Genomic DNA, 49,175 nt, shown 5'->3' with positions numbered 1-49,175 from the left:
ATATACAAGCTGAGCAACTTTTTGCTCGATCTGAGCAAGATCTTGCTCGATTCGAGCAAAAAGTTGCCCGGAAGCAAAAAATACACCAAGGAGACTGGGAGTAATCACAAATTATGAAAAATCAGAAAATACCCCGCTGCTACGGAGGGGAACGATGGAAGGTTCCATACCTCTATTCTTTAACCTGCACCGCCTTGTCCAATACATGAATGAGCTGGTCGCTGTCTGCTGAATGAGTCGTTTGGCTGATAGTTGGAATTGGCTTGAACGATAGAACGAAAAAACGGCCCGTATTGAGGGCCGTTCGTAAGAGTATGGTTCGCTATCCAGTGCGTTCCAACCACTGTAAGTGATAGGAGTTGTGTTTTAAAATCCCAACGTTCAATTAACGTTGTTTATTACGAACACCTTGCTGACCTGAGCTTTTCTTCGGTTTACGACGTGATGGGTTGTTGCTACGTCCACCAGTACTGTTCACACGCTCTTCGTGACGTTTAACCGCACGACGGATTTTCTGGCTGCGTGAACGCTCACGTTTACGTGATGAGTTTGATTTGCTCTCATCAAGAAGCGTTTGACGTTCAGGACGAAGTTCTACCAATTCACGTAGGTAGTTTACTTCTTTAAGATCCAGTTCCATCCAACCGCCACGAGGCAATTTCTTATCTAGGTAGATATCACCGTAGCGTACACGTTTAAGGCGGCTAACCGTGGTATCTTGAGATTCCCATAAACGACGAACCTCACGGTTACGACCTTCGTTGATGGCTACGTAGAAAGTGTGGTTCATACCATCACCACCCGCGTAAACAACGTCTTCGAAACGCGCCATACCATCTTCTAGTTCAACACCGCGAACTAGATTCTTCACTTTTTGTTCCGTTACTTCGCCGAAGACACGTACTAAGTATTCACGCTCTACTTGACGACTTGGGTGCATCAAGCGGTTTGCCAATTCACCATCTGTTGTGAAAAGCAGAAGTCCTGATGTGTTGGCATCCAAACGACCAACTGAAATCCAGCGAGAGCCACGGATTTTAGGCAAACGGTCAAATACAGTACGACGACCTTCTGGGTCATGACGAGTACACAGTTCACCTTCCGGCTTGTAATATGCGAGTACTCGACAGATCACTTCTTCCTGCGCTTTAGCAGAAACAGTATGACCATCGATACGCACAACTGCGTTTTCATCTTCTAGTCGTTCACCAAGCTTAGCAACGACACCGTTCACACTCACGCGACCTGCTTTAATCAAAGCTTCTAGTTCGCGACGAGAGCCATGACCAGCTCGGGCTAATACTTTCTGTAGTTTTTCGTTCATTTATCTACCTATGTGTCGTCTTCTCAGACGTCGAATAAACAAGTGCGACCAAAAATCGCGGTCGCACATTATCGCAAAAAGTGTGCTAAAAATCACGTACTTTTGATTACTCGAACGGAGCAGGATCTCCAGCACCCACACGGGCAATCACAGGTTCATCTTCACTAAAATCAACCACAGTGGTTGGTTGTTCACCCAGATAACCACCATTAAGGATGCAGTCAACCGCATGTTCTAACTTGTCGCGGATATCTTCTGGGTCAGATTCCGTCACTTCGTTACCCGGCAGGATAAGAGAAGTCGACATCAATGGTTCACCTAACGCCTCAAGTAGATCAAGCGCGATGCGGTTGTCTGGAATACGAATACCGATCGTCTTACGCTTTGCATTCATTAGGCGACGTGGTACTTCCTTAGTCCCTTTAAAGATAAAAGTGTAAGGCCCCGGTGTATTATTCTTGAGTAGACGGAATGCCGTGTTGTCTACTCGAGCGTATAAAGAGATCTCTGACAGGTCACGACATAATAGAGTAAAGTTGTGCTTATCGTTCAAGCGACGTATCTGACAGATACGCTCCAATGCTTGTTTATTTTCAAGCTGACAACCAAGTGCGTAGCCTGAATCGGTCGGGTAAACCACTACCCCGCCGTTACGAATGATTGCTACAGCCTGATTGATCAAGCGAGCCTGTGGGTTTTCTGGATGAACGTAAAAAAACTGGCTCATTGTAATTCCTCATTATCGAGTCTCTCGACTCTATAGTTATTCAATATGGGCTGAATCTGTTGCCGAAGGTTCAATGCCCCAATCCTTCCATACGGGTTCAACACCCGATGGCAACCATAAATTTCGACCTAGCTCCATCCAAGGAGATGGATAATGGAAGTCGCTACCTTGCGAAGCTAATAGTTTGTATTGTATAGCATAATCAGCCAAGTTTCGCCTTTCTTGTTGAGCTTGTTGCGGCTGTGCGACTTCCATCGCGTCACCACCAGCTTCAGCAAAGGCTGTCAACAGACGCTTGATCCATTTTGCCGTTAGATCATAGCGCCCTGGATGTGCAAGAACCGCATGCCCTCCTGCTTGATGAATCGCGTCAATCGCGTCTTTCATCGAGCACCATGTTGGGGGCACGTACCCTGGATTGTTCCGAGTTAGGTATTTTTTAAAAACTTGCTGCATGGTCTTAGCATATTGGTTATCCACCAGCCACTTAGCAAAGTGCGCTCGGGTAATTGGTGCATCGCCTGCAATAGCCTTCACCTCTTCCAACACGCCTTCTCGAGTGGCTTTAGCCAACCTGCTGGCGATCAGTTCCGCACGACCTTCTCGATGTTTCTTTTGCTGCTCGATCAAGTCAGTGAGCGCTTGAGAGTGGGGATCAATATTTAATCCAACAATATGGATATCTTTGTTTTGCCACACCGTGGAAATTTCAATCCCGTTGATCAGTGTCAGCGGTAAATTGTTTTGCTTTATGTACTGATGCGCAGGCTCCAGTGCATCGACCGTGTCATGGTCAGTGATCGCTAAAACTTCAAGCTGAAAACTCAATGCTCTATCGATTAATTCATTGGGAGGTAATCGTCCGTCTGAGGCTGTAGTGTGACTATGTAAATCAATTCGCATAATTTTAGTTTTTTTTGTTGACTTTTTACCTCTGCACTAGTTAACTAGTACACAAATACGAAGTACCTGATTTAAGGCTCACTATGTTACAAGACATCCAACAAAAGCAAAAAGCAAAAGTTACTGCTCACTCTATTAATAATAGAGCAGTAGATCTTGCTTGGTGGCGCACTTGGACAAGTTCTTGGTGGGCTAACGTGTACTTTTAATAAGTGAAAATCATGTTCAAAAGCCCGCTGCCGAAGCGGGCTTTTTTGTTTTGTAATCTGTCTCACATCTAACTGCTCAAACAATGGACAAATTTAACCGAAACTTGATTGGGCGACTGTGCGCTTTATGCGACTATGTAGGCAGGAAACTATTTTTAGAGATAAGGAGGTCTGGTGAACAAGGCCATTGAAATCAAAAAGCTAGGCGCTATCGAACTGCTTCGAACCACCGCACCTTATGCCGAAGATCCAACACAGTTGTTTCACACCTTATGTGAACACAAAAGTGATAGCTTGCTGCTAGAGTCGGCGGAAATTGATTCGAAACAGGATCTGCAAAGTCTGCTTATCGTAGATTCAGCTGTTCGCATTGTCTGTTTTGGCAATACTGTGACCATGACAGCCTTAACGGAGAACGGTAAAAACCTACTTTCTCACCTCACTAACAATATCCAAACGAATATCGAACACTCGTTTGATGGCAATCAGTTGGTCCTCCATTTTACAACGCCTTGTGACACGATTGACGAAGATTCTCGTCTACGTGAGGCCTCATCATTTGATGCTTTACGTTTGATTCAACATAGCTTTGATATCGACTCGCTACACAAACACGCCATTTTTATCGGCGGTCTGTTTGCCTATGACCTTGTGGCGAATTTCGAACCCTTAGGCGATGCCGAAGCGACAAATCAATGTCCAGATTATGTGTTCTATGTGGCCGAAACCCTGCTCGTAGTCGATCATCAGAAGCAATCTTGTGAACTGCAAGCGACACTATTTGCAGACACTTCGAATCCAACTCGACTAGAGCAACGCCTTGACTCTATCCGCCAACAGTGTGCAGAGCTCAAGCCATTACCAAAAGCGACGCTGGTCAGCGATACCACCGCGACACCAAGTATCTCTGATCAAGACTTTTGCCAGATTGTTCGTGACCTCAAAGAATATGTAGTCAAGGGCGATGTGTTTCAGGTTGTTCCTTCTCGTCGCTTCACATTACCTTGCCCGTCGCCTCTGGCCGCTTACAAAGCGCTGAAGCAAAGCAACCCAAGTCCTTACATGTTCTACATGCAGGATGAATTGTTTACCCTGTTCGGTGCGTCACCAGAAAGCGCACTTAAATACGAAACTCATACGAATCAAATCGAGATATACCCTATTGCCGGTACTCGTCGTCGCGGCAAACGTCCAAATGGAGAGATTGATTTCGATCTCGATAGCCGAATTGAACTTGAGCTGCGTACGGATAAAAAAGAGAACGCTGAGCATATGATGCTAGTCGACTTAGCGCGGAACGACGTAGCACGTATCTCTCAGCCAGGTACACGCCACGTTGCCGATCTGTTGAAAGTCGATCGCTATAGCCATGTCATGCACTTGGTGTCTCGCGTGGTTGGTCAACTTCGCGATGATTTGGATGCCCTACACGCTTACCAGGCTTGCATGAATATGGGAACACTAACCGGCGCTCCTAAAATTCGCGCAATGCAGTTAATCCGCGATGTCGAACAAGCCCGACGTGGCAGTTACGGTGGTGCGGTCGGCTATCTGACGGGAGAAGGTACACTGGATACTTGTATCGTTATTCGTTCTGCGTATGTTGAAAATGGTATTGCACAGGTTCAGGCTGGCGCCGGAGTGGTCTTTGATTCTGACCCACAAAGCGAAGCCGATGAAACGCGCGGCAAGGCACAAGCAGTAATCTCTGCTATTCAAGCAGCACACAAGGAGTAGCATCGAGATGGCAAATATCATATTCATCGACAACTTTGATTCGTTCACTTACAACTTGGTTGACCAATTTCGCTCTCTTGGTCATCAGGTCACGGTATATCGCAATAGCATTTCTGCCCAAGCGATTGAGACCGCCGTTGCCGAACTGGACAATCCCGTCGTTCTTTTATCACCAGGGCCGGGCGCCCCCTCTGAAGCTGGTTCGATGCCTGAGATTCTTCAGCGTTTAAAAGGTAAAGTGCCAATGATTGGCATCTGTCTCGGACACCAAGCAATTGTGGAAGCCTACGGCGGCACCGTCGCGGGAGCTGGTGAAATCATCCACGGTAAAGTCTCGATGATGGAGCACGAAAACCATGCGACTTACCAAGGACTGCCATCACCGTTGGCGATTGCGCGCTACCATTCACTCGTCGCGACCAAGGTACCTGAAACGCTGACTGTTACCGCAGAGGTTGATGGTTTGGTTATGTCTGTAGTACAAGAACAAGACAAGGTATGTGGATTCCAGTTCCACCCAGAGTCAATCATGACAACATATGGCGCAACGTTGCTTGCGAATGCCATTAAATGGGCTCTAGAGAAGAACAATAAATAAGGAAGAGAATCATGGAACAGATTATTAGTAAGCTCTACGAACAGCAGTCGTTAACTCAGCAAGAGAGCCAGCAGCTATTTGATGTGATTATTCGCGGCGAATTAGACCCTATTTTAATGGCGGCGGCATTGACCGCTCTGAAAATCAAAGGTGAAACACCCGACGAGATCGCTGGCGCTGCTAAGGCGTTGCTCGCTAACGCCAATCCATTTCCACGCCCAGACTACGACTTTGCTGATATCGTCGGCACAGGTGGAGACGGTCACGACACAATCAACATTTCGACCACTGCGGCATTTGTTGCAGCGGCATGTGGATTAAAAGTGGCAAAGCATGGCAACCGCAGTGTCTCTAGCAAATCAGGCAGTTCAGATCTGCTTGATTCATTCGGTATTAACTTGGCAATGAGTGCCGAAGACACGCGAACTGCGGTCGATACACTGGGCGTAGCATTTTTGTTTGCGCCGCAATACCACCTCGGTGTTCGCCACGCAATGCCTGTACGCCAAACCATGAAAACTCGTACCATCTTTAACATCTTGGGCCCGTTGATTAACCCTGCTCGCCCTAACATTGAGCTGATGGGCGTCTACAGTGAGGAGCTGGTTCGTCCTATCGCAGAAACCATGTTGCAGATGGGTTTGAAACGCGCCGCGGTTGTCCACGGTAGCGGCTTAGATGAAGTGGCGATTCATGGCAAAACCACCGTCGCTGAGATTAAAGATGGTCAGATCCATGAATACAGCCTGACACCAGCTGACTTTGGTCTTGAGGCGCACCCTCTTGAAGCGATCAAGGGCGGATCTCCTGAAGAAAACCGAGCGATCATTACCAATATGCTGACTGGTAAGGGAACCGACGCTCAGCTAGGTGCTGTAGCCGTCAACGTGGCGCTTTTGATGCGTTTATTTGGTCATGAAGATCTCAAAGCCAACACACAACAAGCAATCGAAGCGATGAACTCCGGTAAGGCGTACCAGTTAGTTCAGCAACTCGCAGCACATGCATAACAACGGCAGTACAAGGTAAGCACAATGACTCAGGTGAAAGATAAATTATCCGAGCACGTTTCAGTGAAAGAAGCTGAGATGGCAGAAGTATTGGCAAAAATTGTTAGAGACAAGCACCAATGGGTCGCTGAACGTAAACAAGCCCAACCCTTAGCCTCATTCAAAGATACACTGGTTGCATCAGATCGCAGTTTCTATCAGGCGCTCAGTCAACAAAAAACCGTCTTTATTACGGAATGTAAGAAGGCATCTCCGTCTAAAGGCTTAATCCGTGAAGAGTTCGACCTAGATTACATTGCTAGTGTTTATAACAACCATGCGGATGCAATTTCAGTACTGACTGATGAGAAGTACTTCCAAGGTAACTTTGAGTTTTTGCCTCAGGTAAGGAAGCAAGCCAAGCAGCCTATTCTGTGCAAAGACTTTATGATTGATAGCTATCAGGTTTATCTTGCACGCCACTACTTCGCTGATGCCATCCTGCTGATGTTATCGGTATTGGATGACAACGAATATGTTGAGTTAGCTGAAGTCGCTCACTCTCTTGATATGGGTGTTCTGACGGAAGTTAGCAATGAGGAAGAGTTGCAACGTGCCGTCGCATTAGGCGCAAAAGTGATTGGCATTAACAACCGTAACCTACGCGACCTTACAACGGATTTGAACCGTACCAAACAACTTGCTCCAACCATCCGTGAGCTCGCACCTGATGCCATTATTATCTCTGAATCAGGAATTTATACTCATCAACAAGTTCGTGACCTTAGCCAATATGCTGATGGTTTCTTGATTGGCAGTTCTTTGATGGCTGAAGATGACTTAGAACTGGCCGTTCGTAAAGTAACTATGGGCGAGAATAAAGTCTGTGGCCTCACCCACCCTAACGACGCCGCGAAAGCCTATCAATCTGGTGCCGTTTTTGGCGGATTAATTTTTGTTGAACAGTCTCCACGCTATGTCGATCAGGAAAGCGCACGTCTGACGATGAGCGGAGCCCCGCTCAATTATGTCGGCGTGTTCCAAAATCACAGTTTAGAAACCATAGTCGGCACCGTGTGTGACCTAGGTTTAGCCGCTGTTCAATTGCACGGTAGTGAAGACCAAGCATTTGTAAATCAACTGAAATCTGCACTGCCACCACAAGTAGAAATTTGGAAAGCGTATGGTGTGAATCAATCCGTTCCTGTCCTACTGAATGAAAACATCGACCGACATTTACTCGATACCAAAGTCGGATCACAAGTTGGCGGGACTGGCCTAGTGTTCGACTGGTCGTTAATTGGCGCTCCATCCAAAGTCATGCTCGCAGGTGGTATCACTCCTTTCAACGCCCAAAAAGCGGCAGAGCAAGGATGCCTTGGACTCGACCTTAACTCAGGCGTGGAGCACTCTCCGGGTAAAAAAGACGCAGACAAACTCGAACAAGCTTTTATTGCGATTAGAAACTACTAAATTATCAGCGACGTGAGTTGCTTCACGTTGGACAAAATTAAAGGAATTAAACACCATGGCAAAACTTGATGCCTACTTTGGCGAATATGGTGGTCAGTATGTACCACAAATTCTCGTTCCAGCACTGGATCAGCTTGAACAAGCATTTATCGACGCACAGAAAGACCCTGAGTTCCAAAGCGAATTCATGTCTCTGCTCCAAGAGTATGCAGGCCGTCCGACTGCTTTGACCTTGACGCGTAACTTAACCAAAGGCACCAAAACCAAACTTTACCTAAAACGTGAAGATCTACTGCACGGTGGTGCACACAAAACTAACCAAGTGTTAGGACAAGCCCTGCTGGCAAAACGCATGGGTAAACACGAAATCATCGCGGAAACAGGAGCTGGTCAACACGGTGTTGCTACCGCTCTTGCATGTGCATTGCTTGGTCTCAAGTGCCGTGTTTACATGGGTGCGAAAGACGTCGAACGTCAAAGCCCTAACGTATTCCGAATGAAACTTATGGGTGCAGAAGTCATTCCTGTTCACTCTGGCTCAGCGACACTCAAAGACGCATGTAACGAAGCATTGCGTGACTGGTCTGCCAGTTATGAAGAAGCACACTACCTACTTGGCACTGCGGCAGGCCCTCACCCATTCCCAACCATAGTGCGCGAATTCCAACACATGATCGGTGAAGAGACCAAAAACCAGATTTTGGCTCGTGAAGGACGTCTCCCAGATGCAGTCATCGCCTGTGTCGGAGGCGGTTCAAACGCTATTGGTATGTTTGCTGATTTCATTGAAGAAGAGAGTGTTCGCCTGATTGGTGTTGAACCTGCGGGTAAGGGTATCGATACTGACCAACATGGCGCACCACTGAAACATGGTAAAACAGGTATCTTCTTTGGTATGAAAGCTCCCTTGATGCAGGATGAGCATGGCCAAGTTGAAGAGTCGTACTCTGTCTCTGCCGGCCTAGACTTCCCTTCTGTGGGTCCACAGCATGCTTACTTGAACGCGATTGGTCGAGCTGAATACGATAACGTCACGGACGATGAAGCGCTGGAAGCATTCCAAGAGCTTGCACGTAACGAAGGGATTATTCCGGCGTTAGAATCATCTCACGCATTAGCTCACGCGTTGCGAATGGCACGTGAAAACCCTGAAAAAGAACAATTACTTGTGGTTAACCTTTCTGGTCGTGGAGATAAAGATATTTTCACTGTCCATGACATTCTGCAACAAAAAGGAGCGATCTAATGAACCGTTATGAAAAGCTATTCACGCGCTTAAACGATGCCAATCAAGGTGCTTTCGTTCCGTTCGTAACGGTTTGCGATCCTAACCCTGAGCAATCATTAAAAATCATGGAAACCTTGGTTGAATCTGGTGCAGATGCCCTTGAGTTAGGTATTCCATTCTCAGATCCTCTGGCAGACGGTCCTACCATTCAAGGGGCAAACATTCGTGCGCTTGAGGCGGGGGCAACACCCGATATCTGCTTTGATATGATCGCGAAGATTCGTAGCAAATATCCAGACCTTCCAATTGGTCTGCTTATGTACGCGAACCTAGTTTATTCACGTGGAATTGAAAACTTTTACCAACGCTGCGCGAATGCAGGTATTGACTCTGTGCTTATCGCAGACGTTCCGACCAACGAAAGTAGCGAGTTTGTCGCAGCGGCTGAAAAGTTTGGCATTCATCCAATTTTTATCGCACCGCCAACGGCGAGTGACGAGACGCTTAAACAAGTTTCTCAATTGGGTGGTGGCTATACCTATCTGCTTTCTCGTGCGGGTGTTACGGGTGCAGAAACCAAAGCCAACATGCCTGTTGGAGACATGCTAGAGAAACTAAACCGCTTTGATGCGCCACCAGCGTTGCTAGGATTTGGTATTTCAGAACCCGCTCAGGTAAAGCAGGCTATTGAATCTGGTGCTGCGGGGGCGATTTCGGGCTCTGCCGTGGTCAAAATCATCGAAAATAACCTTGATGATCCACAGCAAATGTTAAATCAACTAGCAAATTTTGTTTCCTCAATGAAGTCAGCAACACATAAGTAACGTGTTAGCCATCTAAACTGCTATGAGATCAGCTTCTTATCAATCGTAAAAAGCTGATCTTTTTTTTAACAAATCCCACCTTTTCTTGCCACTTCTAACCAGCCGATATAAGCAATCATTCAGCCCTAAATCATCACCACATCAAATAGCAAACGGTTGCTATTGAGCAAAAAATTAGCACTCGTCAATAAATCATCGAATAATCCGTTGAACATGCCCTCTTCGATATTGCTAAATGTAAAATTTAAGTGTACAACGCAAGACGAAATTATTATCCAATTGCAAGTTTTCTCTTGGTGGGTAATTCTAGGAATTTAAATTTTCTTAGCACAGAGGTTATGGAAGTGTTAAAACAAAAGAATTTACTAAGCAACATTGGCGTACAAGTCGTTATTGCCATGATCCTGGGTACTGCCGTTGGTGCCTTCATGGGTGACAGCGCTACCATGTTCGCTCCACTTGGTGCGATATTTATTAACCTAATCAAAATGCTGGTTATTCCTTTAGTTGCGGTTGCCCTGATCTCAGGTGCGGCAGGCCTAGGTAACAGCCAGTCTGCTGGTAAAGTAGGTCTAGTAACTTTAGGTTACTTCGGTCTAACTTCAGCATTAGCCGTTGCACTTGCTCTGTTTATGGGTGAAGTATTCAAGCCTGGACTTGGCATCGACGTATCAGGCGTTGAAGGCATGTTCTCAGCAGAATACGCTTCTAAAGGTGAACTACCTACTTTCTGGGCAACCATCACTGGTATGATCCCAACTAACGTTTTCCAATCACTTAACGAAGCAAACATCCTTCAGATTCTGGTTTTCTGTATGTTCTTTGGTATTGCAATTTCTAAGCAGTCAAAAGAGCGTCGCGAACCAATCATGAATGGCGTGAACTGTATTGTTGATGCAATGGTATGGATGATCAACAAAGTCATGATCATTGCGCCAATTGGTGTATTCGGGCTGATGGCTGAAGCGGTTGGTACGTTTGGTTTTGGCGCTCTAATGGTCGTCTTCAAACTATTCGTTGTTTACGTTGCCGCTATCATGATCTTCGGCTTCATCGCTTACCCATTAATGGTTCATATCTTCACTAAGACTTCAGCGAAAAAATTCCTTGTTGCTATGAAGAAACCACAAGCGGTTGCACTTTCAACAGCGTCATCTATGGCGACGCTTCCTGTTACAATGGATACCGTTGAAAATGAACTGGGTGTGAGAAACTCTACCGCGTCGTTTGTTCTGCCTCTAGGTGCAACAATCAACATGTCTGGTAACGCTATTTACTACGGTCTAGTGGCAATCTTCTTTGCTCAGCTATTCAATATCGACCTAGGTATGGGCGCTTACATCGCGATCATCGTGACCTCTACACTGGGTGCGGTTGGTCAAGCGGGTGTTCCTGGACCATCATTCCTTGTAGTTGCTGTACTTCTAGCAGCTGGTATTCCAATTGAAGGTCTACCGCTACTGTTCGCTCTAGACCGTATCTTCGATATGATTCGTACTGCTCTAAACATCACTGGTGATGCAGCGTGTGCGGTTATCGTCGACGCGCTTATTGAAGAAGAAGCACAACAAGAGTTGAAACAGCAACAAGCTTAATGTTTCACACAGTTACTGTTGTTAAAGCCACTCGATTGAGTGGCTTTTTTGTATCGGCAATACTTTGACAGCCACCGGAGCGATGTCGAGAACATTATGATTTCATGCTCTGCTTCTCTCTAATTTGCTCACCTAAAGTGTCAGATATGGCTTGACAAGACGATGAATATTCGCTTGGCACGTTGCCGGCAACACGCGTGGCCAAAGAGGCAAGCTCGCCAAAACGCGATATTCTGTGTGTCGGTATGTTTCGCTGTTTTGTCGCCATAACACTTCTCTGCGGGTTTCACGCTTGTATAGGTGCAAACTCAAACAACAGGCTTAAACCAAGCATAATTATTGTCAGTGAAGGTGTTTGAACTGCAGCTCAACCAGACGCTGGTATAGTTCACAACTCTTCATCAGTGAGTCGTGATTGCCAACATCAACCAATTTGCCTTGATCGAGTACCGCAATCTTATCTGCGTGTTTGATTGTCGAGAGACGGTGAGCAATGATGATGGTTGTGCGCCCTTGCATAAGTTCTTCCAATGCAAGTTGAACGTGATGTTCACTCTCGCTATCTAGTGCACTGGTTGCCTCATCTAACAGCAAGATGTTGGGATCTTTTAGAATCGCTCGCGCGATGGCAATTCGTTGTCGTTGCCCGCCCGAAAGGCGTACGCCCCGCTCCCCCAAAAAGCTGTTATAGCCCTGTGGCAAATCGACAATAAATTCATGAGCGTGCGCCTTTTTAGCGGCAGCGATGACTTGCTCATCTGTCGCTTGAGGATTGCCGTAGCGGATGTTGTGAAAAACATCATGACTAAAAAGGGCTGGCTGCTGCGGTACCAATGCCATTCTTTGGCGCAAATCGCTCGGCGAGAAATCACGGACATCGACTCCCCCTAACGTTACTCGTCCACTCTGAGGGTCATAGAATCGCTGAAGAAGTTCGAACAGCGTCGTTTTGCCAGCGCCAGAAGGCCCGACTAAAGCGAGGACTTTCCCTTCTTCAACGGCTAAATTGAGCTGTTTCAGTGCCGCTTGATCCGGTCTTGAAGGGTAATGAAAGTTAACTGCCTCGAAAGTCACATCGGCGCTGAGTGTGGCGGGGATCAGCTTAGTTTCAACGGGCGCGGTAATGTGGCTTTCGACCTGAAGAATCTCTATCAAACGTTCCGTTGCCCCAGCCGCGCGTTGTAGCTCTCCCATCACTTCTGAAATCGTGGCAAGTGAAGACGCCACCATGATAGCATAGAAGACAAATGCTGCGAGATCGCCTGCACTCATTGCCCCATTAATCACATCGCTACCGCCAACCCACAACATGCCCGATATAGCGCTGAAAACAATGACGATAACGCCAGAGATGAGTATCGCTCGCTGCTTTACCCGTTTACGACCAATGGAGTAAGCGCGTTCAACTTCATTGGCAAAAAATGCTTTCTCTTGGGATTCTCGGCTGTAGCTTTGTACGGTTTTTATTTGTTCAATCGCTTCTCCGGCGTAACTCCCGACGTCGGCCATTGAGTCCTGACTCTGACGAGATAATGCACGAACTTTCCGCCCATAAAATAGGATTGGCACAAGTATAAAAGGCACGCTGGCAAGCACGATCAAGGTCAGTTTGATGTTGGTGGCAAACAACATGATGATTGCCCCAACACACATTAACGCACTGCGCATTGCCATAGAGAAAGAGGATCCAATGATACTTTGCAGCAAGGTAGTGTCGGTGGTAATACGAGACATGATGTCACCACTGCCATTGGTCTCGAAGTAGCTTGGGTGTAGCGTGATAACATGATTAAACACCGCAAGGCGGATGTCGGCACTGACACGTTCACCGACTGATGACACGAGGTAAAAACGGAAAAATGTCCCTGCGGAAATCAGCAGTGTGATTAGTAAGATAAAAACGATCGCGCTATTGAGCTCTTCAATCGACTGCTGAGCAAATCCTTGGTCGATTAACACTCTTACCCCTTGGCCTACTGCCAGTGTCAACGAGGCGGTAAAAACGAGAGCAATCAGCGCCGCCGCCACTTTGAGCTTATAAGGCCTGATAAAGGTCATTAACTCTAGCAATATGCTGAGATTCTTGTTGTCAGGTTTTGAAAACGTCGCTGTCGATGCTGAATCGTTACGAACTGGGATTTGCGATTGCATAACACGGCCTTGTGATTATCAAGTTGCAGCGGGGTTCGCTTAACAATGCCTCATTAGACTATCGCTAGTTGATACAGATAGAAACCGTTTCCCTATCGAGTTTGCAAAAAAAAAGCCTGACCGGAGTCAGGCTTTACGTCATTCTATCCTATTGATTATAGGAAGTGGAAAGTCGCGTTAAGAGAGAAGTTCTTAACGTCTTCTTCTTTCATTGAAAATACGCTGTAGCTTGCGCCTAGTGAAATTGGGCCCATTACAAAGTACTCAGCGCCAACACCGTACATCATGTCAATTTCGTCTTCTTTGAAATCGCTATTTCGACCAGTCAGTTCGTAAGAGTGAATACCCGCTTTTGCGTAAACGTGAAGCGGACCGAAATCGATGCTTGGTTTTGCTGCGAAGTAAACAGCTGAACCTTCAAGATCACGTACTACACCACCATAATTCACATTGTCAAAATCACCAAAGTTTTGGTAACCCGCTTCCAAGCCGATGAATGGAAGAATGCCTGTACCAACGTGAACGTTGTACGAGGTCGATGATTCGTTGCCCAGATCCGCTTGACCCACACTTGCGCTGCCGTAAATCCAAGAGTCCGCAGAAGCTGTAGCTGATGCGCCAATCAGAGCTAGCGCGAGTAGTGTCTTTTTCATAATAAACCTTCTCTAGTTATAAGTTGCAGAAGCTTAGGCTGGCAAGCTTCTGCCGTATTTGTCAAAATTCCGAACTGTATATTTACTGATGCAATTTGCATACCTAACAGGCATCAATTGCCATTTTAACTCGTTTGTCCGATACCGGATATGGCGTACCAAGTTGCTGAGCAAAGAAACTCACCCTTAATTCCTCTAACATCCAACGCACTTCTTTGACGTTATCAGGTACGGCAACACCCTTAGGTATCTTGTTAAGCAGCTCTTTGTAATCATTGGTGACCGACTCTATCTTGAGCATGTGCAAACGATCTTTGTTAGGGTCGATCGGCAGTTTTTCCATCCGACGCTCAATGGCCTTCATATAGCGAAGAATATCGGGTAGACGTTTCCAACCACATTCTGTCGCAAAACCTTTGAAGATTAACCCTTCAATTTGCGCTTTAATGTCAGACAGGGCAAAAGCCATCGTAAAATCAATCTTGCCTTTCAGCTTCTTATTGATATTAAAAGCAGTTGTCAAAATTGTCTCAACTTGCTGAGCAATTTCTACCACAGTGTCACCTAATTCAGCGCGTACATGCTCTTTTAGCTGTTCGAACTGTTCTGGCTCCCACACCAAACCACCTTTCTCTTCTATCAACTTATCAACACCACAAGCGATACAGTCATCGATGAGATCGAGAACTTTACCGTAAGGGTTGAAGTACAAACCGAGCTTCGATTTGTTTGGCAAGTTGGTGTGCAGATATTTAATCGGTGACGGTACGTTTAACAATATCAAACGGCGCTGACCGGCTTTCATCGCTGAAATTTGCTCATACTCGGTTTCGTATAGCTTGATTTCGACGCTGTCTTTGCTGTCAACAATTGCTGGGTAAGCTTTAACGTCATAACCACCACGTTTCTGCTGATAAACTTTCGGTAGCTCGCCAAAGCTCCAAGTGTGCAAACCCTGCTGCTCAATATCATCGTCAGCCACTTTTGAAAGGGTTTCCTGCACCTTATCTTTTAAGCTCTCTTTGAGTTCATGAAGGTTACGATGCTCTTTGAGCTTGCGGTTGCGATGATCAACGGCACGGAAAGTCACCTTCAAGTGGTCTGGAACTTGCTCTAGATTCCAATCTTCGCGAAGTACTTCTACCCCCGTCATTCGACGTAACTCTTTCTCCAATGAATCGAGCAATGGCGCCTCAAAAGGCGTCGAACGTGCTAAAAATGCATCAGCGTAGTTAGGGGCTGGTACAAAGTTCTTACGGATAGTCTTCGGTAACGACTTGATGAGGCTGACCACCAACTCATGACGTAAGCCAGGAATTTGCCAATCAAAACCCGCTGGTTCTACTTGGTTTAATATTGGCAGCGGCAGATGAACCGTTACACCGTCGTTATCTTCGCCAGGCTCAAACTGATAACTTAGTTTGAGTTTTAACCCATTCTGGTGCCAGAAGTTAGGGTAATCCAGATCGGTGACATGACTGGCATCGCCTTTAAATAGCATCTCTTTTTCAAAATTCAGTAGCTCTGAATTTTGTTTCGATGCTTTCTTCCACCAAGTATCAAAATGTTTGCCAGACACAACTTCGGTGCCCACGCGCTGATCGTAGAAATCAAACAGTTCATCATCGTCAACCAGAATGTCACGACGACGAGATTTGTGTTCGAGCTCTTCAACTTCCTGCAATAACTTACGGTTTTGCTTGAAGAAAGCATGTTTGGTTTCCCACTCTCCTTCCACTAAAGCACTGCGAATAAAGAGTTCACGGCTGACTACTGGATCAATGTTGCCGTAGTTAACCAAACGCTTTGGTACGATAGGTACGCCGTAAAGCATCACTTTTTCGTGAGCCATTACCGCAGCGCGTTTCTTCGACCAATGTGGTTCGCTGTAACTGCGTTTAATTAGGTGCTTCGCTAAAGGCTCAATCCACTCTGGCTGAATCTTGGCGATAATACGACCCCATAGCTTGGAGGTCTCGACCAGCTCTGCCGACATGATCCATTTCGGCTGTTTTTTAAACAGACCTGAGGCTGGAAAAATATGAAAACGAGCGTTACGTGCGCCTTGATAATCGTTTTTCTCTTGGTCTTTCATACCAATGTGAGAAAGCAAACCAACTAAAATCGCACTGTGCACACCTTGGTAGCTCGCCGGTTCGTCATTGAGTTTAAAGTCCATTTCACGCATTGATTGATGGACTTGGAAGTAGACATCCTGCCATTCACGAACACGTAAGTAGTTCAAATAATCTTGCTTGCACTGTTTGCGGAACTGATTGCCCGTCAATGCCTTTTGTTGCTTCTGAATGTAATCCCAAAGGTTTACCAAAGTCATGAAATCTGAATCTTCATGGAAGAAGCGACGGTGCTTGTCATCCGAAGATTGTTGCTTGTCACTTGGACGCTCACGAGGATCTTGGATCGACAGCGCGGACGCTATGATCATCAGCTCCTTAAGTGCACCATATTTAGGCGCTTCAAGTACCATGCGTGCCAAGCGCGGATCGATAGGCAATCTGGCTAATTGGCGTCCAATCGGCGTCAGACGTTTTTTCGGGTCTTTCGCTTTTTCATTGATCGCACCCAACTCTTCCAGCAAACGAACACCATCTTGGACATTTCGCTTATCTGGCGCTTCGACAAATGGGAAAGCTTCAATATCACCCAGTCCCAGTGCCGTCATTTGCAGGATAACTGAAGCTAGGTTTGTACGTAGGATTTCTGGATCCGTAAACTCTGGACGAGCATTAAAATCCTCTTCTGAATACAAACGGATACAGATCCCTTCCTCAACACGACCACATCGACCTTTACGCTGATTGGCACTTGCTTGAGAAACTGGCTCAATTGGAAGACGCTGTACCTTAGTTCGGTAACTATAACGACTGATACGCGCGGTACCAGGGTCAATCACGTATTTAATACCTGGTACCGTCAATGATGTTTCGGCTACGTTGGTTGCCAACACAATTCGACGCCCAGCATGTGGCTGAAAAATCTTGTTCTGTTCACCAGCTGACAATCTCGCATACAAAGGCACAATTTCTGTGCTCTTTAGATTGCGTTTTGCTAACGCATCAGCGGTATCACGGATTTCACGTTCACCGTTCATAAAGATCAGGATATCACCCAGACCCTCTTCACAAAGCTCGTCAACCGCATCAAAAATGCCCTGCAATTGGTCACGGTCAACATCGTCATCACCAAAAAGTGGACGGTAGCGTGTTTCAACAGGGTAAGTACGCCCCGAAACTTCGATGATCGGTGCGTTACCAAAATGCTTAGAGAATCGCTCCGGATCGATCGTTGCAGACGTGATAATAATCTTTAAATCCGGACGACGCGGTAACAGCTCTTTGAGGTAGCCTAGAATAAAATCGATGTTTAGACTGCGTTCATGCGCTTCATCGATAATGATGGTGTCATACTGGTTCAGAAAACGGTCATGCTGAATTTCAGCCAGTAGAATACCGTCCGTCATTAACTTGATCTGTGTATTGTCCGAGATTTGGTCGTTAAAACGAACTTTATAACCCACAAACTCACCGAGCTGCGTTTCCATCTCTTCTGCAATACGACTGGCGACAGAGCGCGCCGCAAGACGTCGAGGCTGCGTATGACCAATCAGACCATATTTTCCACGCCCGAGTTCGGCACAAATTTTTGGCAGCTGTGTCGTTTTTCCTGAACCGGTCTCACCTGCTACGATCACTACCTGATTCTCTGCTATCGCTTTCGCAATATCGTCTTTTTTCTGGCTGACGGGGAGGATTTCAGGGTATTCGATTGTCGGTGAGCTATGCCCTCGCTGCTCTGCTTCCATCATAGACTTGGCAATATCAAGCGCAATCTCATCAAATACGGCAGAACGTGAGGCGTCATTCTTAATTTTACTGGCACCCGAAATACGCTTACTCAAACGGAAGCGGTCGCGCAGCATGCACTCATTTAGGGCTTTACGTAACGTGGCTGCGCTATTTGTTGATGCAGTCATGTTGGTCTCTTTTTTTGGCTGTGACGAAGTCAAAGCATTTCCTATTTTTATTTCTCATTCAAAAGCGTGCGAATTGTATCACACAACTTAACGTCAGGCTTACACCACTCTGTTCTGCAAACATGTTAGCGTCTAAACAGAGGTACTGTTATACGAGTAAACCGTTCCAAAGAAGCACTCTCATGGGCTCGTTAGAGTTTTAATGGCGAGGAAAACCGAGCGACATCACTGCCGCTCGGTTTTGAGAGTTTGACCAACCTAATCGGCTTGGATCAAAAATCAATCTGGACGTAGATGGAATTGTAGTTACTGCCACCCTTGATGCGTCCGTATTGAGATGCTTTTTCAAAAATCGCGCTGCGATGATGCAAAGAGTATCCGACCCAAACTTTATCGAAATCGCGGCTATTGAACAGATCCCCAACATTGACATCAAAAGAAAAATCAAGATAGTTCAAATAGTTACTAGGTGTATAACCTTTCGACTTCATCTCTTCATGTTCGATGTAAGTAAAACTGTCGATATAAGAGATACCCTCTGCGAAACCAAAGCGCCATTTGGTTGGCCAGTCAACGGTGTAATACGCCTTAATCGCCGCAACATATTCAGTGGCTGACGATTGAACGTCTGATGACCAATGGTGAACGATACCCGGCGTGAAATAGATATCAAGCGGAACGCCAAAGATCTCATCGGTTAATGGGTGTCCATAAAACAACGAAGTCAGTTGGTTATTATAGGGATCTTTCTCGGTGTTAAATTTCATAATCTCACCGATATTGGATGGCGTAGCCCAACCATTTGCAACCCTGAAATAACGCTTGTTGGTTAGCTCGGATTTTGGCGCTTTGCTCTTGTCATTAAAGAATCCAAAGCCAAGATATACTTCACCTTGATATCGGTCGTTAATGGCAGAAGCGTTATAAGCATTATTATCGAGACGCGTGACACTGGTCGCGCCAAGCAAGTACAAGTTTGAGTAAACATGGTAGCGCGCACTTACCCCAAGGTTAACATCCACCCCTGCGCCGATTTGTTCATTCGTCAGGCTCGAAAAGGCGTAATACTCGCTGTTAAAATCAGCACCTTTATAGCGCACAGTGAGATGGGGCTCCAACTCCCAATCGCCAAATTCATAATACCCAGAGGCCGTGAGGTTGGCATGAATACGAGAATCTGAATCAGACATCAGTTCGCTATCCAGTTGCCACTGCTCGTCGATTTGGTATCTCAGTTGAGCACCAAAATCGAAGGTATCTCCTTGGAGAGCATTTTGTGCCGACGCTGGAATATCGACAAAACGTAAGCGCATTAAACCATTCAACTGGTAACGCTCATCGTCCGACGTGTAAAGATAAGCACCACCTTCAAGTCCGTTGACGAAAAAATGGTCATTATTAAAGTACATCAGGGGAACAAACGTGCTGACGGTCTGATCCTCACTCTGAGTATTAAAAGGAATCGACGCCATTCGATACACTGCTGCTATACCCCAATCTTGTTCTCCGATTGAAGCATCTTGGCTTGCGAGCAGTTGCATTGATGTCATGCTGCTAGCCATGGCGGTTAGGGCAATGAGACGTTTATTAAATGTCATTATTGGTCCAAAAGTGACGAAGAGAGCCAAAATCTAACTAAACATCGCAGTTAATACTTATGTTTCTTCGTCATTCGTCGTTAAAATATGTATATATGATCCACTAAATCAAAATATTGTGAAAGCATCTGAACTAAAAAGTTTATTAAATTCACTGCCAGAAGGGAGTGATCCAGACATCGTAACAGGTGAGATCTGGCTACCAGAGCGCCTGATTGATACGTCACAAGATGGCGAAATGATGTTTTTGCATTTCGACTCAGCACCAGAAGAGACTCAGGGAGAAGAGGAAGGTCGCGGTTTTGTCGAACATGAAGTCGCCATGATCCGCCATCGCTTTGAACAAATTCTTGAAGAAAGTTCGGACACGAAAACGAAAGCAGATGCCATGCTGGCTCTTTTTCTCATGGGTCATGAACTTTCCAGCTCAGACATCATCGAAATACTGGAAGACCCTGAAGTCCCTGAGCCACCCACTGAGTAGTCAATGAATAGTAAGTTACCCTTTGTCATCGCAGGCCCTATATTAAGAAAAACAACCGCCAACGAATTGGTGTTTTGGCTGGTTACCAGTGAACCACTGCAAGGCAAATTTGAACTCAATTTAGAACCGAGCCAAGGTCAAATTTACAGCCAAGACCTCGAGCAATGTAACCAGTTACCGCTTGGTACGCACTGCTATGTCACCTTGGCACACTTCCGAGGCCAATTTCCGACCGATGTTGCCCTTAGCTACCAGTTTGTGACGCAGTATGGCGCAATAACGGAACTTTGCCCCTATCTGCTGTACGAGGATGAAGCCTCACTAACATTTCGTATCTCAACCAAAGCTGACTATATACTTCATGGTTCTTGCCGTAATCCTCACCATCCAAGCAAAGACGCACTCGTTGCGGCGGATAAAAAAGTCGCGACTCAAGAGTTGCAACAACGTCCTGACTTGCTAATGATGAGTGGTGATCAAATCTACGCAGACCATGTTGCTGGCCCAACGCTGGATGCCATTATTCAAACCATTCAACTTCTCGGCTTACCAGACGAGCGCTTCGAAGGCGCGCCTTTCTCCTCGAGCGAGCAGTTGTTTGCACACCCAAACTGCTATTATTCGAGAGACAAACTCCTCCCGCACTATGTTGACGACGGTCATTGGTTAACCAAACTGTTGCCACATCGAAACGCGCCAATATTCAGTTCTCGCGAAGCAGAGAATCATCTGGTTACCTTCTCTGAGTTCTTCGCGATGTATCTGTTGGTTTGGTCACCCGCTCTTTGGAATTGCGTCAATATGGATCGCTTGCTCGACGCAGGATTTGTACATGGTGGCCAATCAATATCACCAAAATTTCAACAGAAGTGGCGTGAGGAAAAAGCGATCATAAGCCAATTTGTCACTGGCTTACCTATGGTACAAAGATTGTTCGCCCACATCCCTACCTACATGATTTTCGACGACCACGATGTCACCGATGACTGGAACCTCACTATCGGATGGGAAAAGGCGGCGTACAGCCACCCTCTTTCAAACCGGATCATTGGAAATGGGTTAATTGCTTACTGGCTCTGCCAAGGCTGGGGAAACGAGCCTGACAACTTCAACCAAGAGTTTCTTGATGTGGCGAATCGCTTTATCCAACAACCTGATTGCCACGCACAAGATGATTTTATCCGCTATCTATATACTTTTGAACGCTGGCATTACACCATTCACAGTTCCCCAAAAGTTGTCGTGTTGGATACCAGAACTCGACGCTGGCGGTCCGAATCTCGAATGAACAAACCTTCCGGATTGATGGATTGGGAAGCCTTGATCGAGTTTCAACATGAGCTAATGCATCAAGATAAGGTCGTAGTGGTGTCGGCTGCGCCAATGTTTGGCGTTAAAGTGATCGAAGCTTTGCAGAAAGCAGCCACCGTGATTGGACAACCTTTGGTGATTGATGCGGAAAACTGGATGGCGCACCCAGGAAGTGCGAACACACTACTCAGTATCTTTACTCACACCAAAACACCGACCAATTTTGTGATTCTGTCGGGTGATGTTCACTACTCCTTTGCTTACGACATCAAACTAAGGTTTCGACGTAACAGTCCAAACATATACCAAATCACCTGCAGCGGTTTTAAAAATCAATTTCCAGAACCTCTGCTGGCCATCTGCGATCATGCCGACCGTTTACTCTATTCCCCGCGCTCACCGCTAAACTTTCTCACCAAACGTAAGCGGCTAAAAATCAAGAAGCGCGATCCAGAGACTCCAGGAACACGTAGATTAGTTAACACCAGCGCAATTGGTGAGTTGAAACTTGATCATCATGGCAAACCATCGCGAGTTTCGATTTTGACCGCAGAAGGCGTTGAATGGGACTTTCCTCCGATAAAGGAAAAGTAAGGTTTATGTAAAGTGACTTGTTATTGCAGCTATTCATCACTATCTATAGCTGTAGAGACGAATTTGAGGCAACGACTATGTTGAATTCCATTACCCAACTCTTTAAACAACTCCTTGATGGTCAAGATCTGGGACACGCTAAAACAGGCGAGCCAAATCTGGCTATCGCTTCTCTGCTGTGCGAGGTTGCCGGTGCCGATCATCAGGTCAGTGAACAAGAAAAAATAGCCAAGAGACACCTGCTCGAAAAACTTCTCGCTATTGATGAAAATCAGGCAATAAGTCTGCTCGCGCGAGCGGAGCAAAACAGCAGAGAGGCTTCATCACTCTATGAATTCACCTCTCAACTCAGAGAACTGAGCCAAGAAAAACGTTTTGATTTGATACAAGCGATGTGGCAAGTGGCGAACGCCGATGGAGAAATCGATCCATTAGAAGACTCAGTGATTCGAAAAACAGCCGAGTTACTCTACGTTGACCACAGTGAATTTATTCGCGCCAAGTTGTCGGTCACTGACCAAAAATAGAAAAGGGAGCGTGAGCTCCCTTCGTTTTTATCACAGCATTGTCAGTGCCAGCTTAGCTAAGTTGTACGCGTCTACGTAACCAGAGTGCTGACGACCTTCCCACTCAATACCTTTGCTTTCTTGAGCGGCTTTATGACCAATTCTCTTATCTTTCAAGCGGTTTTGAATCCGATATAGAGTGGCAAGGTTGATGAATTCATTGAAGGGCATATCAATCCCTTTTGTTTTGCACTCCGCACGCAACACGCGATCATCTCGCCCCCAAGCTGCGTATATCTTATTTGTGCCACCAAAGTTTTTCACCATCGACTTAATCACTTCACTAAGCGGACGCCCTTGCTTCTCTATTTTTCGCGGTGTAATTCCGGTCAATTGAGAACAGAACAGCGACACTTCATCGTGCTCAGGTTTAACGTAGTACTGAGCTCTCTTAACAATTTCACCGCTAGCAAGATCAATTTCTGCAAGCCCGACTTCAATAATTTCGCCAGTGGTACCGACACCGTTTTCATTCCAACAGCACATTTCCAAATCGAAACAAACAACACGGTTATGGTTCATGGTTCGCCTTTGTTGACAATATTGTGAAAGCGCAAAATTCTACATCAGAAATTTGAAAAACTCGACTGCTTAGCCGTTGAGTGTTCAGTTATTCCGCGATTGATACACAATTACGGCCAGTCTGTTTACTCTTGTACAATTGTGCGTCAGAGGCTTGCATTATGCTCTCCTCGTCTTCGTGACGTCTAATTGCTGCGCCAATACTCAATGTACAACGAATCTTTTGTCCACCATGGGTATGCACAAGTTCAGCGACTGCACAACGAATTACATTCAGATAATCTCTTAACTGATCTTTGTTCGTGACTTTAGAAAGAATACAAAACTCATCGCCGCCCATACGTACAAAAATATCTTCTTTAATCAGATGTTGTTGAATCAGTTTCGCTACGCACACGAGCATTTCGTCACCTGCAACATGACCAAAGTGATCATTGATTAACTTAAATCTATCAATGTCAAAGGTGATCAGGGCAAAGCTCTGATTGGTTTTGACCAGCTCACGTAAATACTGGTTAAACGCTCTACGGTTATAAATACCCGTTAAAGAGTCATGCACAACAAGGAACTGTAGCTCCTGAGTTCGCTCATCGAGAAGTACCGCTAAGTGCTCTTTGTCTCTCACCAGCAAATAGACGATAAAACTCAACAGACAAGCAATCGTTAGGCCTGAAAGAAAGATAGCGGCGAGTACCAAAGAGTCATTGCGGGTAACCTGCCTGTCGAGTTTAAAATCGACTAGCCATTCGCGATTGGGCAACACCACTCGCTTAGTGATCTCGATACCTTGGGTGTGGTCCCAGTTCGGGCTACGGTAGAGGATAGGATCATCTTCGGCATCAAACCCCATGTCCGTAACCTGTACTAATAAGTCCTGTTCCGTTGCGGTTCTTACCACAATCGATTCAAAGTACTTGGTTGAACGTATGACACCGATTACCACACCAATCAGCTGCTCTTCGTTTTCTAAGTCGAACACTGGGTGATAAACAAGGAGACCCGATTTCACAATACTCCTGTCAAGACCATCTTGTAGCAAACGAACTTTATCCGATACGCTTGGCTCGCCTTTCATCGTAATGTTATTCAGTACGCGTTGAAAGCGCTCGCGCGACGAGTAGTAACCTAATACACGGATGTTTTCTGGGCTGCGAGGGTAAACATCAGACGCGGTGTAGACAGGCTGGTTATCCGTCATGATATAGCCCGTCGTTTTCTCACCATCTTTGGGCACTGTGTAAATATTGAAATCAGGGAATGTTTTCCGAACCTGTTCAATATGATTGGGAATATCCTGCTTCTCGACACGTTGCATCCACTGCAAAGCGATCAGCGTTGGTGAAGACGAGACGACTCGATCAGCAAAAACCGGAAATCTGTCCCAATCCTGAGGTTCCGTAGAATGAAAAAAGTTCGCCCCAGCACCGATAAAATGGAGATCACTCTCAACGACTTGTTGGAGATTTTCTGCTTGCTGATCAGCCAGTTTATCGACTAACGAGATGGTATATTTCAGTTGTGACTGATACGCAAAGTAAACCGCATAAAATGCAACGAACAGAGAAAAGAGAAATGTAAAGAAAGGATAAAGGAAGTGCTTTTTATTTAGTCGTTGCATAACGCATTTTATGTTTACTGCTTTGTCGAAATATCGGTCACATTGTAGCCCTATCCAATTGATGACTTAAAGCGCAATCAACAATTTGATATGAAACAATTTACGTTTCGTGGCGCATGCCTCTTTTTGCGGCAAAATTCGGTCAAAAACAGACCAAACGGTGACGAAAATTCCTGATAAGACCTGTTTTACTAGCCGAATGGCGACTTGATTATGTTACTATCTGCCCCAATTTATCAGAATAACGTGGTTCTCGTTCCAAGCTGAGAACCAAAGCAGAGATTGAGCCAATCTCTCCTTTCATTAAATAGTTAAGAGAAATGTCATGACGTTCGATTTACAAATGATCCCTCAAACGTTCGATATGCTTCACGCAGGCCTCGCTGCATCAAGCGTTTTACTTCTTCTTATTGCGGTATCTCGCAAATCTAAAGTGATCGAGAAAGTGGTTGAGAAGCCAGTTGAAAAAATCGTCGAAGTCGAAAAACCTGTCGAAAAGATCGTTGAAGTTGAAAAAGTCGTTGAAGTAGAAAAAATCGTCGAGAAAGTCGTCGAAGTAGAATCAAAACTTGCAACCGCTTCAACCGACTCGGCGATGCAACTCCTTGCGCTAATGCAGCAAGAAGCACGATTGATTGATTTCCTCAAAGAAGACCTGACTTCATTCTCAGATGAAGAAGTCGGCGCAGCCGCTCGTGTTATCCACACAGGTGGCCAGAAAGTGCTTAGTGACTACGTCACACTAGAACATATTCGCAATGAAGACGAAGAGACACGAATCACGATTGAAGAAGGTTTCAATCCACAACAAGTTCGCCTTACAGGTAACGTAACGGGCAATGCACCATTCCATGGCACACTCGTTCACAAAGGCTGGAAAGCAAGTGCGATGAATCTGCCAAAGCTGGCGGAGAACTATGACGCAACAGTTATTGCTCCTGCAGAGGTAGAGCTGTAATGGAAACGCAAAGCATTGCTCAACAACCGACTCAAGAACCGCTTGCTAAGTTTAGTGTGGGTATCGACTTAGGTACCACGCACTGTGTGCTATCTTACGTCGATACAACCGATGAAAACGCGCGTGTTGAAGTCATGGCGATTCCACAGTTAACCGCACCTGGCACCGTGGAAAATCGTAACCAGTTGGGCTCGTTCCTATATCAGCCTCATGAGCACGAGATGAACCCTGTGTCTCGAGTCCTTCCATGGACATCGGAGCCAACCGCGCTCGTAGGTGCCATTGCGCGAAATCTAGGCTCAAAAACACCGATTCGTTTGATTGCTAGCGCAAAATCTTGGCTGTGTCACGGTGGTGTAAACCGACGCGACGCTTTCCTACCCGCGGGCAGCCCAGAAGAGGTTGAAAAAGTGTCACCTCTGCGAGCGACTGAGCTCTATTTGGAGCATCTAAAACAAGCGTGGGATTACAGCAATCCAAATCATCCACTTGCCGAGCAAGACGTTACCATCACCGTACCGGCATCATTTGACCCAGCGGCACGTGATTTGACCGCTGAAGCGGCTCGCAACGTTGGATTTGTCCACCTTACTTTACTTGAAGAGCCTCAGGCAGCGTTGTACAACTGGATTGATAACAGTAATGACAAGTGGCGCGATGAGGTTTCTGTTGGCGATATCGTACTGGTTATCGATATCGGTGGTGGTACAACCGACCTTTCTTTGGTTGAAGTGACTGAGGATGAAGGCAATCTCACCCTGAATCGTATCGCGGTTGGCGAACATATACTTCTTGGCGGTGACAACATGGATCTCGCCCTCGCCTATCGCTTGAAAATGAAACTAGCTCAAGAAGGGAAAGAACTTCAGCCGTGGCAAGTTCAAGCGATGACACACGCTTGTCGTGACGCAAAAGAGGCCCTTCTCAACGATGGCGAGCTACAGTCGGTCCCGATTGTGGTACCTAGCCGTGGCTCTAAGCTGCTAGGCGCAACTCTAAAAACTGAGCTGACACAGCAGGAAGTTCAACAAACTCTTGTTGATGGATTTTTCCCTAAAGTGGCGGTCACTGAACAACCTGTACAGCGTAACCGTGGTGCTCTAACTCAGATGGGTCTGCCTTACGCTCAGGATGCAGGTATCACACGCCACATCGCAGCCTTTTTAACCAAACAGGCCAATGCTCAAAACGGTGAGAATCCGGCTCAAGAGTTCAATCCTTTTGCCAATATGCCTGGCATGGGTGGCAGTGCTCAACCATCGAGTGATTTTATTAAGCCTACTGCTATCTTGTTTAATGGTGGTGTACTTAAATCTAATTTGCTCGCTCACCGTCTTGAAGAGACCATCAATGAGTGGTTGATTGATGCTGACAGTGAAATGGCAAAACGACTCACTGGCGTTGACCTAGATCTTGCGGTTGCAAGTGGTGCCTCTTACTATGGCGCTGTTCGTCGTGGTCAGGGCGTACGTATCCGTGGCGGTATTGCTTCAAGCTACTATGTGGGTATCGAAAGTGCGATGCCAGCCATTCCTGGTATGGCTCCACCAATGGAAGCATTATGTGTTGCACCCTTTGGCATGGAAGAAGGCTCTCAAGTTAATGTCCCAAGTCAGGAATTTGGCCTGATCATTGGTCAGCCTGTCAACTTCCAGTTCTTTGGCTCGACGGTTCGCCGCGACGATGAGGCAGGAACACATCTTGACCACTGGGCACCAGAAGAGCTAGAAGAGCTACCAGAAATTCAGGTAACACTACCCGTCACCGAAGGTCGCCGTGAAGGCGAAGTCGTGCCGGTTACCCTAGCCTCACGCGTTACTGAGCTCGGCACGCTATACCTAGAAGCTATCGCTGCCGACAACGGCCAAAAATGGCATGTAGAGTTTGACGTGCGCGAAGACGCAAGCTCGAATACACAATCACTATAAAAATTTAAGCGGCACCTTTTGGTGCCGCTTTTCCTTATCTCGTAAACAAGGGTTTTGTTCTATGGCATCGCCTCGTTTTTTAGTCGGTATCGATTTAGGTACAACCAATACGGTTGTCGCATTCTGTGAAATTACTGACGACCTACAACATTCCAACGTGTCCCTGTTCGACATTGACCAGCTTATCGGTCCTGGCGAAGTGGTTAGAAAGCCGCTGCTTCCCTCTTTTCGTTACCATCCCGCACAAGGGCAGATATCTCCGCTTGATTTGACATTACCTTGGGACGAACAACCCGTTGCTGGCGATATTCCCCATGTCATTATCGGCGAATGGGCTCGTGAACTGGGCGCCAAAGTGGAAGGCCGTCAGGTCTCAAGTGCTAAAAGCTGGTTATCACACCAAGCGGTCGATCGCCGCTCTGATATTCTTCCTTGGGCAGGGGCAGCAGATGTCGACAAAGTATCGCCGGTCATCGCCAGTGCCAGCTATCTCAACCATATCCGACAAGCATGGAACTACCGTCATCCAAGTAATAAGCTGGAAGACCAAGATGTGGTCGTAACCGTTCCTGCATCATTTGACGAAACCGCGCGTAAGCTGACCCTCGAAGCCGCTCAACTGGCCGGACTGGACAAGATCGTCTTACTCGAAGAGCCTCAAGCCGTTTGCTACGATTGGTATGCACGCCACCAGCACAGCGCTGCCGATGAATTGAAACAGCTCCCCTTGATATTGGTGTGTGATGTTGGCGGTGGTACTACCGATTTGAGTTTAATCGAAGCTCGCTTCAGCCCCGATGCCGACAATGACGAAGCGCTCAATCTCGATCGTATCGGCGTTGGTGAGCATCTAATGCTGGGGGGCGATAACCTCGATCTTGCTCTAGCTCACTTAGCAGAACAGCGATTCAGCCAAAGTAAGAAACTCAATGCAGCTAGCTTGACCAAGCTTATTCAGCAAACACGCAAAGCAAAAGAAAACCTGCTTTCTTCTGATGCGCCTGAAGAAGTTAAGATTACTATGTTGGGTAGTGGTTCCAAGCTGCTTGGCGGCACCAAAAGTATTGCACTCAGCAAAGAGGAAGTTCACCAAATCGCTCTCGATGGTTTCTTCCCTCTGTCCAACTTTAACCAGACACCAGATAAGAGACGAAGCGCAGTTGTCGAGTTTGGCCTGCCTTATGTCGCCGATCCTGCTGTTAGTAAACACATCGCTGAATTCCTAAATCAACACCAGCAAGTTTCCTATGCCGCACTTAACCAGCAAGATGAATCCCAACCGGCTATCCCTGTAGGACTTCTACTCAACGGGGGTGTTTTCAACAGTGAACTCGTGACTGAACGTGTGACTAGCCTTCTCAACAACTGGCGAGGTTCGGCAGTTACTGTGCTCGATAACCCTCATCCTGACTGGTCTGTCGCACTGGGTGCTGTCGCCTTTGGCAAAGCGCGCCGTGGCGCTCAGTTAAAGATTGGAGGTGGTGCAGCCCGCTCTTACTTTTTGCATCTGCAAGAAAAGAACAAAATGGGCAAAGCATTATGTCTATTAGCGAAGGGAACGGAAGAAGGGCATGAAATACGCTTAAGCGGACGCCGCTTCTCTCTCACTTTGGGCGAACCTGTTCGCTTCAATCTGCTTACCACGACTCACGATACACTTGCTAACAAAACGGCCATCCAGAACGGCGTTATGGTCGATGTCGATCCTGACCTATTTGCACCTCTCCCCCCTTATATCTCTACTTTGCAAGGAGAAGGGGTTGAGCTTCAGGCTAACCAGAAAGAGCGTGTTGAAGTGCAATTGGCTTGCCAGTTGACGGAAGTAGGCACGCTTAAAATGGAGTGCGTTCATACTGAAGACGACACCAAGCGCTGGGCGCTTGAATTCGAAGTCCGTAATCAAAAAGCCGAGCAAGACCAGCAGCAAGCACTGCATCCTCGATTGAATGAATGCAAAGAGCTGATTGCTCGCATCTACAGTGGTAATAAAAAAAGCGCCGAGTCGAATGAGATTAAGACGCTTGCGAAAGATTTAGAGAAAAAACTGGGTAAGCGCGACGATTGGGACTTCACCACGCTGCGTCAGTTGTTTGATTCCTTTGCACTCGGCCGTAAACGTCGACGTCGATCAGAGCAACACGAGAAAAACTGGCTTCGTCTCGCGGGTTTTGCGATGCGACCTGGCTTTGGCGATGCCACTGACTCTTGGCGGATCGAGCAAGTATGGGGACTCTACCAGCAAGGTATTCAATTCAAAAACCATCAGGGATGGACTGACTGGTGGGTATTCTGGCGTCGCATCGCTGGTGGATTAAACCAAGAGCAGCAGGAAACGATTTTAGCAGACATTGCAAAATACCTTCATCCTGGTGCGATGAAGAACCCTCAATCAGCGAAAGCAGCACAGGATATGGGCTATGAGTCTATGGTTCGCTTGTCAGCCTCTCTTGAGCATCTTGAGGTCGAAGATAAGGTTTTGCTTGCGTCATGGTTTTTAAGCAAGGCCATCAACTTCAACCAGTTTGAACAGGCTCACTGGTGGGCACTAGGTCGACTCGCATCACGTACTCCCCTGTATGGCAGCCAACACGCCGTCATTGCTCGCGAGCAAGTGGAACAGTGGTTACCTAAATTGCTTGAACAAAACTGGCAGAAAGAACCAATGATCGCTTTTGCTGCGGTGATGATTTGCCGCAAGACGGGCGACCGCCTATTCGATATTAGCGACGATGTCCGAGCTCAAGTGGTAGCGAAGCTAAAACAGAGTAAGGTTCCCGACTCATGGCTCCTTCTGGTTGAAGAGGTCAAGGAGTTGTCCGACAGTGAATCCAAACGAGTATTCGGTGACGCACTTCCAAGTGGTCTGACACTCGTTCACCACTAACCGGATTGCAGACAGCCTTTATGCTTGGCTGTCTGCATCAAACATTCCTCTAGCCAGTGACTGAAATTACTCGTAATATCTTCTTTTTACTACGTAAACAGCGCATGAAAAAAGAGAACTTAATCGGCTTAGTCACTGCCTTAGTTAGCCTGTTGGCACTTATCTATCTGCTTGCGGGCGATTCGCACTTTCCGATCATTCAATGGCCTTATCAAGCGCTTCAGGGACTGGTCTTCTCCTTTGTATGGGGATTCGGTGTTTCCGCCAGTGTCGGTTACGCTTATTCCATTTTACTCACACTCGGTGTGTGCATCATTTTCTTCGCTATCGGGCATAAGTTGACGCGCATCCTCACAAGCAGTAGGAAGTAGACGCTTTTTACATTTTAACTAAGGAGAGTAATATCGTTATTCGATCAGCCACATGGATGCTTGGCACCTTGTTCTCTTTCTGCTTGATGGCCGTTGGCGCAAGAGAGTTAAGTGGGCAGCTCGGTACTTTTCAGGTTTTGTTTTTCCGTGGTTTGATAGCACTAACGATCATATCAATCGTCATCTTAGTCACTCAGCAACAGCACTTAATTTATACCAAGCGGCTAAAGCTTCATACGGTTCGGAATCTCTTTCACTTCGCAGGTCAATACGGGTGGTTTATTGGCATTGGATTACTTCCTCTTGCTCAAGTATTTGCCATTGAATTTACCGTCCCTCTGTGGACAGCGATTATTGCTGCACTATTTTTAGCAGAGCAACTCACCAAGCGTAAACTCGTCGCTATGACTTTGGGATTTGCTGGCGTGCTTTTCATCGTCAAACCAGGATTTGAAATCGTGACTCCCGCGGCATTAATCGTGCTTGCGTCGGCCGTTTGCTACGCCGTATCTCACTCATCAACAAAATCCCTTGCCCGCACAGAGCACCCCCTAACGATATTGTTTTTGATGTGTTTAATTCAGTTACCAGTGAGTTTCTCACTCGCCGTTCCTTATTGGCAATTTCCCGTAGGCAGCCAATGGCTTTGGCTTGCCATTATTGGGGTGACAGCACTCTCCGCCCACTACTGTATGACCAAAGCACTTCAATTAGCCGATGTTTCCATCGTAGTAACGATGGATTTTTTGCGTTTACCTGTTATCGCTCTGGTAGGCGTTGTTCTCTATGCAGAAGAATTCCAAATCTCACTTCTGGCTGGCGCATTACTGATGTTAGCGGGCAATCTGATCAACCTATACCAAGCCAAACATCCCTCTCATGCACAAAGATTGTCTCTCAGTGAGCGTTTACGTAACCGAACTTAACCTATTGAATAAGTTCCGTATTTTTTGTCGGGATGTTAACTCCACCCCAACCTAGGTCAAGGGAGATTTCTATTGCTGAGAAAATCCGTTAAGCTTCACACCATCAGTTAATTAGGATCAAATTGTTGTTGGTTAGTCGCTCTATCACGATCGCATTCATCGTTACATTGGCTCTGCTCTTAAGCAGCGCTATCGTGAGCGTGCAAGCTAGCGAATCTAACGCTGAATCAACATTTTTATCCTTAGACAGCAGTAAAAACCACTATCAGATCCACCCTGTTCAATGCCCTAAACTAGGGAGCTATAGCCAAGCTTCCGGTCATCATTGCTGTGCTTCAATCTGCCTGCTCAAGTTACCAACGACGCAGTCTATTTCTATCGGTGTTCAAGAAATACCGATGCTGACCCCTCGCTATCTTGATGATATTGGCAAGGCTATCACGCGTTCAAAAACCTTATTTCGTCCTCCTATCGCTTAAACCTAGATTCAATTTTCCTGCCTCTCACTGTTAGGCAATCTATCTATTTACTTATTGAATTCATTAGGAATAAGCAATGAAAAAAATATTATTCTTCTTCACTACTTTGATATTTTCGCTTGCAGTAAATGCTGCGCAATTTGAACAAGGCACTCACTACAAAGTGTTGGAAGAACCAAAATCATCAACCCCGAAAGTAACCGAGTTCTTCTCCTTCTACTGCCCGCATTGTTACAACTTCGAGCCCGTGATTAACCAGTTGAAAGCGAGCCTTCCCGAGGACACAAAGCTAGAAAAAGTACACGTTGCCTTCATGGGGAACGACATGGCTGTGCCTATGGCAAAATCATACGCCACTATGGTTGCACTAGATGCCGAGGAAACCATGGTCCCCGCTATGTTTAAGCAGATCCATGAACTGAAAGCTCCTCCTAAAGATGAGCAAGCTCTTCGCCAAGTGTTTGTTGACAATGGTATCGCTGGTGAAAAATTCGATTCTGCGTATAACAGTTTCGTCGTTAATTCAATGCAACGTGGCTTTGATAAACAGTTCAACAAGAGCACGCTAACTGGCGTGCCAGGGGTTGTGGTCAACAATAAGTATCTCGTTAAAACAGAACAGATCGGCAGCTTCGAAGAGTACAGCCAGTTGGTCAACTACCTACTCACACTTTAAACTTGAAAATATAAGCGAAAGCCAGAGCGACACTGCTCTGGCTTTTTCGCTTTCAACGCCCCGCTAGCAGCGTCCTTTCTTAGCTTGACCTGGCGGACAGAAGGTTGAATTTGAGTCGGAGCTTGATGATGACTCTTTATTCGAAACCTTAACTTCAACATCGCGATACTCACCTTCGACACGGTTAATTTGGCAACCAGAAACAAAAATACTCACCGCAAGCGTTAGCCATAAATTTTTCATTCTTTGAACTCCTATTTTTTGCGCAGACTTTAATGCCTTGTGGCGCTACTATGTCATTGAGCGGTTAACTTGTGTTTTGCTCTGGTCAGAAGCGCATTTATTAAAGGAGAAGATCACATTGGCTTTGGAAAAATTTGATGACATTTACCATCGAGCGGCTCAGCGTAAAGGTGGTGAACGGCAATTGGAATCCTTGCTATCTCGCCCGTTATCTGCCGAGCAACTGCGGCAAATCGGTGATGACCGTTGGTTGTCTGCATTAAGTATGAAGGTGTTTCAGAGTGGCATCTCTTGGAAAGTAGTCCGCAATAAATGGCCCAACTTCGAGCAAGCATTCTTTGGTTTTAAAATTGAGCCCTTATTGATGCTGTCTGATGAGCAATGGGACAATAAAGCCGCAGATCCAAGCATCATTCGCCATCACGCTAAAGTCAGGTCGATACAGGCCAATGCGCAAATGATTCATGAGGCAGCATTGGAGCATGGTACGTTCGCAAACATGGTCGCTGACTGGCCGAGTGAAGATATCACTGGTCTATGGAGTTATCTCAAAAAGCACGGTAATCGATTGGGAGGAAATACTGGCCCCTACAGCTTACGCCAAATGGGAGTGGATACTTTTATTTTATCGGGTGATGTCGAAAGTTATTTACGCAACTTCAAAATCATTGAAGGTGGACGGGATACAAAGCGCTCACTCCAAGCTGCCAACCTAGCCTTTTGTCACTGGCAACAAGAGAGTGGTCGCAGCTTAACCGAGATCAGTCAGACCATCGCCTACAGTACTGGTGACAATCGAATCAGTTAGTCGCCACTGTTCACGCGTCATTCTATATAGGCAATGGCGCTTAAGCTCATGACCAGCCGGCAATTTCGGGTGGTCAAAATCTTGCCCAGTGTTGAGCATACCTATTTTTTCCATCACTCTTTGCGAGGGAAAATTAGTCAAAGCCGTAAATGAATAAACCTGTTCAAGGTTAAGTTGCCTGAACGCATAATCTAACGCCGCACAAGCCGCTTCGGGGGCGTAGCCTTTCCCCCAGTGACGGACATCAAGTCGCCAGCCAATCTCAACCAGTGGTGCATTGGGGATTCCACTATCTTCTGCTTGCTGATGCAGGCCAACGAAGCCGATAAACTCTTGGGTCTGTTTGATCTCCAGCGCCCAAAATCCCCACCCGTTTCGATTGATTAGTTGACGCAAAATGTCTAGCTGCGAATCACTTTGCTCGCTAGTGAGGCGTGAGGGGAAATAGCGCATCACTTGTGGATCTGCATTTAATCGGCGATAGGGCTCTCTATCAGACTCACGCCACTGGCGTAGGATCAGTCGTGATGTTTCTATCATATATTCCTCTTACGAACTCACTATCTTTATCGTTGCCTTAATCACTGAGGAAACCTAATCCTCTAGAGTTTTCAGTACCTTTTCACACAGGTTTTTTAGTACGATGAGTTCTTCAAGTTCGAGTGGGATTTTGCACTTCATTTGTACTGGAATCTGCAATGCTTGCTGCTTTAAATTGGCTCCAGAGTCAGTCAGTTTTAGTACTCGTACTCGTTCATCTTGCTCGCTACGTCCACGTATAACAAACCCTTTGCTTTCTAGGCGTTTAAGAAGCGGCGTTAAGGTACCTGAATCTAGGTGTAATCGACTACCGAGATCCTTAACACTGATACCATCACTCTCCCACAACACCATCATCACCAGATACTGCGAATAGGTAAGCTCTAAGTTTTCAAGTAGTGGCCTATAGGTACGGATCACCGCATTAGCGGCGCTATAAAGTGGAAAACAGATTTGATTGTCGAGTAAAAGACTCTGTTCTGCACTTAATGAATTGTCACTTTCGCAGTAAGACATGATACACCCCAAAAAATAAATTGCGCACAATATACTTGCATTCAACATAACTTTCGATATAAGATTGCTAACAATTAGATTGCACGCAACTTAAATTAAGGATTTTCAGCATGACGACGTTATACCAAACTCAAGCAACAGCATTGGCAGGCCGTAATGGTCAAGTTAAAACAGACGATGGTTTATTGGATTTAGAGCTTTCTTACCCTAAAGAGATGGGCGGTTCCGGTCTTGCCACTAACCCAGAACAATTATTCGCAGCCGGTTACTCTGCCTGTTTTTCTAACGCCATTCTTCACGTTGCGCGAGAAGCAAAAGTTGCCTTGAAATCAGCACCTGTGACAGCTCAAGTGGGTATTGGCCCGAACCAACAAGGTGGTTTTGCATTAACGGTAAGTTTAGCGGCAACGTTAGAGCTACCGCAGGAGCAAGCACTTGAATTAGTGAAAGTGGCTCATCAAGTCTGCCCATATTCAAACGCTGTTCGTGGCAATATTGATGTTGCGGTTTCAGTCAATGGTGAAGCGATTTAAACCAGTTAAAACAATAATGCCGACCTGAGGTCGGCATTATTAGTTTTTAAGGATAATTTTATGACTGGTAGGTTTTTCGCAGCTCCTTAGCAGCAAGAACCATGTTCGCGAGTGACGCTTCCGTCTCTTTCCAGTTACGTGTTTTAAGACCACAATCTGGATTTACCCATAGACGTTGAGCCGGAATTTTATCAGCGGCTTTGTTAATCAAGCCTTCAATCCACTCTTTACTAGGAATGTTAGGCGAGTGAATGTCATACACGCCTGGGCCAATCTCATTCGGGTAATTAAACTCTTCAAATGCTTTCAGAAGCTCCATATTTGAGCGCGACGTTTCAATGGTGATCACGTCGGCATCCAACGCTGCGACAGAATCAATGATTTCGTTAAATTCTGAATAACACATGTGGGTGTGGATCTGAGTCTCTGGTTTGGCACTAGCCGCTGAAATCTTAAACGCATCAACCGCCCATTCAAGATACGCTTTATGGTCACGCTTTTTAAGCGGTAAGCCTTCACGAATTGCAGGCTCATCGATCTGAATAATGTTAATACCCGCCTCTTGTAGATCAGAGACTTCATCACGCAGCGCAAGTGCCAATTGCTCAGCAATCTGTTTACGCGAGATGTCCTCACGCGGAAACGTCCAACATAGAATGGTCACAGGCCCCGTTAACATCCCTTTCATCTGTTTCGATGTTAATGATTGTGCATAAGTCGACCATTCAACGGTAATGGGTTTTTCGCGCTCAATATCGGCAACAACGATGGCCGGCTTAACACAACGTGAACCATAGCTTTGTACCCAACCAAATTGAGTGGTCTGGAAGCCCGCTAGATTCTCAGCAAAGTACTCAACCATATCATTGCGTTCAGCTTCACCGTGTACCAGTACATCAAGATCTAGCGCTTCTTGTCGCTTCACTGCATCAGCGATATGACCTTTTAGCGCTTGGTGGTACTCAGCCTCAGACAGTTTCCCCGTTCGATAAGCGCTGCGTTGTACTCGAATTTCGCTTGTTTGTGGAAACGAGCCTATCGTGGTCGTAGGGAAAAGCGGCAAACCTAAGACTTCACTCTGATGCGCGGCGCGCTCCACATAGGGCGCACTACGCTCTGACAAAGACTTTGTAATCTTATTGAGGCGGGCTTGCACCTGTGGTTTGTTAACGTGCGTCGCGCTCTTACGCGCTTGAATTGGCGCACTGTACGTATCACACGCCAAGATCGCCTCATGATCACCATCTAAAGCTTTACCCAACAAAGCCACTTCCGTCACCTTCTGTTTGGCAAAAGCAAACCAGCTAGCGACCTCATCACTCAGGTTTGACTCTAGCTCTAAGTCAACAGGGCTGTGTAACAGTGAGCATGACGTTGCCACCCAAAGTCTCTCTCCGAGTGTCTCTTTCACTGGTTGCAATAAAGCAAGCTGTGTACTGAGATCGGCACGCCATACATTACGACCATTGACCACACCCGCAGATAAAATCCAGTTTTCTGGTAGATTTTTCGCCACAACATCTAGCTGTTCTGGAGCCGCGGATAAATCGATATGTAAGCCATCTACTTGCAGCTCAGTAATCTTATCAAGCGTATCAACGACCGAATCAAAATAGGTAGTAAGCAATACTTTAACGTCACTACGAATCACCTGATAGGCCAGTTTGAACGAGTCTTGCCATGCTTTATCCAGTTCAAGTGCTAAGATCGGCTCATCGATCTGTACCCACTCAACGCCTTGCTTGGCAAGTTTTGCCAAGATAGCTTGATAAGCCGTTAACAGGCGAGGAAGCAGAGACAAACGGTCAAAACCTTCTTCCACTTCTTTACCTAAGTAGAGGTAGCTCAATGGGCCAAGCAGCACAGGTTTGACGTTGTGACCCGCTTTAACCGCTTCATTCACTTCTTCAAACAGCTGGGGCCAGCTTACTTCAAAACTGTCATCCTTGCTGAACTCAGGTACGATGTAGTGGTAGTTAGTGTTGAACCATTTAGTCATATCTGACGCCGCATGACCGCTACATCCGCAACTTGCCTGAGATTGACCTCGTCCGACCTTAAAAAGTGTATCAAGATCAGGGAATCCGTCTCGATGACGCTTAGGTACATGACCAAGAAGCAAAGTGGTCGTCAGAACGTGGTCATACCAAGCAAAATCCCCTGCCGATACAAAATCCAGCCCAGCCTCTGCTTGGGTCAACCAGTTATTATGACGCAGTGTTGAACCCACTTGTTTCAGTTCAGCCTGATCAATTTCTCCGCGCCAGTATTTTTCGAGTGCAAATTTCAGTTCGCGTTTTTCACCAATTCGCGGGTAGCCAAGAATGTGTGTCGTTGTTGTCATGTCGTGATTCCTTTTGATTCTGTTTCTAGCGTCTGTTTGTGCATTCACAACATCATTAAGATGTCTGGATGGCTAAACTATCTCGCTAAATCTTCACGACAACAATCTCCAAATATTCAACTTGTTTATTAAATTTCTTCATGATGGCGTTTGCCTTATCACAAAGGGCTCATAGAGATTGGAATTTCATTTTTAGCCATCTAGATGTTTACACACCCAAAAAAACAAGCTAGGTTAATATAATTCATGCGAATGACATCTAATCTGAAGGGAATTCATGGTCGAGCTAAAACATCTCCGTACGCTAACAACACTGCGAGACACTGGTTCGCTGACCGCGACTGCCACGACTCTCCATTTAACTCAGTCCGCACTGTCTCATCAGATAAAAGATCTTGAAGCGAGGATTGGTGGTCAACTCTTTCTGCGTAAAACGCGTCCAGTTAAGTTCACCTCCGAAGGCGAGATTTTTTTAAAGCTCGCCGATGAGGTATTACCTCGCGTCGCCAAAGCTGAGAACGAGATAGCCAGTCTCAAAGAGGACGTAAATGGTCGGCTACACATGGCGATTGAGTGCCATTCTTGCTTTCAATGGCTGATGCCTGCGCTCAAGGAGTATCAACTTGCTTGGCCAAGCGTGACGCTCGATTTTTCGTCAGGATTTGGCTTCGAACCATTACCTGCGCTACTCGCAGGCGAGTTGGATTTGGTGATTACCTCCGACATTCAACCAAGATCAGAAGTCCATTACGAGCCTCTATTTGACTTCGAAATGCGGTTGGTGACGTCGATTTCCCATCCCTTGGCACAAAAACCTTCGATTGAGCCACAGGATTTAGCCGATCAAACAATGCTCTCTTATCCTGTTCAGAAGAACCGATTGGATGTCGTTAAACACTTTTTGCACCCCGCCAATGTAGAACCAGCAAAGTGGAAGCAGGCTGACAATACTCTGATGCTGATCCAGATGGTCTCTGCTGGTCTTGGGGTTGCCGCATTGCCTAACTGGGCCATCAGTGAATTTTCGAGACAGGGACTGATTGCCAGCATCCCGCTGGGGAAGGGTTTATGGAGACGGCTATTCGCCGCCATACGGCATTCAGATAGGGATAAGCGTTACCTACAGGCATTTTTTAATACTGCCCGTCTACAATCTCAAAGCCATTTAGACGGTATAAAAACAGTTTAGCGGGAACAAAAAAGGAGGCCTTCGCCTCCTTTATCGTTATCTTTGGTACGATTTAAACTGGTTTGTCAGTGGGTCATAGTTGTAACCTAGCATATCCAGTTTACCTATCACCGCTTCGACATCCATTTCATACATGCTGACTAACTCTTCAAAAGAGTCACATTCCAAGCGCAGCTTTTCGTTGACAATACCTAGTAGAATTATGCTGTCAAAGCTGCCGGCATTACTAAGATCCATCACCCTCTCCTTTTGCACACTCGCTTTCTAAGCCTAGACCTAAACGGAGGGAATTGAAGTGATTTAGCTCTAATCTTTGTCGAAGCAGGCCAACAAACTTACAGCATTAACATTGCTTGGTTTGAGGTCGCTGAAATAAGTAAAAATGCCAGCGCCGTCGCCAGTTGCATTTTATTTATCTCTTTTGACGTCAACATGTGCCAGCACCAAATGACCACCGCGGTAATAAGTAGTGCCAGACCAACCAGTAGCGGCTGAGTAATGTTGGTTAATGTCTCAGCAGGTAAACCAGAAGCCTTGAGCAATAAGGCCAAACTCATCAGCATTGCCGCAACAACACCTGTCACTGGCAATATTCTATGAAACGCCTGTAAGCGAGTACGAGCAATGGTCAGCAGCAGATGAGCCAAGATTGCCCCTAAAAGGAATACTTGGATCAAAACACTCAGGCTGGCAGCGAGAGAACTTTGCGTCGTCACTTCTATACCGACATAGGCTAACGCTAAGCCATTCGCAAGGTACATCACCCAAAGCGGACCTTGATCGCGGGTTTTCTTGGTTTGAACTTGGGTATAAAAGTAAGCAATTGCGAACACAACCATCATGGCTTCAATACGCAATGAAGAGACCGCAAGCCAAAGAATCGCCAAGGTTGGAAGCATTTTATGAATGCGACCTCTTTGACCTGGACAGATATCGCCTTTAACTAAGATCAGTGTGAGAATAAGCTGCGCCCCTAACAACATAGGCGCGAAAACGGCAAGAAGTTGCTGAACCATAGTGTAATTCAATTAAGTGAGTATTTGGATGCGGATAATAGCAGACTGAACAATTTTAGCCATTGGCGAAATGTTCTAAAATGTCTTGATTGGTGACGATGCCCAAATACTCTCCCGAATCATTCACCACCAGCCAAGGAGGTTTGATGCCCGATTTGATGATGTCAGAAATCTCGCTAAGCGGTGTCTGATGCCGAATAGTATGGAGATTGGTTCGCATCACTCGGTTGAGTGTTTTTTTGCAAATCGACAAATCTTTGCTGGTTTCAAGTTTTGTCCCTAATGTCGGTGACAAATGGTAATTGAGCTCTTCTCGTCCAACGACACCAACGCACATTTTTCGATCTAGGATAGGGATGAAATCGATGCGGTATTGATCAGAGTTCAACAGGGCTCTCGCCCTTTCGATGTTGTCATTGGGAGCAAGACTCGGGATATGAATCTGAGTGATACTCAGTATCCCAGACTGCCTTGCGTGATCTGAGCCTGATAGGAACGATTCCAGTCTATCGTAATAACCCCATGCATTTTCTAATTGCTCTAAAGGCAATGGTTTAGAGAAAAAGTACCCCTGGATATAGTCCACGCCTAAACCGCACACCACTTTCAGCTCATCAAGCGTCTCAACGCCCTCCGCTACCACTTTTACATTCAGCGTATGTGCCAGTTGGGTGATCATTTTTACGATAAAGAATTTGTGTGTCCCATGTTTAAGGTCCTTCACAAACTCACGGTCAATCTTGAGAATATCGAAGTTGCAATCACTGAGGTAAGCAAAAGAGCTGTAACCGGTGCCGAAGTCATCGATCGCAACACTCACCCCTCTCCGACGTATATTACGGATTAACGATGACTGTCGAGATTCACTATCGAAATAGGCACTTTCCGTTAATTCTATGGTGACCGTCTCTGGTCTATTCGCATATTGATGAATGAGAGAATCAGCGCTGCGTAGTACTTCATCCACTTCTAGCTTAGTGTTTAACGAACGATTAATGGTTACACCTAGTTGGTGACCAAAACGTTCCTGAATAATATTCAAATCATGCAGTGCTTTCTTACCCACGCACCAATCTAGATCCGACACCAAATCAAGGTCTTCCGCTATCATCACCATTTCTTGGGTATTAAGAATCTTACCGTTATTCGCTTTAAAACGACTAAGCGCCTCAAACTTCACAATATCCCAATTTTTTACATCTATGATTGGCTGATAATAGACTTCTATATTTTGCGTACGGATCAGTTTCTCGGCCCACTCTTCCAGTTCTTTGCGCCGTAAAACCTCTTTGTGTAAAGCGCCATGGTAAAAAGTAATCTGTCCGCGCTGCTCTGAGGTTTGTTCCAGCATCGCCTGTACCGCATGAGAGACCAGCAACTTAGGGTTATGGGTATCGTGGCCTAATACAGAAACCCCGACACTACCGTTAATGATGGCACTGTGTATGGTTCTGCCTGCCGACTGATTGAGAGAGGCAAAGAAACGGCGTATGGTCTGATGAATCATCCGTATCTGAGCGGGCCCCGTGACCTTGTCACACTCTAAGCAAGCGACGAAATGGTTACTACCTAAATAGCCCACAAACTTAGCAACCTTGTTGTTGGTAAGATGCTCAGACAGCATCGACTTGAGTTCAAAATCATCAACCTGACCAAAACTTGGACGAAAGGCGACCACCATATGGATATTGGGTTCAGCACTCTCCATCCATTGCTGGGTAATGGAGCGAACAAACTGCTTTTCAGTTGGCAATTGAGTGAGCAACTCAACGCCCCCCAGTTCAACGTCGGCAATCCGGTAAAGGTTGTTGGAAAGATCAAGGTATACACCAAGATAGAATATTCCCTCGACAAGGATAATTTTCTGTAAGGTTAAGTCTTGAGGATAGGTTTTACCGCGAGATGATTGAATAAGAACGACACCAGACCAACTGCCCTCCGTGTCGACTTGCTGCCATATCTTCTGATAAAAGCTCCCGCTGTGCTTGTCCGAATTTAGCAGATCCATTGGTCGACCAACCAATTGTTGGTTACTGTAACTGGCGTGTTCTAGGAAGTAATCATTGCACACCACGATGTTACGCTGTTCGTCTGCCAAAACGACACCGTGATGAGGGTTATTAAACAGTTGTTCAAATAGAGCACTTAACGTTGATGTCGTCGCATGAACAAACAGTAGCGGAGTCAGGGTTCCAATTACAAGCCTGTGGCTTTCACCACGAAAACTTAACTCTGCATAGCAGCACTGATCATCACTAAGTTGTAGACAACAACAAAAACGATGTTTGCTCTGGTATTTACATGCTTGAGCCAATAACGCTAACAGTTCCGTTTGATCGTGATAGCTCATGCAAGGCAGTAGTACGTTGCCCGTTAAAGTTGGAAGGTCTGAATTCAGCAGTTGGCGGCACAAATCTTCATCAATTTGCAATTGATGATGCTCAGTATCCCACTGCCATTCAAGTTGCGTACTCGTTATCTGCTCGTCTGCCTTAAAATCACGTACGGAGCCTAACTCCCTGTACATAGACTCATCCTATCGTTGAGCAATCCCTAATATTAAAGTTAGAACAAACTCAACTAAGTGACAGATTTATTATTAGCAAGAAAGCTAAGCGCGGCTAGTGGGCCAACTAAACCTTTAAAATGACCATACTCATCCACCAAACACCAAGGGAACGGCCTATTTTGTTTGACGAGACTCGCTACCTTAGCTTGTGGGGTATGCCAATCAATTTCAGTGATAACCGGCAACATAATGCGGTTAGCAGGTTTGTTCCAGTATGCATGCTCCTTAGTCGATTCATGGTCAGTACCCATGTTGGATGTCAAATGCAGGTTCATGCTTGGTCGATCGATATATCCGACACAAATCTTATCTTCTATGATAGGCAAGTAGTCCACTTCTGTATCAGAAAAGTATTGATAAATCAGCGACAGTGGCTCTCCAGGATCAATATGATGTGTAGAATGCGCAAGGTGGATTATTGAGCTAGGAGAGGCTTGAACCTCACTCTCATCTTGTTGAAATAAGTGATTGATAGAAGTCAGTTCAGCTAAGGGTAACGGTTTTGAAAAGTAATAACCCTGAACGAATTCGACACCAAGATCATACAACACATCTAACTCTTGTTGGGTTTCTACACCCTCTGCTATCACTTTTAAGTTAAGGCGTTTCGCGAGCTGAATTAAAGCGACAACAATTTCGTATTGCCGTGTTTGTAACGACAGGTGTTGGATAAATTCACGATCAATTTTGAGAATATCGAAGTAACTCTCTTTTAAATATTTAAATGACGCGCAACCGGTACCAAAATCATCCACAGCGATTTGTACGCCCGCGTCACGAAGCAAACCCAGCAAATGTTTATTGTGGCTATTGCTGCGAAAAAAAGCGCTTTCCGTAAATTCGAGCGTCAGTAATTCAGGATCCATCTTCTGTTTATCTAGAATAATCGCTGCTCGTTGCAGGATATCGCTCAGCTCTATGGTACTTCTCAGTGAACGATTGACCGAGACCGCCACATGCTCACCAAATTTTTTCTGCAATTCTGGTAATTGCTCAAGGGCCGACAGCAAGACCAGATCATCAAGTTCAACAACCTTGTCTAACTCTTCAACCACTTCGACTAACTCTTGAGTTGACGCTTCAAACTCGTCGCTATGTGGAAAACGGCACAAGGCTTCAAACTTGTCGATCCGACGACGCTGAATATCAACAATCGGTTGGAAATAGACATCCACTTTCCCTTGCTCAAGGCTATGTAAAACATGGTGTTCAAGCAGTTTCTTACGCTCCACCTGACGATGAATTTCTCGATCATAGAAATTTATTCGTCGCGTTTGACCCGAATGAAGCTCTAACAGAGCTTGGTAGGCATGAGATACCAACTGGTTCGGCTGAGTTGCATCTACATTCCACACTGACACCCCAGTGACTCCAGCTTTAAGCGCCAATGCGACCGATGCTTGGGCGTGCTTAAAACTTTGAAACAGTTGGGTAATTGACCGCCCGATGTCACTTGCAACCTGCTGGGACAACTGCACATCAACGGCTAAGCACACAACGAAGCAATCACTGCCTAGATAACCACTTGCGAGAACATGGCTATTGTCTTTGAGGTAACTCGCGAATTGGCGCTTCGTTTCCTGCGCAGAGTTTGGTTTGAACTTCGGCTGAATCGCTAGTACCACGACGCCTCTTAGTGGGTCAGTATCGGAGCAATACTCTTTTAAACGGGAGAGAAATACCTCCTTGCTGGGCAGTTGGGTCAGCAGATCAACTCCACCCGACTCTAAATCTTCAAGCCGCTCGAGTTCACTGGAAAGATCAGAGGAGAAGCCAACGTAATAGACCTGACCATCAGTAAAATGAATCTTTTGAATCGTCAGTTCGTGGGGAAAAGCTTCGCCGTTGGCATGACGAGACAAAATGATGCCTTTCCAGAATCCTTGCTCATGAACTTGTGTCCACATCTCTTGGTAATATGCTTCGCTGTGTTCACCCGCATTGAAGATCTGCGTGCGTAGCCCGACCAACTCATTGCGTAAGTACCCCGTCAACGTTTCAAAGTAGTGATTGCAGGCAAGGATTCTAGTGTCGCTATCAGTGACGAGAATTCCGTGATGAGCATTTTCAAATAACGCATAAAACAGATCGGCGGCTTCATGTTCGGTTGGCAAAATGAGGCAAGGTGACAATGTTCCCCTCAATTCATGAGCGCTAATGCTGTCAATAGCGATTTCGACATAGGCAAACAGGTGAGGTTCAGTGAATAGACAGCAATGGGCATAGGTGCGTTCTTGACTGTTAATGGCCGTTTGAAACGCCTCTTTGACAATAACCTGCTGTGGCTTGGGTAAAAGCCGAAATAGCGTTCGAGCGGTCAAATTACTCGTGCCATCTCCCACGAGTAGCGCTTTTACCTGACTGTCACACTCAAAAACTTGTGTTTTCAAGTTTAGATACCAATCGTAAATCGCGTATTTTGAAGATGCAGCTAGATCATTGATTAAGCGACCATTTCTATCGGAGTCATTCACTACCATAACCACCTATTTTCATAACAGCTTTAACGTCTAATATAGCTGGAGTCGCATAATCAATACGTTAATGAGATAACACTTTGGTCAATCAGTGCCCCATCAAGAAAATCCTCCTCCTCGGTGGCTTAATAGACTTAGTTATAATGAGGTAGATAGTCGCCCTTCAAGTCGCTATAATTCGCGCTCCTTGGCACTGAGAGCAAAATATGTACAGCAATATCACTCCTATTCACGAGCACAAAAAATATTGGGCAGAATGCTTTGGCACTGCGCCATTCCTGCCGACCAATCGTAAGGAAATGGATGCCCTAGGATGGGACAGCTGTGACATTATCATCGTAACGGGTGATGCGTACGTCGACCACCCAAGCTTTGGTATGGCGATTATTGGCCGTCTTCTTGAAGCCCAAGGGTTTCGAGTCGGTATTATCGCTCAACCAGAGTGGCACAATAAAGATGCCTTTACTGCTCTTGGCAAACCAAACCTATTCTTTGGTATCACTGCTGGCAACATGGATTCGATGATCAACCGTTATACGGCTGATCGTAAACTGCGCCATGATGACGCCTACACACCAAACAACGAAGGGGGCAAACGCCCAGACCGTGCGACACTCGTCTACTCGCAGCGCTGTCGTGAAGCCTACAAAGGGGTGCCTATCGTATTGGGCGGAATCGAAGCCAGTCTGCGTCGCCTCGCGCATTATGATTATTGGTCTGACAAAGTACGCCGCTCTGTCCTGTTTGACGCTAAAGCAGACATCCTATTGTTTGGTAACGCAGAACGTGCTTTGGTCGAAGTCGCACATCGACTAGCGGATGGTGAAGAGATCGCCAGCATGACCAACATTCGTGGTACTGCCGTCAGCCTTCCTGCAGAACCAGAAGGTTACACAGTGATCGACTCTTCGCGTATCGAGAAGCCGCGTAAAGAAGCCTTTATTCCGCCTAACCCTTATGCGGTTGAGGAACAATGTGATACTAAGGCGAAGGCGCAAGAGTCTGAAGCCAAGCCGATTACCATCCGACCATCTCGTCACGATGCAGCCACGACGGCGGTACGTATCCCACCGTTCGAGAAACTCAATAATGACCGTATTCTTTACGCTCATGCCAGTCGAATCATGCACCTTGAAACTAACCCGTATTCGGGTCGTGCATTGATTCAACGCCACGGTGATCGCGAACTTTGGGTCAATCAAGCGCCAATTCCACTAACAACGGAAGAAATGGATTACGTCTTTGGGCTGCCTTACGCACGTGTTCCGCACCCAATGTACGGCAAAGCGAAGATTCCAGCCTACGATATGATTAAAACCTCGGTAAACATCATGCGAGGCTGTTTTGGCGGCTGTTCATTCTGTTCTATCACCGAACACGAAGGTCGAATTATTCAGAACCGTTCACAAGAATCGATTCTTAACGAGTTAGAAGAAATTCGCGACAAAGTTCCTGGATTTACTGGCACAATCTCCGACCTTGGCGGCCCAACGGCCAACATGTATCGCCTAGGTTGTAGTGATCCAAAAGCGGAAGCGAATTGTCGTCGTCCGTCATGTGTTTTCCCTGGTATCTGTAACAAACTGAATACCGACCATAAACACACCATTGATCTCTATCGCGCTGCCCGCAAAGTTCAGGGTATCAACAAGGTGATGATCGCGTCGGGCGTTCGTTATGATCTTGCGATTGAATCTCCTGAATATGTGCGTGAGCTGGTGACCCATCACGTGGGTGGTTATCTGAAAATCGCTCCAGAACACACCGAAAAAGGTCCGCTGGATTTGATGATGAAGCCAGGCATGGGAGCCTATGACCGTTTCAAAGAGATGTTTGAGAAATACAGCGCAGAAGCAGGTAAAAAACAATACCTTATCCCGTACTTTATTTCTGCACACCCTGGCACGGAAGACGAAGACATGCTGAATCTCGCGCTATGGCTGAAAAAGAACAACTTTGAATGTGACCAAGTACAAAACTTCTATCCATCGCCGATGTGTAATGCGACGTCTATGTACTACTCAGAGACCAACCCTCTAAAACGCGTCAAATACAAAAAGCGTGAAGAGGTTCCTGTCGCGAAAGGTGAACGTCAACGTCGTCTCCACAAAGCATTGCTACGCTATCATGATCCAGCAAACTGGCCATTGATTCGTGAAGCACTGGTAAACATGGGTAAAAAGCACCTCATTGGTGACAAACCAGGTTGTCTGGTACCAGAGGAAGATATCGAGGCTAAAACCCCAGCTCAGCGCCGTAAGTCAGGTCGACACGGTTCACAACGTTTTGCCACTAAGCATACCAAGAGTCAACCTGGCTTTGAAAAGCTGCAAGGCGAGCAACGTGGACAAGGCAAAGGCCAATCAGCGAATAACAAAGGTGGTTCAGCGCCAAAGCGCAATGGTAAACCGGATAGCAAACCGAGTAACAACCGCGGCGGTAAGCCTGCGGCAAGTCACGCGGGTAAGCCACCAGCAGGACGTAAGCCAAAACGCCGCTAACGACAGTTTCCAGATACAAAAAGGGCCTAACGTCGATTCGTTAGGCCCTTTTTTTCATTCTTGATTACGCGTTTTCAGCTTCAAACTCTTTCATAAAGTCTACCAATGCCTGCACACCTTCTAAAGGCATAGCATTGTAGATAGAAGCACGCATGCCACCCGAAACTCGGTGACCTTTGAGTGCCACCATTCCGCGCTCTGCTGCCTGCTGCAAAAACAACCCATCAAGCTCTGGCTTAGCTAGCTGGAAAGGAACATTCATACGCGAGCGGTTGTTCGGATGCACATTGTTAATGTAGAAATCTGAACCATCAATTTGATTGTAAAGCAGCGCCGCCTTCTCTTGGTTTACTTTTTCGACTTCAGCCACACCGCCCTGCTCTTTCAGCCATTTGAAAACCAAGCCAGACAAGTACCAAGCATAGGTCGGAGGCGTATTAAACATCGAATCTTTTTCCGCCAATACTTTGTAATTCATAAAGCTCGGAACGACGTTGCTCGCTAGCTCTAATAAGTCATCTCGAACAATGGCAATACAGATACCAGCAGGGCCGATGTTTTTCTGGGCGCCTGCATAGATCACCCCATACTTAGAGACATCGATTTGGCGCGAAAGAATATTCGATGACATATCGGCAACAATTGGCTTATCTGTTGTTGGTAAGTCACTGATTTCGATACCATCGATAGTTTCATTTGGACAGAAATGAACATAGGCTGCATCAGGAGCAATTTGCCATTCAGAAGCAGGCAACACCGCCGTTTTACCGTCAATGTCTGTTTTCGCCACAAAAGTATCAACTTGGCAATACTTTTGCGCTTCATCGATAGCGCTCTCAGCCCAGTAACCAGCATCTATGTAGGTCGCTTTGTTGGCTTCACCTAACAAGTTAAGTGGTACGGCAGCAAACTGCGCACGTGCTCCACCTTGGCAGAAAAGAACTTTGTAGTTGTCAGGAATGTTTAGCAAATCGCGGAGATCCTGTTCAGCCTCTTCCGCAACTTTGATGAACTCTTTACTACGGTGACTGATTTCCATCACCGACGTACCTAGGTCATTCCAATCGACAAATTCTTGTTGTGCTTTTTGCATCACCTCTTTAGGCAGTGCTGCGGGGC

Annotated in this window: 40 protein-coding genes and 1 other annotated feature (1 of these 41 only partly in view); of the genes, 22 read left to right on the top strand and 18 right to left on the bottom strand. The window is 46.2% G+C overall.

Features of this window, described 5'->3' with window-relative positions; translation table 11 throughout:
- Window positions 1-385 precede the first annotated feature (385 nt).
- The 3 genes from rluB to rnm all read right to left on the bottom strand — a co-directional run bounded on the left by rluB (window position 386) and on the right by rnm (window position 2,954).
- Entirely contained in the window at window positions 386-1,324 is a 939-nt protein-coding gene (gene rluB / locus ACQEXP_RS05055) for a 23S rRNA pseudouridine(2605) synthase RluB (RefSeq protein WP_138973252.1), read from the bottom strand.
- 106 nt (window positions 1,325-1,430) lie between these two features.
- The gene (locus tag ACQEXP_RS05050) at window positions 1,431-2,051 is read right to left on the bottom strand and encodes an L-threonylcarbamoyladenylate synthase (RefSeq protein WP_269375897.1); all 621 of its coding nucleotides are present in this window, start codon (window positions 2,049-2,051) and stop codon (window positions 1,431-1,433) included.
- Window positions 2,052-2,087: 36 nt separating this feature from the next.
- Complete coding sequence (gene rnm / locus ACQEXP_RS05045; protein ID WP_269375898.1) at window positions 2,088-2,954, bottom strand: RNase RNM; 867 nt, start codon at window positions 2,952-2,954, stop codon at window positions 2,088-2,090.
- Window positions 2,955-3,037: 83 nt separating this feature from the next.
- Between rnm and ACQEXP_RS05040 the strand changes: the two genes are divergently transcribed.
- The 8 genes from ACQEXP_RS05040 to ACQEXP_RS05005 all read left to right on the top strand — a co-directional run bounded on the left by ACQEXP_RS05040 (window position 3,038) and on the right by ACQEXP_RS05005 (window position 11,607).
- Window positions 3,038-3,163: a Trp operon leader peptide gene (locus tag ACQEXP_RS05040; protein ID WP_138973255.1), complete on the top strand. Its 126-nt coding sequence runs from the start codon at window positions 3,038-3,040 to the stop codon at window positions 3,161-3,163.
- Window positions 3,110-3,212, top strand: a sequence feature (Trp leader region). It overlaps the preceding gene by 54 nt.
- A 125-nt stretch (window positions 3,213-3,337) precedes the next feature.
- Window positions 3,338-4,900 carry an anthranilate synthase component 1 gene (locus tag ACQEXP_RS05035; RefSeq protein WP_426968546.1) on the top strand — a complete coding sequence of 521 codons (1,563 nt, stop codon included), beginning with the start codon at window positions 3,338-3,340 and terminating at the stop codon, window positions 4,898-4,900.
- A gap of 7 nt (window positions 4,901-4,907) precedes the next feature.
- The gene (locus ACQEXP_RS05030) at window positions 4,908-5,498 is read left to right on the top strand and encodes an aminodeoxychorismate/anthranilate synthase component II (protein WP_426968544.1); all 591 of its coding nucleotides are present in this window, start codon (window positions 4,908-4,910) and stop codon (window positions 5,496-5,498) included.
- An 11-nt stretch (window positions 5,499-5,509) separates the two neighbouring features.
- Window positions 5,510-6,508 carry an anthranilate phosphoribosyltransferase gene (trpD, locus tag ACQEXP_RS05025; RefSeq protein ID WP_269375902.1) on the top strand — a complete coding sequence of 333 codons (999 nt, stop codon included), beginning with the start codon at window positions 5,510-5,512 and terminating at the stop codon, window positions 6,506-6,508.
- Between the two features lie 24 nt (window positions 6,509-6,532).
- On the top strand, window positions 6,533-7,960 hold the full coding sequence (gene trpCF / locus ACQEXP_RS05020; protein ID WP_426968543.1) for a bifunctional indole-3-glycerol-phosphate synthase TrpC/phosphoribosylanthranilate isomerase TrpF: 1,428 nt from the start codon (window positions 6,533-6,535) through the stop codon (window positions 7,958-7,960).
- Window positions 7,961-8,015: 55 nt separating this feature from the next.
- A complete protein-coding gene (trpB, locus tag ACQEXP_RS05015; protein ID WP_426968541.1) occupies window positions 8,016-9,206 on the top strand; it encodes a tryptophan synthase subunit beta in 1,191 nt (396 codons plus the stop codon).
- A complete protein-coding gene (gene trpA, locus ACQEXP_RS05010; RefSeq protein ID WP_426968539.1) occupies window positions 9,206-10,012 on the top strand; it encodes a tryptophan synthase subunit alpha in 807 nt (268 codons plus the stop codon). Before trpB ends, trpA begins: the two co-directional genes overlap by 1 nt.
- Before the next feature lie 338 nt (window positions 10,013-10,350).
- Window positions 10,351-11,607, top strand: coding sequence for a dicarboxylate/amino acid:cation symporter (locus ACQEXP_RS05005; protein ID WP_269375907.1), 1,257 nt, complete (start codon window positions 10,351-10,353; stop codon window positions 11,605-11,607).
- A gap of 342 nt (window positions 11,608-11,949) precedes the next feature.
- On the opposite strand, the gene ACQEXP_RS05000 is transcribed toward ACQEXP_RS05005, so the two are convergent.
- From ACQEXP_RS05000 to ACQEXP_RS04985, 4 genes are all read right to left on the bottom strand, one after another.
- A complete protein-coding gene (locus ACQEXP_RS05000) occupies window positions 11,950-13,758 on the bottom strand; it encodes an ABC transporter ATP-binding protein/permease (RefSeq protein WP_426968537.1) in 1,809 nt (602 codons plus the stop codon).
- Window positions 13,759-13,913: 155 nt separating this feature from the next.
- Window positions 13,914-14,411, bottom strand: a complete 498-nt coding sequence (locus tag ACQEXP_RS04995; RefSeq protein ID WP_269375909.1) for an outer membrane beta-barrel protein — start codon at window positions 14,409-14,411, stop codon at window positions 13,914-13,916.
- Window positions 14,412-14,514: 103 nt separating this feature from the next.
- Window positions 14,515-18,405: an ATP-dependent RNA helicase HrpA gene (hrpA, locus tag ACQEXP_RS04990; protein WP_426968536.1), complete on the bottom strand. Its 3,891-nt coding sequence runs from the start codon at window positions 18,403-18,405 to the stop codon at window positions 14,515-14,517.
- A 272-nt stretch (window positions 18,406-18,677) separates the two neighbouring features.
- A complete protein-coding gene (locus ACQEXP_RS04985) occupies window positions 18,678-20,003 on the bottom strand; it encodes a MipA/OmpV family protein (RefSeq protein ID WP_426968535.1) in 1,326 nt (441 codons plus the stop codon).
- A gap of 118 nt (window positions 20,004-20,121) precedes the next feature.
- Here ACQEXP_RS04985 and ACQEXP_RS04980 point away from each other — a divergent pair, with 118 nt between their 5' ends.
- The 3 genes from ACQEXP_RS04980 (at window position 20,122) to ACQEXP_RS04970 (ending at window position 22,919) form a co-directional block, all read left to right on the top strand.
- Window positions 20,122-20,487 (top strand): hypothetical protein, encoded by a 366-nt coding sequence (locus tag ACQEXP_RS04980; protein ID WP_269375911.1) that lies wholly within the window; start codon window positions 20,122-20,124, stop codon window positions 20,485-20,487.
- A 3-nt stretch (window positions 20,488-20,490) separates the two neighbouring features.
- Window positions 20,491-22,392, top strand: coding sequence for an alkaline phosphatase D family protein (locus ACQEXP_RS04975; RefSeq protein WP_426968533.1), 1,902 nt, complete (start codon window positions 20,491-20,493; stop codon window positions 22,390-22,392).
- Between the two features lie 77 nt (window positions 22,393-22,469).
- Complete coding sequence (locus tag ACQEXP_RS04970) at window positions 22,470-22,919, top strand: TerB family tellurite resistance protein (RefSeq protein WP_426968532.1); 450 nt, start codon at window positions 22,470-22,472, stop codon at window positions 22,917-22,919.
- Window positions 22,920-22,949: 30 nt separating this feature from the next.
- Here the strand turns inward: ACQEXP_RS04970 and ACQEXP_RS04965 are convergent, their stop codons facing one another.
- Window positions 22,950-23,480 carry an exonuclease domain-containing protein gene (locus ACQEXP_RS04965; protein ID WP_426968531.1) on the bottom strand — a complete coding sequence of 177 codons (531 nt, stop codon included), beginning with the start codon at window positions 23,478-23,480 and terminating at the stop codon, window positions 22,950-22,952.
- An 88-nt stretch (window positions 23,481-23,568) separates the two neighbouring features.
- On the bottom strand, window positions 23,569-25,098 hold the full coding sequence (locus tag ACQEXP_RS04960) for a sensor domain-containing diguanylate cyclase (protein WP_426968529.1): 1,530 nt from the start codon (window positions 25,096-25,098) through the stop codon (window positions 23,569-23,571).
- A gap of 325 nt (window positions 25,099-25,423) precedes the next feature.
- On the opposite strand from ACQEXP_RS04960, the gene ACQEXP_RS04955 reads away from it, so the two are divergent.
- The 7 genes from ACQEXP_RS04955 to ACQEXP_RS04925 all read left to right on the top strand — a co-directional run bounded on the left by ACQEXP_RS04955 (window position 25,424) and on the right by ACQEXP_RS04925 (window position 33,320).
- Window positions 25,424-26,056: a DUF2760 domain-containing protein gene (locus tag ACQEXP_RS04955; protein WP_269375915.1), complete on the top strand. Its 633-nt coding sequence runs from the start codon at window positions 25,424-25,426 to the stop codon at window positions 26,054-26,056.
- Window positions 26,056-27,984, top strand: a complete 1,929-nt coding sequence (locus ACQEXP_RS04950) for an Hsp70 family protein (RefSeq protein ID WP_426968527.1) — start codon at window positions 26,056-26,058, stop codon at window positions 27,982-27,984. Before ACQEXP_RS04955 ends, ACQEXP_RS04950 begins: the two co-directional genes overlap by 1 nt.
- A gap of 61 nt (window positions 27,985-28,045) precedes the next feature.
- Complete coding sequence (locus ACQEXP_RS04945) at window positions 28,046-30,868, top strand: Hsp70 family protein (protein WP_426968526.1); 2,823 nt, start codon at window positions 28,046-28,048, stop codon at window positions 30,866-30,868.
- A 104-nt stretch (window positions 30,869-30,972) separates the two neighbouring features.
- Window positions 30,973-31,239, top strand: a complete 267-nt coding sequence (locus ACQEXP_RS04940) for a hypothetical protein (RefSeq protein ID WP_269375918.1) — start codon at window positions 30,973-30,975, stop codon at window positions 31,237-31,239.
- Between the two features lie 56 nt (window positions 31,240-31,295).
- Window positions 31,296-32,165: a DMT family transporter gene (locus ACQEXP_RS04935; protein WP_426968524.1), complete on the top strand. Its 870-nt coding sequence runs from the start codon at window positions 31,296-31,298 to the stop codon at window positions 32,163-32,165.
- A gap of 194 nt (window positions 32,166-32,359) precedes the next feature.
- Entirely contained in the window at window positions 32,360-32,644 is a 285-nt protein-coding gene (locus ACQEXP_RS04930; protein ID WP_426968522.1) for a hypothetical protein, read from the top strand.
- A 76-nt stretch (window positions 32,645-32,720) separates the two neighbouring features.
- A complete protein-coding gene (locus ACQEXP_RS04925) occupies window positions 32,721-33,320 on the top strand; it encodes a thiol:disulfide interchange protein DsbA/DsbL (protein ID WP_269375921.1) in 600 nt (199 codons plus the stop codon).
- Window positions 33,321-33,383: 63 nt separating this feature from the next.
- On the opposite strand, the gene ACQEXP_RS04920 is transcribed toward ACQEXP_RS04925, so the two are convergent.
- Window positions 33,384-33,563 (bottom strand): hypothetical protein, encoded by a 180-nt coding sequence (locus ACQEXP_RS04920; RefSeq protein WP_138973277.1) that lies wholly within the window; start codon window positions 33,561-33,563, stop codon window positions 33,384-33,386.
- A 118-nt stretch (window positions 33,564-33,681) separates the two neighbouring features.
- Between ACQEXP_RS04920 and ACQEXP_RS04915 the strand changes: the two genes are divergently transcribed.
- Window positions 33,682-34,371 (top strand): DNA-3-methyladenine glycosylase I, encoded by a 690-nt coding sequence (locus tag ACQEXP_RS04915; protein ID WP_426968519.1) that lies wholly within the window; start codon window positions 33,682-33,684, stop codon window positions 34,369-34,371.
- Here the strand turns inward: ACQEXP_RS04915 and ACQEXP_RS04910 are convergent.
- Both ACQEXP_RS04910 and ACQEXP_RS04905 read right to left on the bottom strand, forming a co-directional pair.
- Window positions 34,315-34,911 carry a GNAT family N-acetyltransferase gene (locus ACQEXP_RS04910; protein ID WP_426968517.1) on the bottom strand — a complete coding sequence of 199 codons (597 nt, stop codon included), beginning with the start codon at window positions 34,909-34,911 and terminating at the stop codon, window positions 34,315-34,317. The genes ACQEXP_RS04915 and ACQEXP_RS04910 overlap by 57 nt on opposite strands.
- A 54-nt stretch (window positions 34,912-34,965) precedes the next feature.
- Window positions 34,966-35,427: a MarR family winged helix-turn-helix transcriptional regulator gene (locus tag ACQEXP_RS04905; RefSeq protein ID WP_426968515.1), complete on the bottom strand. Its 462-nt coding sequence runs from the start codon at window positions 35,425-35,427 to the stop codon at window positions 34,966-34,968.
- A 110-nt stretch (window positions 35,428-35,537) separates the two neighbouring features.
- On the opposite strand from ACQEXP_RS04905, the gene ACQEXP_RS04900 reads away from it, so the two are divergent.
- Window positions 35,538-35,960 (top strand): organic hydroperoxide resistance protein, encoded by a 423-nt coding sequence (locus ACQEXP_RS04900; protein WP_269375925.1) that lies wholly within the window; start codon window positions 35,538-35,540, stop codon window positions 35,958-35,960.
- A gap of 58 nt (window positions 35,961-36,018) precedes the next feature.
- On the opposite strand, the gene metE is transcribed toward ACQEXP_RS04900, so the two are convergent.
- On the bottom strand, window positions 36,019-38,304 hold the full coding sequence (gene metE / locus ACQEXP_RS04895) for a 5-methyltetrahydropteroyltriglutamate--homocysteine S-methyltransferase (protein ID WP_426968513.1): 2,286 nt from the start codon (window positions 38,302-38,304) through the stop codon (window positions 36,019-36,021).
- A 277-nt stretch (window positions 38,305-38,581) separates the two neighbouring features.
- On the opposite strand from metE, the gene ACQEXP_RS04890 reads away from it, so the two are divergent.
- Entirely contained in the window at window positions 38,582-39,493 is a 912-nt protein-coding gene (locus ACQEXP_RS04890) for a LysR substrate-binding domain-containing protein (RefSeq protein WP_269375927.1), read from the top strand.
- A gap of 36 nt (window positions 39,494-39,529) precedes the next feature.
- Here the strand turns inward: ACQEXP_RS04890 and ACQEXP_RS04885 are convergent, their stop codons facing one another.
- The 4 genes from ACQEXP_RS04885 to ACQEXP_RS04870 all read right to left on the bottom strand — a co-directional run bounded on the left by ACQEXP_RS04885 (window position 39,530) and on the right by ACQEXP_RS04870 (window position 45,558).
- Window positions 39,530-39,730 carry a DUF4250 domain-containing protein gene (locus ACQEXP_RS04885; RefSeq protein ID WP_426968511.1) on the bottom strand — a complete coding sequence of 67 codons (201 nt, stop codon included), beginning with the start codon at window positions 39,728-39,730 and terminating at the stop codon, window positions 39,530-39,532.
- Between the two features lie 98 nt (window positions 39,731-39,828).
- The gene (locus ACQEXP_RS04880; protein WP_269375928.1) at window positions 39,829-40,509 is read right to left on the bottom strand and encodes a hypothetical protein; all 681 of its coding nucleotides are present in this window, start codon (window positions 40,507-40,509) and stop codon (window positions 39,829-39,831) included.
- A gap of 55 nt (window positions 40,510-40,564) precedes the next feature.
- Window positions 40,565-43,036, bottom strand: coding sequence for an EAL domain-containing protein (locus ACQEXP_RS04875; protein WP_426968509.1), 2,472 nt, complete (start codon window positions 43,034-43,036; stop codon window positions 40,565-40,567).
- Between the two features lie 53 nt (window positions 43,037-43,089).
- Window positions 43,090-45,558, bottom strand: coding sequence for an EAL domain-containing protein (locus ACQEXP_RS04870; RefSeq protein WP_426968507.1), 2,469 nt, complete (start codon window positions 45,556-45,558; stop codon window positions 43,090-43,092).
- A gap of 203 nt (window positions 45,559-45,761) precedes the next feature.
- Here ACQEXP_RS04870 and ACQEXP_RS04865 point away from each other — a divergent pair, with 203 nt between their 5' ends.
- On the top strand, window positions 45,762-48,056 hold the full coding sequence (locus ACQEXP_RS04865) for a YgiQ family radical SAM protein (protein ID WP_269375931.1): 2,295 nt from the start codon (window positions 45,762-45,764) through the stop codon (window positions 48,054-48,056).
- Between the two features lie 64 nt (window positions 48,057-48,120).
- On the opposite strand, the gene serC is transcribed toward ACQEXP_RS04865, so the two are convergent.
- Window positions 48,121-49,175, bottom strand: the 3' portion of a protein-coding gene (gene serC, locus ACQEXP_RS04860) for a 3-phosphoserine/phosphohydroxythreonine transaminase (protein ID WP_426968505.1). It continues 28 nt past the right edge of the window; the window shows 1,055 of its 1,083 coding nt (coding positions 29-1,083); its start codon lies off the right edge, out of view; it ends in the stop codon at window positions 48,121-48,123.

Origin of the sequence: Vibrio sp. TRT 1302 (assembly GCF_050113875.1) — a bacterium.
In the GTDB taxonomy this organism is placed as follows: Bacteria; Pseudomonadota; Gammaproteobacteria; order Enterobacterales; family Vibrionaceae; genus Vibrio.
Note: the sequence above shows the minus strand (reverse complement) of the source record. Positions and strands in the feature narration are given on the sequence as shown.

What these genes read in the sequence shown, in the direction of transcription:
- rluB (WP_138973252.1), bottom strand. Translation starts at nt 1,324, where the DNA reads ATGAACGAAAAACTACAGAAAGTATTAGCCCGAGCTGGTCATGGCTCT.
- ACQEXP_RS05050 (WP_269375897.1), bottom strand. Translation starts at nt 2,051, where the DNA reads ATGAGCCAGTTTTTTTACGTTCATCCAGAAAACCCACAGGCTCGCTTG.
- rnm (WP_269375898.1), bottom strand. Translation starts at nt 2,954, where the DNA reads ATGCGAATTGATTTACATAGTCACACTACAGCCTCAGACGGACGATTA.
- ACQEXP_RS05040 (WP_138973255.1), top strand. Translation starts at nt 3,038, where the DNA reads ATGTTACAAGACATCCAACAAAAGCAAAAAGCAAAAGTTACTGCTCAC.
- ACQEXP_RS05030 (WP_426968544.1), top strand. Translation starts at nt 4,908, where the DNA reads ATGGCAAATATCATATTCATCGACAACTTTGATTCGTTCACTTACAAC.
- trpD (WP_269375902.1), top strand. Translation starts at nt 5,510, where the DNA reads ATGGAACAGATTATTAGTAAGCTCTACGAACAGCAGTCGTTAACTCAG.
- trpCF (WP_426968543.1), top strand. Translation starts at nt 6,533, where the DNA reads ATGACTCAGGTGAAAGATAAATTATCCGAGCACGTTTCAGTGAAAGAA.
- trpB (WP_426968541.1), top strand. Translation starts at nt 8,016, where the DNA reads ATGGCAAAACTTGATGCCTACTTTGGCGAATATGGTGGTCAGTATGTA.
- trpA (WP_426968539.1), top strand. Translation starts at nt 9,206, where the DNA reads ATGAACCGTTATGAAAAGCTATTCACGCGCTTAAACGATGCCAATCAA.
- ACQEXP_RS05005 (WP_269375907.1), top strand. Translation starts at nt 10,351, where the DNA reads ATGGAAGTGTTAAAACAAAAGAATTTACTAAGCAACATTGGCGTACAA.
- ACQEXP_RS05000 (WP_426968537.1), bottom strand. Translation starts at nt 13,758, where the DNA reads ATGCAATCGCAAATCCCAGTTCGTAACGATTCAGCATCGACAGCGACG.
- ACQEXP_RS04995 (WP_269375909.1), bottom strand. Translation starts at nt 14,411, where the DNA reads ATGAAAAAGACACTACTCGCGCTAGCTCTGATTGGCGCATCAGCTACA.
- hrpA (WP_426968536.1), bottom strand. Translation starts at nt 18,405, where the DNA reads ATGACTGCATCAACAAATAGCGCAGCCACGTTACGTAAAGCCCTAAAT.
- ACQEXP_RS04985 (WP_426968535.1), bottom strand. Translation starts at nt 20,003, where the DNA reads ATGACATTTAATAAACGTCTCATTGCCCTAACCGCCATGGCTAGCAGC.
- ACQEXP_RS04975 (WP_426968533.1), top strand. Translation starts at nt 20,491, where the DNA reads ATGAATAGTAAGTTACCCTTTGTCATCGCAGGCCCTATATTAAGAAAA.
- ACQEXP_RS04970 (WP_426968532.1), top strand. Translation starts at nt 22,470, where the DNA reads ATGTTGAATTCCATTACCCAACTCTTTAAACAACTCCTTGATGGTCAA.
- ACQEXP_RS04965 (WP_426968531.1), bottom strand. Translation starts at nt 23,480, where the DNA reads ATGAACCATAACCGTGTTGTTTGTTTCGATTTGGAAATGTGCTGTTGG.
- ACQEXP_RS04960 (WP_426968529.1), bottom strand. Translation starts at nt 25,098, where the DNA reads ATGCAACGACTAAATAAAAAGCACTTCCTTTATCCTTTCTTTACATTT.
- ACQEXP_RS04955 (WP_269375915.1), top strand. Translation starts at nt 25,424, where the DNA reads ATGACGTTCGATTTACAAATGATCCCTCAAACGTTCGATATGCTTCAC.
- ACQEXP_RS04950 (WP_426968527.1), top strand. Translation starts at nt 26,056, where the DNA reads ATGGAAACGCAAAGCATTGCTCAACAACCGACTCAAGAACCGCTTGCT.
- ACQEXP_RS04945 (WP_426968526.1), top strand. Translation starts at nt 28,046, where the DNA reads ATGGCATCGCCTCGTTTTTTAGTCGGTATCGATTTAGGTACAACCAAT.
- ACQEXP_RS04940 (WP_269375918.1), top strand. Translation starts at nt 30,973, where the DNA reads ATGAAAAAAGAGAACTTAATCGGCTTAGTCACTGCCTTAGTTAGCCTG.
- ACQEXP_RS04935 (WP_426968524.1), top strand. Translation starts at nt 31,296, where the DNA reads ATGCTTGGCACCTTGTTCTCTTTCTGCTTGATGGCCGTTGGCGCAAGA.
- ACQEXP_RS04925 (WP_269375921.1), top strand. Translation starts at nt 32,721, where the DNA reads ATGAAAAAAATATTATTCTTCTTCACTACTTTGATATTTTCGCTTGCA.
- ACQEXP_RS04920 (WP_138973277.1), bottom strand. Translation starts at nt 33,563, where the DNA reads ATGAAAAATTTATGGCTAACGCTTGCGGTGAGTATTTTTGTTTCTGGT.
- ACQEXP_RS04910 (WP_426968517.1), bottom strand. Translation starts at nt 34,911, where the DNA reads ATGATAGAAACATCACGACTGATCCTACGCCAGTGGCGTGAGTCTGAT.
- ACQEXP_RS04905 (WP_426968515.1), bottom strand. Translation starts at nt 35,427, where the DNA reads ATGTCTTACTGCGAAAGTGACAATTCATTAAGTGCAGAACAGAGTCTT.
- ACQEXP_RS04900 (WP_269375925.1), top strand. Translation starts at nt 35,538, where the DNA reads ATGACGACGTTATACCAAACTCAAGCAACAGCATTGGCAGGCCGTAAT.
- metE (WP_426968513.1), bottom strand. Translation starts at nt 38,304, where the DNA reads ATGACAACAACGACACACATTCTTGGCTACCCGCGAATTGGTGAAAAA.
- ACQEXP_RS04890 (WP_269375927.1), top strand. Translation starts at nt 38,582, where the DNA reads ATGGTCGAGCTAAAACATCTCCGTACGCTAACAACACTGCGAGACACT.
- ACQEXP_RS04885 (WP_426968511.1), bottom strand. Translation starts at nt 39,730, where the DNA reads ATGGATCTTAGTAATGCCGGCAGCTTTGACAGCATAATTCTACTAGGT.
- ACQEXP_RS04880 (WP_269375928.1), bottom strand. Translation starts at nt 40,509, where the DNA reads ATGGTTCAGCAACTTCTTGCCGTTTTCGCGCCTATGTTGTTAGGGGCG.
- ACQEXP_RS04875 (WP_426968509.1), bottom strand. Translation starts at nt 43,036, where the DNA reads ATGTACAGGGAGTTAGGCTCCGTACGTGATTTTAAGGCAGACGAGCAG.
- ACQEXP_RS04870 (WP_426968507.1), bottom strand. Translation starts at nt 45,558, where the DNA reads ATGGTAGTGAATGACTCCGATAGAAATGGTCGCTTAATCAATGATCTA.
- ACQEXP_RS04865 (WP_269375931.1), top strand. Translation starts at nt 45,762, where the DNA reads ATGTACAGCAATATCACTCCTATTCACGAGCACAAAAAATATTGGGCA.